At 67.0% G+C, this 43,300-nt stretch carries 50 protein-coding genes; 22 read left to right on the top strand and 28 right to left on the bottom strand.

The window, feature by feature from the left end; translation table 11 throughout:
• Positions 1 to 72 precede the first annotated feature (72 nt).
• The 4 genes from AACZ75_RS14645 to AACZ75_RS14630 form a co-directional block, all read right to left on the bottom strand.
• Positions 73 to 1,062 carry an aldo/keto reductase gene (locus AACZ75_RS14645; protein ID WP_339873841.1) on the bottom strand — a complete coding sequence of 330 codons (990 nt, stop codon included), beginning with the start codon at positions 1,060 to 1,062 and terminating at the stop codon, positions 73 to 75.
• Between the two features lie 61 nt (positions 1,063 to 1,123).
• A complete protein-coding gene (locus tag AACZ75_RS14640; RefSeq protein ID WP_339873839.1) occupies positions 1,124 to 2,929 on the bottom strand; it encodes an aminopeptidase P family protein in 1,806 nt (601 codons plus the stop codon).
• 48 nt (positions 2,930 to 2,977) lie between these two features.
• Entirely contained in the window at positions 2,978 to 3,436 is a 459-nt protein-coding gene (locus AACZ75_RS14635; RefSeq protein WP_339873837.1) for a hypothetical protein, read from the bottom strand.
• Between the two features lie 53 nt (positions 3,437 to 3,489).
• Entirely contained in the window at positions 3,490 to 4,359 is an 870-nt protein-coding gene (locus AACZ75_RS14630) for a 50S ribosomal protein L11 methyltransferase (RefSeq protein ID WP_339873835.1), read from the bottom strand.
• Positions 4,360 to 4,444: 85 nt separating this feature from the next.
• Between AACZ75_RS14630 and AACZ75_RS14625 the strand changes: the two genes are divergently transcribed.
• Positions 4,445 to 4,942 (top strand): hypothetical protein, encoded by a 498-nt coding sequence (locus tag AACZ75_RS14625; protein WP_339873834.1) that lies wholly within the window; start codon positions 4,445 to 4,447, stop codon positions 4,940 to 4,942.
• A 95-nt stretch (positions 4,943 to 5,037) separates the two neighbouring features.
• Here the strand turns inward: AACZ75_RS14625 and AACZ75_RS14620 are convergent, their stop codons facing one another.
• From AACZ75_RS14620 to AACZ75_RS14610, 3 genes are all read right to left on the bottom strand, one after another.
• Positions 5,038 to 5,250: a DUF3126 family protein gene (locus AACZ75_RS14620; RefSeq protein WP_339873832.1), complete on the bottom strand. Its 213-nt coding sequence runs from the start codon at positions 5,248 to 5,250 to the stop codon at positions 5,038 to 5,040.
• Positions 5,251 to 5,324: 74 nt separating this feature from the next.
• On the bottom strand, positions 5,325 to 6,146 hold the full coding sequence (cysE, locus tag AACZ75_RS14615; RefSeq protein ID WP_339873830.1) for a serine O-acetyltransferase: 822 nt from the start codon (positions 6,144 to 6,146) through the stop codon (positions 5,325 to 5,327).
• A 22-nt stretch (positions 6,147 to 6,168) separates the two neighbouring features.
• Positions 6,169 to 6,819 carry an NUDIX hydrolase gene (locus AACZ75_RS14610; RefSeq protein ID WP_339873829.1) on the bottom strand — a complete coding sequence of 217 codons (651 nt, stop codon included), beginning with the start codon at positions 6,817 to 6,819 and terminating at the stop codon, positions 6,169 to 6,171.
• Positions 6,820 to 6,901: 82 nt separating this feature from the next.
• On the opposite strand from AACZ75_RS14610, the gene AACZ75_RS14605 reads away from it, so the two are divergent.
• Together AACZ75_RS14605 and AACZ75_RS14600 are read left to right on the top strand one after the other, a co-directional pair.
• Complete coding sequence (locus AACZ75_RS14605; RefSeq protein ID WP_339873827.1) at positions 6,902 to 7,777, top strand: alpha/beta hydrolase; 876 nt, start codon at positions 6,902 to 6,904, stop codon at positions 7,775 to 7,777.
• An 8-nt stretch (positions 7,778 to 7,785) separates the two neighbouring features.
• Positions 7,786 to 8,403: a nitroreductase gene (locus AACZ75_RS14600; protein ID WP_339873826.1), complete on the top strand. Its 618-nt coding sequence runs from the start codon at positions 7,786 to 7,788 to the stop codon at positions 8,401 to 8,403.
• 172 nt (positions 8,404 to 8,575) lie between these two features.
• Here AACZ75_RS14600 and AACZ75_RS14595 read toward each other — a convergent pair whose 3' ends face one another.
• The 4 genes from AACZ75_RS14595 to queF all read right to left on the bottom strand — a co-directional run bounded on the left by AACZ75_RS14595 (position 8,576) and on the right by queF (position 11,126).
• Positions 8,576 to 9,313: a class I SAM-dependent methyltransferase gene (locus AACZ75_RS14595; RefSeq protein WP_339873824.1), complete on the bottom strand. Its 738-nt coding sequence runs from the start codon at positions 9,311 to 9,313 to the stop codon at positions 8,576 to 8,578.
• A complete protein-coding gene (locus tag AACZ75_RS14590; protein WP_339873822.1) occupies positions 9,310 to 10,170 on the bottom strand; it encodes a DUF817 domain-containing protein in 861 nt (286 codons plus the stop codon). Before AACZ75_RS14590 ends, AACZ75_RS14595 begins: the two co-directional genes overlap by 4 nt.
• A gap of 63 nt (positions 10,171 to 10,233) precedes the next feature.
• A complete protein-coding gene (locus tag AACZ75_RS14585; protein WP_339873821.1) occupies positions 10,234 to 10,656 on the bottom strand; it encodes a VOC family protein in 423 nt (140 codons plus the stop codon).
• A gap of 8 nt (positions 10,657 to 10,664) precedes the next feature.
• Positions 10,665 to 11,126: a preQ(1) synthase gene (gene queF, locus AACZ75_RS14580; RefSeq protein ID WP_339873819.1), complete on the bottom strand. Its 462-nt coding sequence runs from the start codon at positions 11,124 to 11,126 to the stop codon at positions 10,665 to 10,667.
• A gap of 186 nt (positions 11,127 to 11,312) precedes the next feature.
• On the opposite strand from queF, the gene AACZ75_RS14575 reads away from it, so the two are divergent.
• From AACZ75_RS14575 to AACZ75_RS14540, 8 genes are all read left to right on the top strand, one after another.
• The gene (locus AACZ75_RS14575) at positions 11,313 to 12,107 is read left to right on the top strand and encodes an alpha/beta hydrolase (RefSeq protein WP_339873817.1); all 795 of its coding nucleotides are present in this window, start codon (positions 11,313 to 11,315) and stop codon (positions 12,105 to 12,107) included.
• Positions 12,108 to 12,228: 121 nt separating this feature from the next.
• A complete protein-coding gene (locus tag AACZ75_RS14570) occupies positions 12,229 to 13,827 on the top strand; it encodes an ATP-binding protein (protein WP_339873815.1) in 1,599 nt (532 codons plus the stop codon).
• Between the two features lie 22 nt (positions 13,828 to 13,849).
• Positions 13,850 to 14,776, top strand: a complete 927-nt coding sequence (locus AACZ75_RS14565) for a nitronate monooxygenase (RefSeq protein WP_339873813.1) — start codon at positions 13,850 to 13,852, stop codon at positions 14,774 to 14,776.
• Positions 14,777 to 14,805: 29 nt separating this feature from the next.
• Positions 14,806 to 15,501: a TorF family putative porin gene (locus AACZ75_RS14560; protein ID WP_339873811.1), complete on the top strand. Its 696-nt coding sequence runs from the start codon at positions 14,806 to 14,808 to the stop codon at positions 15,499 to 15,501.
• Between the two features lie 40 nt (positions 15,502 to 15,541).
• Positions 15,542 to 15,784: a hypothetical protein gene (locus AACZ75_RS14555; RefSeq protein ID WP_339873809.1), complete on the top strand. Its 243-nt coding sequence runs from the start codon at positions 15,542 to 15,544 to the stop codon at positions 15,782 to 15,784.
• Between the two features lie 175 nt (positions 15,785 to 15,959).
• Positions 15,960 to 16,172 (top strand): cold-shock protein, encoded by a 213-nt coding sequence (locus AACZ75_RS14550; RefSeq protein ID WP_300444100.1) that lies wholly within the window; start codon positions 15,960 to 15,962, stop codon positions 16,170 to 16,172.
• Between the two features lie 266 nt (positions 16,173 to 16,438).
• Positions 16,439 to 16,651 (top strand): cold-shock protein, encoded by a 213-nt coding sequence (locus AACZ75_RS14545; protein WP_300444097.1) that lies wholly within the window; start codon positions 16,439 to 16,441, stop codon positions 16,649 to 16,651.
• Between the two features lie 121 nt (positions 16,652 to 16,772).
• Positions 16,773 to 17,054, top strand: coding sequence for a hypothetical protein (locus AACZ75_RS14540; protein WP_339873806.1), 282 nt, complete (start codon positions 16,773 to 16,775; stop codon positions 17,052 to 17,054).
• Positions 17,055 to 17,056: 2 nt separating this feature from the next.
• On the opposite strand, the gene AACZ75_RS14535 is transcribed toward AACZ75_RS14540, so the two are convergent.
• Together AACZ75_RS14535 and AACZ75_RS14530 are read right to left on the bottom strand one after the other, a co-directional pair.
• Complete coding sequence (locus AACZ75_RS14535; RefSeq protein ID WP_339873804.1) at positions 17,057 to 18,217, bottom strand: cystathionine gamma-synthase; 1,161 nt, start codon at positions 18,215 to 18,217, stop codon at positions 17,057 to 17,059.
• A 4-nt stretch (positions 18,218 to 18,221) separates the two neighbouring features.
• The gene (locus AACZ75_RS14530) at positions 18,222 to 19,625 is read right to left on the bottom strand and encodes a cystathionine beta-synthase (RefSeq protein ID WP_339873802.1); all 1,404 of its coding nucleotides are present in this window, start codon (positions 19,623 to 19,625) and stop codon (positions 18,222 to 18,224) included.
• A 107-nt stretch (positions 19,626 to 19,732) separates the two neighbouring features.
• Between AACZ75_RS14530 and rnr the strand changes: the two genes are divergently transcribed.
• From rnr to AACZ75_RS14510, 4 genes are all read left to right on the top strand, one after another.
• A complete protein-coding gene (gene rnr / locus AACZ75_RS14525) occupies positions 19,733 to 22,048 on the top strand; it encodes a ribonuclease R (RefSeq protein WP_339873800.1) in 2,316 nt (771 codons plus the stop codon).
• A gap of 84 nt (positions 22,049 to 22,132) precedes the next feature.
• On the top strand, positions 22,133 to 23,113 hold the full coding sequence (locus AACZ75_RS14520) for a DUF4424 family protein (protein WP_339873798.1): 981 nt from the start codon (positions 22,133 to 22,135) through the stop codon (positions 23,111 to 23,113).
• Positions 23,094 to 23,810 (top strand): NUDIX domain-containing protein, encoded by a 717-nt coding sequence (locus AACZ75_RS14515; protein WP_339873796.1) that lies wholly within the window; start codon positions 23,094 to 23,096, stop codon positions 23,808 to 23,810. Before AACZ75_RS14520 ends, AACZ75_RS14515 begins: the two co-directional genes overlap by 20 nt.
• Before the next feature lie 2 nt (positions 23,811 to 23,812).
• Positions 23,813 to 24,223, top strand: a complete 411-nt coding sequence (locus AACZ75_RS14510; protein WP_339873795.1) for a DUF5990 family protein — start codon at positions 23,813 to 23,815, stop codon at positions 24,221 to 24,223.
• On the opposite strand, the gene AACZ75_RS14505 is transcribed toward AACZ75_RS14510, so the two are convergent.
• Positions 24,220 to 24,786, bottom strand: a complete 567-nt coding sequence (locus tag AACZ75_RS14505; protein ID WP_339873793.1) for a hypothetical protein — start codon at positions 24,784 to 24,786, stop codon at positions 24,220 to 24,222. The two genes, AACZ75_RS14510 and AACZ75_RS14505, sit on opposite strands and share 4 nt — an antisense overlap.
• Before the next feature lie 124 nt (positions 24,787 to 24,910).
• Here AACZ75_RS14505 and rpmG point away from each other — a divergent pair, with 124 nt between their 5' ends.
• Positions 24,911 to 25,078 carry a 50S ribosomal protein L33 gene (rpmG, locus tag AACZ75_RS14500; protein WP_055830646.1) on the top strand — a complete coding sequence of 56 codons (168 nt, stop codon included), beginning with the start codon at positions 24,911 to 24,913 and terminating at the stop codon, positions 25,076 to 25,078.
• Between the two features lie 112 nt (positions 25,079 to 25,190).
• Here the strand turns inward: rpmG and AACZ75_RS14495 are convergent, their stop codons facing one another.
• Positions 25,191 to 26,555, bottom strand: coding sequence for a PleD family two-component system response regulator (locus AACZ75_RS14495; protein WP_339873784.1), 1,365 nt, complete (start codon positions 26,553 to 26,555; stop codon positions 25,191 to 25,193).
• Positions 26,552 to 26,941: a response regulator gene (locus AACZ75_RS14490; RefSeq protein WP_339873782.1), complete on the bottom strand. Its 390-nt coding sequence runs from the start codon at positions 26,939 to 26,941 to the stop codon at positions 26,552 to 26,554. The genes AACZ75_RS14495 and AACZ75_RS14490 overlap by 4 nt, the downstream gene beginning before the upstream one ends.
• 122 nt (positions 26,942 to 27,063) lie before the next feature.
• Between AACZ75_RS14490 and AACZ75_RS14485 the strand changes: the two genes are divergently transcribed.
• Positions 27,064 to 28,317, top strand: coding sequence for a DNA polymerase IV (locus AACZ75_RS14485; RefSeq protein ID WP_339873781.1), 1,254 nt, complete (start codon positions 27,064 to 27,066; stop codon positions 28,315 to 28,317).
• A gap of 22 nt (positions 28,318 to 28,339) precedes the next feature.
• Here AACZ75_RS14485 and AACZ75_RS14480 read toward each other — a convergent pair whose 3' ends face one another.
• Both AACZ75_RS14480 and AACZ75_RS14475 read right to left on the bottom strand, forming a co-directional pair.
• Complete coding sequence (locus tag AACZ75_RS14480) at positions 28,340 to 28,690, bottom strand: hypothetical protein (protein WP_339873780.1); 351 nt, start codon at positions 28,688 to 28,690, stop codon at positions 28,340 to 28,342.
• A gap of 102 nt (positions 28,691 to 28,792) precedes the next feature.
• Positions 28,793 to 29,131, bottom strand: coding sequence for a hypothetical protein (locus AACZ75_RS14475; RefSeq protein ID WP_339873778.1), 339 nt, complete (start codon positions 29,129 to 29,131; stop codon positions 28,793 to 28,795).
• Positions 29,132 to 29,437: 306 nt separating this feature from the next.
• Here AACZ75_RS14475 and AACZ75_RS14470 point away from each other — a divergent pair, with 306 nt between their 5' ends.
• Both AACZ75_RS14470 and AACZ75_RS14465 read left to right on the top strand, forming a co-directional pair.
• Positions 29,438 to 29,896, top strand: a complete 459-nt coding sequence (locus AACZ75_RS14470; protein ID WP_339873777.1) for a RidA family protein — start codon at positions 29,438 to 29,440, stop codon at positions 29,894 to 29,896.
• Positions 29,893 to 31,038, top strand: a complete 1,146-nt coding sequence (locus AACZ75_RS14465; protein ID WP_339873774.1) for a GNAT family N-acetyltransferase — start codon at positions 29,893 to 29,895, stop codon at positions 31,036 to 31,038. Before AACZ75_RS14470 ends, AACZ75_RS14465 begins: the two co-directional genes overlap by 4 nt.
• Here AACZ75_RS14465 and AACZ75_RS14460 read toward each other — a convergent pair.
• A complete protein-coding gene (locus tag AACZ75_RS14460; RefSeq protein ID WP_339873772.1) occupies positions 31,030 to 31,626 on the bottom strand; it encodes a DUF4287 domain-containing protein in 597 nt (198 codons plus the stop codon). The two genes, AACZ75_RS14465 and AACZ75_RS14460, sit on opposite strands and share 9 nt — an antisense overlap.
• Before the next feature lie 143 nt (positions 31,627 to 31,769).
• Between AACZ75_RS14460 and AACZ75_RS14455 the strand changes: the two genes are divergently transcribed.
• Positions 31,770 to 32,075, top strand: coding sequence for a CsbD family protein (locus AACZ75_RS14455; RefSeq protein ID WP_339873771.1), 306 nt, complete (start codon positions 31,770 to 31,772; stop codon positions 32,073 to 32,075).
• 75 nt (positions 32,076 to 32,150) lie between these two features.
• On the opposite strand, the gene clpA is transcribed toward AACZ75_RS14455, so the two are convergent.
• Together clpA and clpS are read right to left on the bottom strand one after the other, a co-directional pair.
• Positions 32,151 to 34,457, bottom strand: a complete 2,307-nt coding sequence (clpA, locus tag AACZ75_RS14450) for an ATP-dependent Clp protease ATP-binding subunit ClpA (protein WP_339873770.1) — start codon at positions 34,455 to 34,457, stop codon at positions 32,151 to 32,153.
• A 12-nt stretch (positions 34,458 to 34,469) separates the two neighbouring features.
• Positions 34,470 to 34,802 (bottom strand): ATP-dependent Clp protease adapter ClpS, encoded by a 333-nt coding sequence (clpS, locus tag AACZ75_RS14445; protein ID WP_300444052.1) that lies wholly within the window; start codon positions 34,800 to 34,802, stop codon positions 34,470 to 34,472.
• 171 nt (positions 34,803 to 34,973) lie between these two features.
• Between clpS and AACZ75_RS14440 the strand changes: the two genes are divergently transcribed.
• A complete protein-coding gene (locus tag AACZ75_RS14440; RefSeq protein ID WP_339873765.1) occupies positions 34,974 to 35,462 on the top strand; it encodes a nuclear transport factor 2 family protein in 489 nt (162 codons plus the stop codon).
• A gap of 65 nt (positions 35,463 to 35,527) precedes the next feature.
• Here the strand turns inward: AACZ75_RS14440 and phaP are convergent, their stop codons facing one another.
• Positions 35,528 to 36,019 (bottom strand): TIGR01841 family phasin, encoded by a 492-nt coding sequence (gene phaP, locus AACZ75_RS14435; RefSeq protein WP_339873763.1) that lies wholly within the window; start codon positions 36,017 to 36,019, stop codon positions 35,528 to 35,530.
• 275 nt (positions 36,020 to 36,294) lie between these two features.
• Between phaP and AACZ75_RS14430 the strand changes: the two genes are divergently transcribed.
• Entirely contained in the window at positions 36,295 to 37,683 is a 1,389-nt protein-coding gene (locus AACZ75_RS14430) for a serine hydrolase (RefSeq protein ID WP_339873843.1), read from the top strand.
• Positions 37,684 to 37,688: 5 nt separating this feature from the next.
• Here AACZ75_RS14430 and AACZ75_RS14425 read toward each other — a convergent pair whose 3' ends face one another.
• The 6 genes from AACZ75_RS14425 to AACZ75_RS14400 form a co-directional block, all read right to left on the bottom strand.
• Positions 37,689 to 38,108, bottom strand: a complete 420-nt coding sequence (locus AACZ75_RS14425; RefSeq protein WP_339873761.1) for a molecular chaperone DnaJ — start codon at positions 38,106 to 38,108, stop codon at positions 37,689 to 37,691.
• A gap of 4 nt (positions 38,109 to 38,112) precedes the next feature.
• Positions 38,113 to 38,940 (bottom strand): division plane positioning ATPase MipZ, encoded by an 828-nt coding sequence (locus AACZ75_RS14420; protein WP_339873759.1) that lies wholly within the window; start codon positions 38,938 to 38,940, stop codon positions 38,113 to 38,115.
• Positions 38,941 to 39,057: 117 nt separating this feature from the next.
• A complete protein-coding gene (locus AACZ75_RS14415) occupies positions 39,058 to 39,693 on the bottom strand; it encodes an SPOR domain-containing protein (protein WP_339873758.1) in 636 nt (211 codons plus the stop codon).
• 101 nt (positions 39,694 to 39,794) lie between these two features.
• The gene (locus AACZ75_RS14410) at positions 39,795 to 40,562 is read right to left on the bottom strand and encodes a chorismate mutase (protein ID WP_339873756.1); all 768 of its coding nucleotides are present in this window, start codon (positions 40,560 to 40,562) and stop codon (positions 39,795 to 39,797) included.
• Positions 40,563 to 40,794: 232 nt separating this feature from the next.
• On the bottom strand, positions 40,795 to 41,376 hold the full coding sequence (locus tag AACZ75_RS14405; protein ID WP_339873754.1) for a prephenate dehydratase domain-containing protein: 582 nt from the start codon (positions 41,374 to 41,376) through the stop codon (positions 40,795 to 40,797).
• Positions 41,377 to 41,378: 2 nt separating this feature from the next.
• Positions 41,379 to 42,749 carry a 3-deoxy-7-phosphoheptulonate synthase class II gene (locus tag AACZ75_RS14400; protein WP_339873753.1) on the bottom strand — a complete coding sequence of 457 codons (1,371 nt, stop codon included), beginning with the start codon at positions 42,747 to 42,749 and terminating at the stop codon, positions 41,379 to 41,381.
• Positions 42,750 to 43,300: the final 551 nt, after the last annotated feature.

Raw genomic sequence — 43,300 nt, 5'->3', positions numbered from 1 at the left:
CCCGCCCCTCCGTCACGGCGCGAAGGCGCGCCGCGCCACCTCCCCATCGCTACGCGACAGGGAGGAGACAGATTAACGATTCAGGGCCGCCCGTCCGGCCGGTGCGTAGCGCTCACCGGCGGCGGCGTCGCGGGGGAAGATCGCCGCGGTCGCGGCCAGTTCGTCCGTGGTCAGCACCATGTCGACGGCGGCGGCATTCTCTTCCAGGGTCGCGATCCGGCGGGTGCCGGGAATGGGCACCAGATGGTCACCGCGCGACAGCACCCAGGCCAGGGCCAGCTGGGCCGCCGTGGCCCCGCGCGCCTCGGCCAGGGTCTTCACCGCCTCGACCAGATCGAGGTTCTTCTGGAAATTCTGGCCGATGAATCGGGGATTGGTGCGGCGGAAATCGCCCTCTTCCAGATCGTCGATCGAGCGGATCGCGCCGCTGAGGAATCCGCGGCCCAGCGGGCTGTAGGGCACGAAGCCGATGCCCAATTCCTCGCAGGTCGCCAGAATCTCATCCTCAGGTTCGCGGCTCCACAACGAATATTCGGTCTGCAGGGCGGTGATCGGGTGGGTCGCGTGCGCCTTGCGCAGCGTCGCCGGGGCGGCCTCGGACAGGCCGAGGAAGCGGACCTTGCCCTCGGTGACCAGCTCAGCCATCGCCCCGACCGTCTCCTCGATCGGCGTGTCGGGGTCGACCCGGTGCAGATAGTAGAGATCGACATGGTCCATGTTCAGCCGCTTGAGGCTGCCCTCGATCGCGCGGCGCACATTGGCGGGGCTGCCGTCGACCTTCAGGGCGGTGCGCTCGGCATTGTAGCCGATACCGAATTTGGTGGCGACGAAGGCCTTGTCACGCTTGCCGGCGAGGGCCTTGCCCAGCTGGATCTCATTGGTGTGCGGACCGTACATTTCGGCCGTATCGAACAGGGTGATGCCCAGATCGAGCGCGCGGTGGATCACCGCCGTCGCCTGGGCCTCGTCCGAGCCCTGGCCGTAGAAGGCCGCCATGCCCATACAGCCCAGACCGATGGCCGAGACTTCGGGGCCCCTGGGGCCGAGGGTGCGGGTCTTCATGGGCGAACTCCTGTGGGGGCCAGCCCCACAGGTCGGTGTCGGCCCGCCCCGCCGCAAGTGGCTAGAGGGGGGCCGCCTGCACTTTCAGCCAGTCCCGCACCTCGCCCGGCAGCAGCGGCCCGACGGTGGCGAGGATCTCGGCGTGATAGGCATCGACATAGGCCCGTTCGTCAAACGTCAGCAGGTCGACATCGATCAACTTGCGGTCCAGCGGGGCCAGGGTCAGCTGGCGGAAGCCGTGCATCGGGCGCTCGCCGCCGGGAATGGCCTCGGGCGGCGTGACCACCTGCAGCGTCTCGATACGAATGCCCCAGTGGCCTTCCTTGTAGTAGCCGGGCTCATTGGACAGGATCATCCCGGTCATCAGAGGCTGGCTGTTCGGGGCCTTGGAGATGCGCTGCGGCCCCTCGTGCACGCCCAGATAACTGCCGACGCCATGGCCGGTGCCGTGGTCATAGTCGAGCCCCGCCATCCACATCGGCTGGCGCGCGATGGCGTCCAGCTGGTGGCCGGTCGTCCCGGCCGGGAACCGGATCACCGCCATGGCGATATGGCCCTTGAGAACCCGGGTGTAGCGGTCGCGCTGCTCCTGCGTCGGCTCGCCGATGGCCATGGTCCGGGTCACATCGGTGGTGCCGTCCAGATACTGGCCGCCGCCGTCGACCAGCAATAGCGACCCCTTCTCGATCCTGCGGATGGTGCGGGTCACCGGCTTGTAGTGCGGCAGGGCCCCGTTGGGACCGGCCCCGGCGATGGTGTCGAACGACAGGTCCTTCAGCTGACCGGTCTCCTCGCGGAAGCTCTCCAGCGCCTCGACGATCTCGCGCTCGCTGGGCAGGTCACGCTGTGCCACCGTATCGACCCAGTGCAGGAAGCGGGTCAGGGCTGCGCCGTCGCGGATGTGCGCCTGACGCGCGCCCTCGACCTCGACCGGATTCTTGACCGCGCGCGGCACGGCGCAGGGATCCATGGCCCGCACCACGGTCGCGCCCGCGGCGGCGAGCCGGTCGAAATACCAGGCCGAGGACTGGGCCGGATCAATCATCACCTTGCGCCCCGACAGGGCGTCCAGCGCCGCCGGCAGGGCGTCTTCGGCCGCCAGCGTCACCGCGTCGCCCAGCCAGCCGGGCAGCTCGTTGGTGACCTTGCGCGGGTCGAGGAACAACTGTGCCGTCCCATCGGCATTGACGATGGCCTGACCCAGCGGCAACGGCGAACGGATCACGTCCCCGCCGCGCACATTGAACAGCCAGGCGATCGAGGTCGGGGCGGTCAGCACGGTGGCCTCGGCCCCGGCCTCGGTCAGGGCCGCGCCGATGCGGGCCCGCTTCGAGGCGCTGCTCTCGCCGGAATAGACATCGTCATGCGGGACCACCGGGGCCTGCGGCTGGGCCGGGCGATCGGCCCAGGCAACATCGATGGGGTTGGGCTCGACCGGCTTCAGGGTCGCGCCGGCCTTGTCGGCCGCCGCCTTCAGGGTCGCCAGGGCGTCGGGACTGTGAAGCCGCGGATCATAGCCGATCACCGAGCCCTTCGGCGCGTGCGCCAGATACGCGGCGACACCGTCTTCAAGCGACCGGATTTCGAACTGGCCGGCATCGACCTGGGCCTTGACCTGGACGGTGTAGCGCCCGTCGGCGAACACCGCGGCCCGGTCCGTCATGATCACCCCGGCCCCGGCCGAGCCGGTGAAACCGCTGATCCACGCCAGCCGGTCATTGGCCGGCGGCAGGTATTCATTCTGATGCTCGTCCTCGTGCGGCACCAGCAGACCGTCGAGACCCTGCTCGGCCATCTTCGCGCGCACGAGCGGCAGGTGTTTGGCCCCGAAGGACGGGTCGGTGGTTTCGTCGAATGTCTGGCGCATGCGTCGACATAGCACCTCCCTCCCCGTCTTGGGGAGGGAGGCACAGGATCAGTTTTGCGGCGCGGTCGGCGTCACGGTCGCCGGAGCCGGCTGCGGCGGCGTCGTGATCACCACCGGCGGCGGCGGCGGCGTGGCCCGGGCCTCGGCGGCGCGGGCGTCATTGCCGGCACGGACAGCCTCGGCCTGGGCGCGCGCCGCGTCAGCGCGGGCGATGTCGACACTGGCCTGGGCTCCGGTGATCTGCCCCTGTACCAGGGCGGCGTCGGCGGCCGCCTGGGCACGGGCCGCCTCGGCCTGGGCCTCCAGCATCCGGACATCCGCATCGCCGGAACCCTGCCCCGCGAACAGAATCCACAGGACGGCGATAAGCACCAGGCCGCCGAGCACGCCGGCGATCCACCAGCCGGTGTTGGAGTCGCGAACCACGACGGTTTCGACCGTCTCGGTATAGACCGGCTCGGGCGGCGGAGTGCGGGCGGGATCGGAGTCGGGATCAAATTGGGTCACGGTGCGTCCTCGGTTGAACACTCGTAACCACCGGGTTCGATACCGGTTCCGCGTCAGCCCGTCCGACGGAGAACGAGGGCACTCCAGGCGTCGTGGTGGATGCGCCGTTCAAGCACGAAACCCCGGGACAGATAGGCGGCGCTGACGCGGCGTTCCTGAGTGCGCAACAGACCCGAGAGGATGGCCACGCCCCCCAGCTTCAGGGCTTCCTTGATATCCTGCGACAGGGCCACGAGCGGCGGCGCCAGAATGTTGGCGAACACGAGGTCATAGGGACCATGCTCGCGCACCCGGCGGTCGTTGAGTCCCGAGGCATGGACGAAGCGGGCGTCGGCTCCGTTCAGCTCGGCGTTCTCGTTGGCGATGCGCACCGAGGGCCCGTCGATGTCGGTGCCGACCGCGATGCGGCTGCCGGTGCGCGCGGCGGCGATCGCCAGCACGCCGGTGCCACAGCCGACATCCAGCACCCGTTCAAATTTTTCGCGCTTCAGCAGGTCGTCAAACGCCTCGAGGCAGCCGACGGTGGTGCCGTGGTGGCCGGTGCCGAACGCGGCCCCGGCATCGATCTTCAGACTGATACGGTTCGGCGGCACCCGCCCCTGGTCGTGCGCCCCGTAGACGAAGAAGCGCCCGGCCTCGACCGGCGGCAGTCCGGACAGGGACATGGCCAGCCAGTCGGCGTCGGCCAGTTTCTCGACGACCACCGCCAGACCGTCGCGTCCGGTCAGCAGCGTCTTCAGCCCCTCGACTTCATCGTCCGTGGTGGGGAAGGCATCAATGCGCCAGAGGCCGGCGTCCTCGTCCTCTTCGAGAATCGAATAGGTGACCCCCTCCAGCACGGGATCGGAATCAATCGCCAGTGCTGCGGTCTCGGCGGGCGCGCGAAGACCGCGCGCGATAATTTGAATTGCGGACTCGGACATTTCTCAAACGCCGCTATCATGACGAATCGAAACACACGCCTTCACGCATTTGCGCGTCGGCTCAAACCGAGGGGTCGGGGAGTTCATGGCCAAGTCACCGTCTAAGTCGCCTAAAGCGTCTGCAAGCGCTTCCAAGCCGAAACCGGCAGCAAAGTCGAGCGCTGCGCCGAAAACAGCCGCCAAGACGGCCAAGCCCGCCGCTGCGGCAAAGGTGCCGGCCGTGCGCGCCGCCGCCAAGCCGCCGGTGAAGGCCAGCGCCAAGCCGGTGACCAAGGCCGCTGCGAAGCCCGCTGCCAAGTCGGTCGCGAAACCTGCCGCCAAGGCTGCGCCGAAGACTGTGGTCGCCAAGCCCAAACCGGCCGCCAAAAAATCCGTCGCCAGGAAGCCCGCCGCCACTGCTGCGGCGAAGACCGTAGCGGCCAAGCCCGTCGCGCGTCCCGCTCCCGTCGCCGCCAAGCCGGCCGCTGCCGTCGCTCCGCGTCCGGCCGCCGCACCGGCCGCCGCGGCAGCCCGGCCGGCTGCAAGGCCCCAGAACAAGGGCTTCATCAGCGGTCTGCTGGACGCGATCTTCGGCAAGCGCTGACCTGTCCGTCATCGGAATCGAAAAGCGCCGGAGGGGCCATCCCCTCCGGCGCTTTTTTACGTCGGGTCGCGAAACCGGAAGCCTGTCGCGATGGCTCAGTCCTCGGGCAGATCCTCGGCCAGGATGGCCATTTCAAACATGAAGGAGCCGTCGCCGTCCTCGTCCGCGAAAACGATTCCGATGAACTCGTCGCCGACATAGACCTCGGCGGAGTCATTCGGCTTGGGGCGGGCCTTCAGCTTGATGCCACCGGCATTGAAGGTGCGCTTCAGATGGGTCTCGATGCGCTTGATGTCGGATTCGTTCACGGCGGGCCTCGGCAGTCAGTTCAGTGATGGCAGACGCGCCGGACCCTAGAGACTGGCGTCGGTGAGGGAAAGCCTCAGATCACGAAGTCATGCGCGATGTCGGCCAGGGTGTGGTCCATGGTCCGGGCCGGTGTGGCATCCGTGGGGCAGTTCACCAAACGCGCCGGCACCCCGGCCACGGTGCAGCCGGCGGGGACCGGTTTCAGGACCACCGACCCCGAGGCGACCTTGGCATAGTCACCGATGGCGATATTGCCGAGCACCTTGGCCCCGGCCCCCAGCAGCACGCCCTTGCCGATCTTGGGATGGCGGTCACCGCGACTGGCTCCGGTGCCGCCCAGGGTCACCGCGTGCAGCATCGACACCTCGTCACCGACCACTGCCGTCTCGCCGATGACGATACCGGTGCCGTGATCGAGGAACAGGCCCGAGCCGAGCGTCGCGGCCGGATGGATGTCGACCTGGAACAGCTCGGAGATGCGACTCTGGAAATGAAAGGCCAGGGTCTCGCGCCCCTCGGTCCACAGCCAGTGCGCCACGCGCCAGGCCTGCAGCGCCTGAAACCCCTTGAAATAGAGAAAGGGCTGCAGCAGCGAATGGATGGCCGGGTCGCGCTCGGCCACGGCCTGGAGGTCCGCTTCCGCGGCGACGACCATGGCGGGATCGGCGGCATAGGCGGCCAGACAGACCTCGCGCACGGTCATGGCACTCAGTTCCTCGTCACCCAGTTTGCGTGCGATCTGGAAACTCAGCGCCCCGGACAGGTCGGTGTGGGACAGGATCACCGCGTTGAGCTGCGAGCCCAGCTGGGGCTCGTCACGCGCCGCCGCCTCGGCCGCTGCGCGCAGCTGTGTCCAGATTTCGGGCTGTTTGGCGACGACTTCGAGTGCGGGCATCAGACTTCCTTGCGACGGGCCATCATACCCGCCCGACCATGGCCTGCGCCAGCCGGTCCGGCAGATCGCCCTCCCTCGCCATATGGTAAGCCCGCAAGGCGGTCGCCACCGTGAAGGCGTCCCGGACCGATCCCCGGCCGATCTCGGTCAGCAAATCCGCAAAGGGCACGCGCACCGTGCGGATGATCTCGGTGGGGTCCGGATCGACCGCGACCGGCGTCAGATCCCAGGCGAGCCAGGCGATGGCCCGCTCGTCGGTGACGGAATTGCTCATCTCGAGCCGTAACACCTCGCGCCACGCCTTCGCGGCCAGGCCGGCCTCCTCGGCCAGCTCACGCCTGACCCCGGCCAGCGGGGCCTCGGCATAGGGCGCACCGCCTTCCGGCATCTCCCACGAATAGTTCATCAGGGCGAAGCGCTGCTGGCCGACCAGGGTCACCGTGCCGTCGTCGTGCAGGGGCAGGACGCCGACCGACAGATTGTGCGGTCGCATCACGACATAGTCGGCCTTCATCCCCGTCGGGGCGGTGGCGTCATGGCGGGTCAGTCGCAGCCACGGCGTGTCGAAACAGGTGGTCGCCCCGCCGTCGCGCCACGGCGGCGGACGCTCGCTGCCGTCGTCCCAGACGGGCACGGGCCGGTCGGCGTCGAAGGTGTCCCGGGAGTCGGTCATGGTCCCGGTATGGCGCCGGTGCGGCGTCCGGCAAAGTCGATCGGCCGTTGTGATGGCGGCAGGGGTCGGCGATACCGTCCGCATGACGACCGTAATTCGACAGGGGCAGACCCGGGCCAACGGGCTCGACTTCGCCTACCTTGAGGCCGGCCGGGGCCCGCTGGTGCTGCTGCTGCATGGCTATCCTGACACGGCCTGGACCTGGGAACACCAGATGCCGGCGCTGGCGGCCGCCGGCTACCGGGTGGTTGCCCCCTTTCTGCGCGGCTACCCTCCAACGGAAATTCCGGTCGACGGCTATTATGATCGCGCGACCCTGGCCCAGGACGTCAAGGGTCTGATCGAGGGCTTGAACGACGGTCAGCCGTGCGACCTGGTGGCCCAGGACTGGGGCGCGGCCCTGTCCTACGGGGCGCTGGCGGCCTATCCGGAATTGGTCCGGCGCGCGGTGCTGATGGCCATACCCCATCCAGCCGTAGCCGCGCGCAGCATGGCCTCGCCGGTCCAGATCCATCGCGCGTTCCACTGGTGGTTCTTCCAACTGCCCGCCCTGCCGGAGCAGATGGTGCCCGCCGACGACTTCGCCTTCATCGACTATCTGTGGGAGCAGTGGTCGCCCGGTCATGCGGAACAGGCGCATGTGGCGCGGGTCAAACAGACCCTGGCCCAGCCCGGTGCCGTCGCCGCCACCATCAACTACTACCGGGCGGCACTGAACCCGGTCCTGCAGGACCCGGCCCTCGGCGAGCTGCGCGCGCGCCTCGACGGGCCGATCGCGGTGCCGACCCTGGCCCTGTGCGGAGCCGACGACGTCCGCGCCGCGCCAATGGCCGATCAGGCGGCGCACTTCACCGGCCCCTACCGATTTGACGTGGTGCCCGGCTGTGGCCATTTCCTGCACCGCGAACGCCCGGACGACATCAACCAGCGCATTCTCGCCTGGCTCAAGGACGCCTGATTGACCCCATGACCCGCCTGACCCTGCCCGCATCCGTCCTCGGCGCTGTCCTGCCGCTGCCGGCGCGTTCACCCGAACAGCTCGAGCGGATGGCGGTCCGGCGCTCGGCCTCGGCGCAGATGCTCGTCGCCCCCGGCCCGACAGCGGCGGAGATCGACGACATCCTGACGCTCGGGGCCCGGACCCCCGATCACGGCAAGCTGTTCCCGTGGCGCTTCGTCGTGCTGGGCCCGCAGAGCCGCGCCGAGCTGGTGGCCCGGCTCGAGACCCTGGCCACGCGCCAGCCCCAGCCGGACCCGGCGCGGGCTACCCTGGCCAAGCTGGCCAATCCGCCGCTGTCGATCCTGGTGATCTCCGCGCCGGTGCGCGGTCACAAGGTGCCGGTCTGGGAACAGGAACTGTCGGCCGGTGCCGTCTGCATGAACCTGGAACACGCGGCCAGTGCGATGGGCTACGCCACCAGCTGGATTACCGACTGGTACAGCTATGATCCCGAGGCCGCGGACCTGTTCGGAGTCCAGCCGGGCGAGCGTATCGCCGGCTTCATCCATGTCGGCAGCCTGACCGAGGCCCCGCTGGAACGCCCGCGTCCGAACCTGTCGACCAAGGTCACGCGCCTGCCCTAGACCCGCCGTTCGTGGCGCGCCTCCCGCTGTTTCGTAACGGAGGTGCAATCAACCGGGCAAGGCCCTGCAACATTCTGGCCTTCGCTGTGGCTAGTCTGGTGCTGGCAGCATCCGCGGGCCTCCTTGACCGGTGTGGCCATGGCCTGAGCCAGCCCCCCGGCCAGGTCGATCGTCACGAACCGGGCTGAAGCCGACCGTCGGGCTTGCACCATTCCATCATCAGGAACCACGGTGCCCGGTTGTAGTGGGCTGTTCGGGCGGGGTCACCGCCCTGCGCGGCCGGCTCGGCGAAATGGGTGAGAACCAGCTCCTGCTCCAGCAGCAGCGCCATGTAGGTCGACAGCGGCCGGTGCCAGTTCCGGATGCGGATCCCCCGCCAGGCGACCCAGGCGGGCCGTTCTTCCAGATAGTGGTCCATCGCATGCGCGCGGCGACCGTCCGCCAGCGTGGTCCAGCCCAGATCGAGCGCATCGCCCGCCGTGTTGAATCCATTCAGATTGGCGATCAGCAACCTCCCGCCCGGTGCCAGCACCCGCGCCATCTCGCCGATCGCTGCGCCCGCATCCGGAATGTCGATCAGCGACAGATAGCTGACGACCAGATCGAACGCACCGTCCTCGAAACCCAACGCTTCCGCCGCTTCGACGCGGTAGTCACCCCCGGCGTCGAGCGCGCGCGCCCGGTCTATCAGGCTTCGCGCCGGATCGATCCCGACCGCCTCAATGCCCTCGGCCCTCAGCATACGGCAGAAGCGCCCCTCACCGCAGCCGACGTCCAGCGCCCGGCGATAGGGACGCAGGCGCACGCGCGCCATCATCGGCGCGTCCATCACGACCCGACGGCCAAAGTCACCGGCGTCGCCCATATCGGCGATCCAGGCCGCCGCCGACTCCTCCCAGCCATCGCTCATCGTGACGCCTCCGCTTGCGGCCGGTGCACCAGCGACACCAGCACCACACTGATCATCATCAGCAGAAACCAGCTGCCCAATTTGGCGAGGGAGACCGGCGTCCAGACATCGTCCTGGTCGGGATAGACCCAGGCCCGGGCATAGGTGCCGATGTTCTCGGCCAGCCAGATGAAGACTGCGACCAGAAAAAATCCCAGCAAAAACGGCATCGAGCGCCGGGTCCGGTCCGGCGTGAAATGGAACCAGCCGCGTCCGAACAGCAGGGCCGTCGCCACGAACAGGCCGAGGCGGATGTCGGGCAGCCAATGATGGGCGAAGAAGTTGACGTAGATCGCCGCGGCCAGAACCCACGTCGCCCACAGTGGCGGATAGCGGGTGAAACGGATGTCGAAGATGCGCCAGATACGGGCGATATAGCTGCCGACCGCCGCATACATGAAGCCCGAGAACAGCGGCACCATGCCGATGCGCAGGACGCTGTCCTCGGGATAGATCCAGGAGCCCTGCGATGTCTTGAACAGCTCCATGACCGTGCCGACGACGTGGAAGACCAGGATGACGCGGGCCTCCTCCCAGCTCTCCAGCTTCAGGATCAGCATGGCCGCCTGGATGGCCACTGCGGCGAGGACCAGGAAGTCGTAGCGGGCGATCGGCGCGCTCTGCGGCCACCACAGATGGGTCGCCAGCAACAGGGTCAGCATCGCGCCGCCGAACAGACAGGCCCAGCCCTGCTTGATCCCGAACATCAGGAATTCAAAAGCATGGCGAGACCAGACTGCGCGATCGGCCACGACCTGCAGCCGGACCAGCCAGTGGCGGCCCCAGGTTTCGAGCGGGAGGCGGCGGTCAGCGATCATGGCGTCAGTCCAGACTGGCGCGCGGCCGGCGGCGCGCGGAAAAACAGCACCCCGGACGACCGTCTATTGGGCGAACAATTGGCCGAGGTCCTCGAACCCCTTCATCTCGATCGCATTGCCGCTGGGGTCGCGAAAGAACATCGTCGCCTGCTCGCCCGGCTGACCCTTGAAGCGGACATGGGGTTCGATCTCGAACTTCGTTCCCGCCGCGATCAGCCGGTCGGCCAGCGCCTGCCAGTCCTTCATCGCCAGAACCACGCCGAAATGGGGCACCGGCACCTGATGGCCGTCGACCGGATTGCCGCCGGCGTCGGGTGCGGCCATTCCGGGAACGAGATGCGTCACGATCTGATGGCCGTAGAAGTCAAAGTCGATCCATTCGCCGGAACTGCGCCCCTCGGCACAGCCCATGGTTCCGCCCCAGAACCGGCGCGCCTCGTCGAGGTCGTGGACGGGAAAGGCGAGATGGAACGGGCGCAGCGTCATTGTGGGTCTCATCCCCGCCCGCGATAGGTCGGCACGCCCTGGTCCGGCAGCCACAGACCCTCGGGCGCGACGCCGGTCTGCCAGAACACGTCGATCGGGATGCCGCCGCGCGGATACCAGTAGCCGCCGATGCGTAGCCATTTCGGCTGCAGCAGGTCGGCGATCTTCTTGCCGATGGCCACGGTGCAGTCCTCGTGGAAGGCCCCGTGGTTGCGGAAGGCGGTCAGGTACAGCTTCAGACTCTTGGACTCGACCAGCCAGTCACCCGGCGCATAGTCGATGACGATATGGGCGAAGTCCGGCTGACCGGTGACCGGGCACAGGCTGGTGAATTCCGGCACGGTGAACCGGGCCAGATACAGGGTTCCGGCGTGCGGGTTGGGAACCCGTTCCAGCTCGGCGGCTTCCGGACTGACGGGCTGTACGGTGTGCTGGCCCAGCTGGGACAGGCCGGTCGTGTCTGTGGTCATGATTTCAGCTTGCAGAGGCTGGACGCTCGCGAGTGTCCATTATTGAACCGAGGGATTGAAATAGGCCCATGCAGCCTGTTTTTGAAAGCGTCCTCTCAAGACAGCTCGGCCCGGAGCACGCCTGGCGGGGTTGTCGGGCACCGGCCGTTGCCTTAGCCCGACAGATATCAACTGTGGAAGGATGCCATGACGGTCTCGCAGCGCCATAATGTCGTCACCGGCGGTTCGGGCCCCCGCGCCATGATGTTCGCCCACGGCTTCGGCTGCGACCAGCACATGTGGCGGCTGGTGGCCCCCGCGTTCGAGGCGCGGTTCCAGACCATTCTGTTCGATCAGATCGGCGCGGGCGGCTCGGATCTGGCCGCCTATGAGCCTGAAAAATACGCCAATCTGGATGGCTATGCCGAGGACGTCGTCGACCTGGCTGAAGAGCTCGGCGTCCGGGATGGTGTCTTTGTCGGGCATTCGGTCAGCGCGATGATCGGCCTGCTCGCGATCAAGCGGGCACCGCACCTGTTCAGTGACCTGGTCATGGTCGGACCCTCCCCGCGCTATATCGATGACGAGGCCGGCGGCTATGTCGGCGGCTTCAGTGAGAGCCAGATCGAGGAACTGCTGACCTTTCTCGACAGCAACCACATGGGGTGGTCGCAGGCGATGGCTCCGACGATCATGGGCAACCCCGACCGGCCCGAACTGGCTGACGAACTGACCAACAGCTTCTGCCGGACCGACCCGGAGATCGCCAAGCGCTTCGCCCGCACCACCTTCCTGTCTGACAACCGCGAGGACCTCGCGAACTTTGCAACCCGCACGTTGATCCTGCAGTGCGCCGACGACGTCATCGCGCCTCAGGCGGTCGGCGAATATCTGCACCGGACCCTGCCCAACAGCCGGCTGGTGCTGATGGAGGCAACCGGACACTGCCCCAATCTCAGTGCGCCAGAAGAGACCATCGCAGCGATAGACGGCTTTGTCTGAGTCGCCCGGACCACCGCTCGGGCATGCTGGATCAGGTGATCTTGAGGATCTCTTTGAGAACGCCCCCTGCGGATACCTGATCGTCGACGCGACCGGCCGCATCGCCCGGATGAATGTGACGATGGCGACCTGGCTCGACGGCTGCCCGGCTGATTACTCCGGCCGCAAATTCTCCGAGCTGCTCACCATCGCCGGGAGGATCTACTACGAGACCCATTTCGCACCGCTGCTGCGCATGCAGGGCTTCTTCAACGAAGTGGCGCTGGACCTGGCCCGACCGGGCCGGGAGCCGTTGCCGGTCCTGATCAATGCCACCGAGCGGCCCTCGGCGGACGCCTCGGGGCGGGTCATCCGCATCACTGTCTTCAACGCCTCGGATCGACGGCGCTATGAGCAGGAACTACTGGAAGCCCGGGCGGCCGCCCGGAAGGCCGGCGCGGCCCTTCTCGAGCTCAACGAGACCCTGGAGGCCCGGGTCGATGCCGAAGTCGCGGAACGGCTCAAGGTCGAGGATGCCCTCCGCCAGGCCCAGAAGATGGAGGCCGTGGGTCAGCTGACCGGTGGCGTCGCCCACGATTTCAACAATCTGCTCACGGTCATCCTGGGCGGCCTGGAGACCGTCAGCCGCCAACTCACCGTGAGCCCGTCGCCCGAAAGCCGGACGCGGATCGAGAAGGCCGTGGCCATGGCCACGCACGGTGCCGAGCGGGCGGCGACCCTCACGGCTCGACTGCTGGCTTTCGCCCGGCGGCAGCCGCTGGAGCCGCGCCCCGTCGACGCCGGACGCCTGATCATCGGACTGGCCGACATGCTGGAACGTACCCTGGGTGAACAGGTAGCCCTGGAAACGGTCGGCGGGGCCGGCTTGTGGCTGGCTCACGTCGACGCCGGAGAACTTGAAAATGCCCTGGTCAACCTCGCCGTCAATGCGCGGGACGCCATGCCGGACGGCGGACATCTGACGATCGAGACCGGCAACGCCTTCCTGGATGAAACCTATGTCGCGTCCATCCCCGAGCCAGTGCCACCCGGTCAATATGTCCTCGTCGCGGTGACCGACACCGGCGAGGGCATGGACGCGGACACTGCCCGGAAGGTTTTTGAACCTTTTTTCACGACCAAGGAGGTCGGAAAGGGAACCGGACTCGGGCTCAGTCAGGTGTACGGATTCGTTCGGCAAACGGGCGGTCACGTCAGGATCTACAGCGAGGTCGGGTCCGGAACGACGGTCAAGATCTACCTGCCCCGCTTCATTGGCGACTCGGTCTCTGACCCGACGGAAGCGGCGAATTCGGCGACCGAGGGCGGGTCGGAGACAATCCTGTTGGTAGAAGATCACGACGATCTGCGGGCCTACAGCGCAGGCGTTCTGCGCGAGCTGGGCTACACTGTGCTGGAAGCTCCCGACGGCCGCGCCGCGCTCGACGTCTTCCAGGCCCACGACGATATCGCGCTGCTGTTCACCGACGTCGTGATGCCGGCGGGCCTGGACGGTCGTCAGCTGGCGGACGAGGCCCGTCGACGGCGTCCCGGGCTGAAGGTGCTCTTCACAACCGGCTATACCCGCAACGCCATCGTTCACAACGGACGCCTCGATCCCGGGGTGAACCTGCTGAGCAAACCCTTCACCTATCACGAGCTGGCTGTGACCGTGCGGCGGGTCCTGGACGGCCAGGGTCCGGGACATTTGCCTTCCCCCACGACAGCCCGCTATCCGTAGTCAAACAAAACGGGGAAACATCATGGCCATTCCGGCATCGCTGAAAAAAGGTCTCAAGCTGCCGGTCATCGCCGCGCCGATGTTTCTGGTATCCGGGCCCGATCTGGTGGTCGAGGCGTGCAACGCCGGGGTGATCGGCACCTTTCCGTCGCTGAACCAGCGCACCACCGAGGGCTATCGGGACTGGGTCCAGGAGATCAAGGGTCGGCTCAGCCCCGACGCTGCCGCCTTCGGGGTCAACCACATCGTCCACCCGACCAATCCACGCCTGATGGCCGACATGATGGTTTCGGTCGAGGAGAAGGTGCCGCTGATCATCACCTCGCTCGGCGCGGTGCGCGACGTGGTCGATGCGGTGCACGGCTATGGCGGCGTGGTCTTTCACGACATCGCCAATGTCCGCCACGCCCGCAAGGCGGCCCAGGCGGGAGTCGACGGCCTGATCCTGGTAGCCAATGGTGCGGGCGGTCACGCGGGGGTGGTCAATCCCTTCGCCCTCGTCAACGAGGTGCGCTCCTTCTTCGACGGCACCATCATTCTGTCGGGCTGTTTGTCGACCGGTTCCGACGTCGCCGCAGCCCTGATGATGGGAGCGGACTTCGCCTATATGGGCACCCGCTTTATCTCGACCGACGAATCGATGGCTCAGGGCGAGTACAAGCAGATGATCGTCGACGCCGGCGCGTCCGACATCACCTACACCCCCGCCGTCTCGGGCATTCCGGCCAATTTCCTGACCCCGTCGCTGGTCGCCAACGGCATCGATCCCAAATCCCTGCCCGAGCACAAGCTGGACATGGCCGACGAGGCCAAGGCCTGGAAAACCGTATGGTCGGCGGGCCAGGGCTCGGCCGCGGTGCAGGACATCGTGCCGGTATCGGAATTGGTTCATCGCTTGGCGGCTGAAATGTCGTCCGCACGTGATAAATTCGTCAAGGACTGGGGTTAGACGCCTCCTCGTTGAAACCGAGGTGAAGAATGATGCGTCCCCTGCTGTTTGCCGCTGCCGCCGTACTGGCCCTGCCCGCCGTCGCCCATGCCCAGGACGGGCCTGCCGCGGGCTCCTGGTCGTTCGCCGTCGGTGCGGGGACGGACAACCGCTCGAAGGGCGCGTCCAAGTCTGACGGTGATGCCTATGTGTTCGGTGAGGCTCAGTGGGACAGCGCCGACGGCTTCTTTTATGCCGGGCCCTCGTTCCAGACGATTCGCAGCTCCAGTGGGTCCGAGCTGGAAGCCGCCGTCGACGCCGGCATCCGCCCCGAGATCGCCGGCTTCGATGTCGACCTGAACGCCAAATACAAATGGCAGGTCGACGCCATCGACGGCTATGACGCCGACTCCTGGGAGTTCACCGGCAGGATTTCGCGCTCGATCGGACCGGCCAAGGCCCGTCTGACGGTGCAGTATTCGCCCGACAGCACCGGCTCCTCCAAGGCCTGGACCTGGGTCGAGGGCCGGGTCGGCTGGGACTTCACACACAAGCTGTCCGGGACCGCCGCGATCGGTCGCCGCGAACAGGAGACCAGCGTCGACTACACGGCCTGGAACGCCGGCATGACCTATGCCGTCACCCGCGATGTGGATTTCGACCTGCGCTACTATGACACCGACGCCAACGTGCCCGGCCCGCAATATGCGTCCGCCCTCGTCGGCGAGGTGACCTTTTCCTTCTGATAGTGCTGGTCAAACGACGCTCATGCCCCCACCTAGGGGCATGAGCTTCAGACCGACGACGATCGAACGCGCCTATCAGCTGGCCGAGAGTGGCGATTGCCGCACCGTCGGCGACATCAAGCAGAAGCTGCAGGCCGAAGGCCATGAGCGGGTTCAGGAGAACCTGTACGGTGCCTCCCTGACGGGGGCGCTGCGCAAGCTGTGCCAGAAACACTATGTGCCGTCCGAAGAGGACGCGGCATCACCGGCCCCTTCCGAGAACGACGACGGCGACGACGACTGACAGCCTGAGCCTTGCTTTCGACCGAAAGGCGCGTCACAAGGCTAAACGTCGATCTCTCTGCGTCACGCTCTTGCACCCCTTTGCATCCGCACCGAGGTCTAAAGCCGATCCATTCAGACCCGACAGGCCGATCAGGAGCTATTTCCTGCGGCCAATTCTAACGGAGGTCCTGAAAATGGCTACCGGCACTGTAAAATGGTTCAACTCCACCAAGGGCTATGGCTTTGTCCAACCCGATGACGGTGGCAAGGACGTGTTCGTCCACATCTCGGCCGTCGAGGCCGCTGGCCTGAACGGCCTGAACGAAGGTCAGCAGATCTCCTACGAGATCGAAAGCGACCGTCGCACGGGCAAGGAATCGGCCGGTCAACTCAAGACTGTCGGCTAGATAACGCGTTGAATGGCGGCTGCGTCCCGGATGCAGCCGCCATTTTTGCGTCTGGATGCCGGCGTCGGTCCAGGACGCCTCTTCCAACTGAATTCGCGTTGTCCTTGCTATTGATGCGGACAACGCCCACATAGAAGCTGTCGATCTCTCTGCGTAACGCTGCTGTCCTTTGCATCACGCACTGAGTCAAAAAGCCGATCCCATTCAGACCCGACAGGCCGCGCAGGAGCTATTTCCGGCGGCCAACGCTAATGGAGGTCCTGAAAATGGCTACCGGCACTGTAAAATGGTACAATTCCACTAAAGGCTACGGCTTCATCCAGCCGGACGACGGCGGCAAGGACGTTTTCGTCCACGTCACCGCTGTCGAGGTTTCCGAGCTGAACAGCCTCGACGAAGGCCAGAAGATCTCCTTCGAAGTCGAGCGCGATCGCAAGACGGGCAAGGAATCGGCTACGCAGCTCAAGGCTGCTGAGTAGATCAGGTTTCGGCGGCTCCGGCCGCCATCCGGGCTGAAGGGCCGGCGCTTCGTGCGCCGGCCCTGAAGCTGTTTTTCAATGGAGTACGCCGATGACGCCTCTGTCCGAGATGATACCGGCGATGCCCGACGCCGACCTCAAGACCCTCCGCGCCAATGCGGAACGTCTGCTGGTCCGCGGAACGGCTGGCCAGATCGCTTCCGCCACCGATATCCTGCCGCTGATCGAAGCCGAGTTCGCGGCCCGCATCGCCGCCAAGCCGCCCGCCAAGAAGCGCGCCCCGGCCAAGAAGAAGGTCGTCGCCGCCGCCGATGGCGCCGAGCCGGTGGTCAAGGCTGCGCCGAAGAAGCGCGCCCCGGCCAAGAAGAAGATTGCCGCGGACGCCGAAGCGACCGCGAGCTGACGTCAGGACAGGGCCTGATCCAGATCCGCGATCAGGTCCTCGACGTCCTCGACCCCCACCGACAGGCGAATCAGGTTCTCGGTGACGCCACCGGCGTCGCGCAACGCCTTGGGCACCGAGGCGTGGGTCATGATGGCCGGATGATTGACCAGGCTTTCCACCCCGCCCAGCGATTCCGCGAGGGTGAAGACCGCGACCCGCTCGAGCACCTGACGGGTGCGTGACAGATCGCCGTCGATGACCACCGAGACCATGCCGCCGTAGGCCCGCATCTGGCGGCTGGCCAGATCATGCTGCGGGTGACTGACGAGGCCGGGATAGATGACCCGGGCCACACCCTTCCGCTCTTCCAGCCAGCGCGCGATGGTCAGGGCATTCTCGCAATGGGCCTTCATGCGCAGGCCGAGGGTCTTCAGACCCCGGTTGGCGAGGAAGGCATCAAAGGGCCCCATCACACCGCCAACCGAATTCTGCAGGAATTTGATCTCGGCCGCGACCTCGGGGTTCCCGGCGACCAGAACGCCACCGATGATGTCGGAGTGGCCGTTCAGATATTTGGTCGCCGAATGCATGACGACGTCGGCCCCGAGGCCGAGTGGCTGCTGGCACCAGGGCGTGGCGAAGGTATTATCGACAACCAGGAGGAGACCATGGACTTTCGCTACCTTTGACAGGGCGGCGATGTCGGCGATCTTCATCATCGGATTGGTCGGGGTCTCGACCCACAGCATCTTCGTCTTCGGTGTGATCGCGGCCTCGACGGCGGCGATGTCGCTAAGATCGACATAGGCGAAGTCCAGACCCATCGAGCGACGACGCACCCGCTCGAACAGACGCCAGGAGCCGCCGTACAGGTCATCGCCGGTTACGATGTGCGATCCCGCGTCCAGCAGTTCCAGCGCCGTCGAGGTCGCCGCCATGCCCGAGGCGAAGCCGAAGCCCTGAACCCCGCCCTCAAGGTCGGCGATACAGCCCTCGAACGCCTCCCGGGTCGGGTTCTTGCCGCGGGCATATTCGTAGCCCTTGTTCACACCCGGGCTTTCCTGGGCATAGGTCGAGGTGGCGTAGATCGGGGTCATCACCGCGCCCGTGGTCGGGTCGTGCCGCTGGCCGGCATGGATGGCGCGGGTCGAGAAGCCCTGCTGGTTCTTGAGGTTGGCCATAAGCTTACCGGTTCAGGCTGAGGTGGTTGATCAGGTCGGTGCGGGTGATCAGGCCGACGAAGGCTTCGCCGTCCAGCACGATGGCCACCCGGTCGCGGTCGAACACCGGGATCAGGGCGTCCAGTGGTTCATTGACCTGAACCGTGTCGAGGTCACGGGTCATCACCGTGCCGACCGGCTTCTTGAACCGGTCCTGGCGGGTGATCTCATCGGTGTTCATCACGTGGATCAGGTCACTTTCGTCGACGATGCCGACCAGGCGACCGTCCTGGATCACCGGCAGCTGCGAGACGTCCGCTCCGCGCATGCGCTTGAACACCGTATCCAGCGTGTCATCGGGACCGGCCACGACCACATCACCCTCGGCGTATTTGCGGTGGATCAGGTCCGACAGATTGCCGTGGATCTCGCGCTCGCCCAGACCCTGGTCGGCCAGCCAGGCGTCGTTATAGACCTTGGACAGATATTTGGCCCCGGTGTCGCAGACGAAGGTGACACAGCGCTTGGGTTCGGTCTGTTCACGGCACCAGCGCAGGGCGGTGGCGATCAGGGTACCCGACGAGGACCCGGCCAGGATGCCTTCCTTCAGCAGCAGTTCACGGACGGTGCCGATCGCCTCGGCGTCGGGGATCGAATAGGCCTTGTCGATCAGGCTCATGTCGGCGGTTTCGGGCACGAAATTCTGGCCGATGCCCTCGACGGTGTAGCTGCCTTCCGGCCCCGGTACGCCGTCGTTGACGATGCCGCCCAGCACCGAGCCGGTCGGGTCGGCGAGAATGATCTCGGCGTTTGAGCCGACGCTCTTCAGGTACTGGGCGATACCGGTGATGGTCCCGCCCGAGCCGATGCCGGCGACAAAGGCGTCGACGTCGTGGTCCATCTGCTCCCAGATCTCGGGACCGGTGGTCTGGAAATGCGCGGCGGAATTGGCGTCATTGGCGAACTGGTTGACGTAGAATCCACCCGGCAGCTGCTGGGCCAGGCGCTCGGCCATGTCCGTGTAGTATTCGGGATGGCCGTGCGGCACGTCCGACCGCGTCAGTCGCACGTCGGCCCCCATGGCCCGCAGATGCTGGATTTTCTCCTTCGACATCTTGTCGGGGATGACCAGCAGCACCTTGTAACCCTTGGCCTGGCCGACCAGCGTCAGGGCCAGGCCGGTATTGCCCGCCGTCGCCTCGACGATGGTGCCGCCGGGCTTCAGAAAGCCTTCCTTCTCCGCTGCGGCAATCATCGACAGGGCGATCCGGTCCTTGATCGAGCCGCCCGGGTTCTGGGATTCCAGCTTCAGGAACAGCCGGCACGGTCCGGTGTCGATGTTGGTCACCTCGACCATCGGCGTCAGGCCGATCAGGTCCAGCAGGGATGCGGCAGGCCGGCTGAGAACAGGGGTGGCAGGCAAGGACATGGACAGACTCCGTGAGCGTTCGCGGCGGAAGCTGATCGTCAGACCCGACCAGGTCAACCCACGCAAGATTTAGCCCTTTGGGGCGAAGCACACTACATAGGTACACAATGACAAAAACACCCCGCAGGCCCGCATCGGGCCTCCCCGACAAAGCCACCCTCCTCGCCTTCCTGACGGAAGCCGGCGGAGCCGAAAAAACCGATATCGCCCGCCATTTCGGCCTGAAGGGCGAGGATCGCCGTCGCTTGCGCGACATGATGCGCGAGCTGGAGGCCGAAGGCCTGCTGGGCAAGCGCGGTCGCAAGACCTTTTCGCCCGCCGGTGATCTGCCGCCCGTCGGCGTCGCCGATGTGGTCGAGCGCGATGTCGACGGCGATATGTATGTCCGGCTCGTCGACGCCGGGCCCGATGCGCCACGCGCCGTGCTGGTCCCCGAGAGCGGCCCCAGAACCGCCCCTGCCCCCGGTATGGGCGACCGGCTGCTGGTCAAGTTCGTCCGGGGCGAGGACGGCTGGGAGGCGCGGCTGATCAAGGCGCTGGACGCCGGCACCAACCGCGTTCTCGGCGTGATCCGCAAATCCGGCAAGGAGACGCGGGTCGAGCCGGTGGACCGTCGCTCCAGGGACGTGCTGGTCATCCCGCCCCTGCAGGCCGCCGATCTGCGCGACGGCGACCTGGTGCTGGCCTCGATCGAGAAGGGCGAACAGCGCTACGGACCCAAGCGCGGCAAGATTCTCGAGACCATCGGCCGCGAGGATGACCCGCGCGCCGCCTCCCTGATCGCCATCCACGCCCACGGCGTGCCGACGGGATTCTCCGAAACGGTCGAACAGGAGGCGCTCGATCAGGCCCTGCCGACGCTGAAGGGCCGCGAGGATCTGCGTGAGATTCCGTTCATCACCATCGACCCCGCGGACGCCCGCGATCACGATGACGCGGTCTATGCCCACCGCGACGAGGACGCCAAGAACCCCGACGGCTGGATCGTCTGGGTCGCCATCGCCGACGTCGCCGCCTATGTCCGCCCCGACACCTCTCTGGACCGCGAGGCCCGGGCCAAGGGCAATTCGACCTATTTCCCCGACCGGGTCGAGCCGATGCTGCCCGAAACCCTGTCCAACGGCCTGTGCTCCCTCAGGGAGGGCGAAAACCGCGCCTGCCTGGCCGTGCGGATGGTGTTTGACAAGGATGGCCGCAAGACCGGCCACCGCTTCGTGCGCGGCCTGATGCGGTCGCACGCCAAACTGTCCTACGAACAGGCCCAGGCGGCCATCGACGGCCAGCCGGGCGATGCCACCGGCCCGATCATGGACGCCATCCTGTATCCGCTGTGGAACGCCTATCACACCATGCTCAAGGGCCGGCTGAAGCGCAGCCCGCTGGCGATCCAGAGCCCGGAACGGCGCATCATCATGGCCCCCGACGGGGGTATCACCGCCATCGAGCCACGCAAATCGCTGGAGGCGCATCGCCTGATCGAGGAGATGATGGTCCAGGCCAATGTCTGTGCCGCCGAGACGCTGGAGCAGAAGCGCACGCCGCTGATCTACCGCATCCACGACACGCCCAGCCAGGAGAAGACCTTCAACCTGGCCGACTTCCTGCAGACCATCGGCAAGCCGTGGAGCAAGGGCGAGGCCCCGACCACCAAACGGCTGAACAAGCTGCTCGACGAGACCCGCGACACGCCCCACGCCGAGGTCGTCAACGAAGTGGTGCTGCGCAGCCAGATGCAGGCCATCTACAGCCCCGACAACATCGGCCATTTCGGCCTGAATCTGGATCGCTACGCCCATTTCACCTCGCCGATCCGGCGCTATTCCGACCTGATCGTGCACCGGGGCCTGATCCGCGCCCTGGGGCTGGGCAAGGACGGACTGACCGACCGCGAGGTGGCGGAACTGCCCGCCATCGCCGAACAGGTGACCACGACCGAACGCCGCTCCATGGCGGCCGAGCGCGACGCGATGGACCGCTATATCGCCGCCTTCCTCGAGGACCGGGTCGGGGCCACCTTCCCCGGCCGGATCACCGGCGTCACCCGCTTCGGCCTGTTCGTGCGGCTGGAGGAGACCGGGGCCGACGGCCTGTGCCCGGTGTCGTCCCTGGGCAACGAGTATTTCCACCACGATGACCGCGCCCACGCCCTGGTCGGCGAGCGCAGCGGCCAGCGCTGGACCCTGGGCCGTCAGGTCGAGGTCAAGCTCAGGGAGGCGACGCCGATCACCGGCGGCCTGCTGTTCGAGATGCTCAGCGACCCGGCCCCGCGCGATCCCGATGCCCCGGCCCCGCGCTACGGCGTCCGGGCCCGGGATCGCGGCCCCGGTGGCAACGGCCCGCCCAGGCGCGGCAGCAAACGCCCGGGCGGGCCCAAGCCGCCCTCCGGCGGTCTGAAGGGCGTGCGCAAGGGCAAGCGCCGCTGAGCGGTCCCGACGGCGACAGGAATTGACAGGTTTCGCATCTGGCCAGGCTTCGGCTACCTTCGGTTTCTGACCGGGAGAATGCCGATGAACCGTCTCGCCGCCTCCGTGGCCCTGACCACCGCCCTGCTCGCCGCCGGCCCGGCGGTCGCCAACGACACCGTGGCCTCGATGAAGGCCGGCGGCCTGGTGTTCGAACGCACGGACGGCATCACCATGCTGTCGGAGGATCTGTTCCTGTCGGTGGACGAGGTGCGGGTCACCTACCGCTTCCTGAACCACACCGACGAGGGCATCGAAACGATCGTGGCCTTTCCCATGCCGGACATCGAGCCGGACTGGATGGGCAGTATTCGCGGACCGGTTCCGGACCCGATGCGGGCCCTGCCCTTCATCACGCGGGTCGACGGCTATTCCGTGGACACCCAGGTCGAACAGAAGGCGATGCTGAACGGCGTCGACGTGACGCGTCGACTGCAGCGCCTCGGTCTGCCGCTTAACCCCCATTACGATGCCCTGGAGGACCCCGTCGCCGAACTGTCGGAGTCCCAGATCGCCGAACTGGTCGCCGACGGCCTGCTCGACAGCAATGTCCACGACGATGGCGTCCGGACCAGCATCGGCCTGTGGACCCTGAAGACGACCCACTACTGGACGCAGTATTTTGCACCCGGCGCAGAGATCGAGGTCCGGCATCTCTATGTTCCGGTGCCCGGAGGAACGTCGGTGACCCGGGACTGGAGAAGCGGGGACATTCCGCCCGACTATCGCAACGCCTACTGCGTCGACGAAGCGGTCCGTTCAGCCCTCGCGCGGAAACAGGCCGGGCAAATCCAGATGGCGGAGACCTGGCTGGACTACACCCTGGTCACGGGGGCCAACTGGTCCGGTCCGATCCGCGATTTTCGCCTGGTGGTCGACAAGGGCTCCGAGCACAACATCGTCAGCTTCTGCGGCGACGGCGTGCGCCGGATCAGCCCGACCCGGTTCGAGGTCCGCTACACCAACTACACGCCGACTCGCGACCTGAACGTGCTAATTGTCCAGGGTGACCGCGACACCGACTGACCCGTTCGATTCCGCACAGGACCTCGCCGACGCTCCGCGCGTCGGGGGTCGCCAGCGCCCCCGGGACGCCGCCACCCTGATCCTGCTGCGCGGTGGCCCGGATCCGGAGGTGTTGATGGGGCGACGGGCACGCGGGCACGTTTTCATGGCGTCCAAATGGGTGTTCCCCGGCGGCCGGATCGAGCGGGCCGATTTTACCGCCGCGACCGGGTCCGACCTGCCCCCCGAAGCCCTGCGCCTGCTGGTCCACGAGACCGACGCCCGCCGCGCCCGGGCCCTGGCCATGGCCGCCGTGCGCGAGACCTTCGAGGAGACCGGACTGATCCTGGGGCGGCCGGCCCCGCCCGTCCCGGTAGCCGGTCCGTGGCGTGAATACCGGGCGGCCGGGGCGCTGCCGGACCTGTCATCCCTGACCTATGTCGCTCGCGCCATCACGCCGCCGGGGCGGACGCGGCGGTTCGACGCCCGGTTCTTTCTCGCCCCGGTCGAGGCCCTCCTGCATCCCGAGCCCACGGCGGGTTCGGGCGAGCTGGATGAAATCGCCTGGCTGCCGCTGGCCGAGGCCCGCGCGCTGGACCTGCCCGCCATCACCCGGTTCGTTCTTGGCGAGATCAGCGAACGACAGCAAACCCCGAACCGTCCCCTGCCCTTTGTACGAATGGTGCGCGGCCGGCACATTGTCGAACACGTCGCCTAGACATGGCCGATACGTCCATAACTTTGCGGCTGACAATCGCGGATCCGGTCCCCGGCGTCCGCTACAGTCTGCAGCATGACGATGCGGCCTTCGGCCCCGTTGTCGCCACCGAGGGTCCCGTCGCCTTCGATGTTCCGGTCCGGCTGTCCGATGACGGTCGGTTTCTCGGCCCCTTCGTGCGACGCGAGGGACCGATACGCCGTTTTGTCTATATCCGCATCGGCCAGTCTGCGGGCGACCCGTCCAGCCCCTGGACGCGGCGCGCCAAGATCGACATCCACGACATCGCTCCCACCCTGCTGAGCCTCGGGCGTGCGGGGCGAATCCTCGAGATCATCCTGCCCGGCCGAGGGGCGGACGGCTCGCCCGCCTGCGCCACCGTCCGTTCCGCCACCGGCTGGAACGCCGTCTAGTCGGTCAGGGGACGGGTGAGATCGAACTCGACCCGGAAATGCCGATTGGCCCGACGCAGCTCATAGGCGAAGGTCCGGCCGGGGTGGACTTCCATGGCCCAGACATTGGTGGTCGAGACCACGGCGTCCCCGGCGTTGAACTGATCGATGGACTCCTGATCGACCGGAAACACCTGACGTTGGGCCGTGCCTGCGCTCTCGGTATCCCCGCCATACCAGTGCCAGCCCTCCGGCTGGCCCTGCGGATCGCGATGGTCGTGCTTCAGCGTCAGGCCCGTGGCCGTGCGCGTCACGAACCAGGTCCGGGAGCGGTCCTCGCCGATCTGGAACGGGATGCGAATCTCCCGGGCCGAACAGTCACGCACCGTCATCCGCATCGGCTGGCCGGCGAGGTCGGCATCGGCGGCGTCCGTCGTCACCAGCCGGCCGGCGAAGCTCTGGCCGCACAGGGCCGTCAGATTGGCAAAGAAGGCGTCCTGCGGGGCTCTGGCCTCGGGCAGGCTGGCGCAGGCGGACAGGAACAGGGCGAGGGCCGCGGCGGCCAGGAGGGAGATGCGGGTCATGCCCCATCCTAGCCTTTGACGCCCGCCACTCAAGCGGCCATGCACACGGTTGACTTCGCGGACTTCCCGAGTATGTTCCGCGCCTCTCATTTCAGCGGCTTTCGCCGTCGCAAAGGTAATTACGATGGCCAAACCGGCTTCAATCAAGATCCGCCTGAACTCCTCGGCCGACACCGGCTTCTTCTATGTCACCAAGAAGAACGCCCGGACCATGACCGAGAAAATGGTCGTCAAGAAATACGATCCCGTCGTGCGCAAGCACGTCGAGTTCAAGGAAGGCAAGATCAAGTAGGACGTCTCGCAGGGCGCGCGTCGCGTCGCCCGGTCCGAAGATCTGCAGTCACACATGAAAGCGCCCGGTCCTGCGACCGGGCGTTTTTCTGCGCGTGCGGTCCAAGGATCCGTCAGGCGGCGCGGGCGATGACCCTGTTGCGGCCATGGGCCTTGGCCTCATAGACGCCCTCGTCGGCCCGCTTGATCAGGGCGTCCGGCGTATCGCCGGCCTCGAGGGTCGCGGCGACGCCTATGGAGACGGTAATGGTCAGGTGCTCCTCGCCGTCCATGATGCGGAACGGGGCCGTGGCCACGTCCCGGCGGATGCGGTCGGCGATCATCACCGCGTCGTCCAGGCCGGTCCCCGGCATGACGACGATAAACTCCTCGCCCCCGTAGCGGCACGGCAGGTCGATGGCCCGGACATTGGTGGCCAGGCGCACCGCGAACTCACGCAGCACCTCGTCGCCGGCATCGTGGCCGAAGCCATCGTTGACCGCCTTGAAGTGATCGATGTCGATGACCAGGACGGCGACCGGGTCACCCCCCTGCCCGGCCCGGTTGACCATGCCCTGAAGCTGTCCGGCCATGTAACGGCGATTGTGCAGACCGGTCAGAGAGTCGGTGACCGCCATTTCCAGACTGTAGTCGAGCTTGTGCCGCAGAAAGTCGTTGTAGCGCTTGCGCCGGATCTGGGTGCGGGCCCGGGCGGCCAGCTCCTCGGGATCGACCGGCTTGGCCAGGATGTCATTGGCCCCCAGCTCCAGCGCCTTGACCAGGCGCGGACGATCCGCAGGATCGACCACGGCGAGGATCGGTGCCCGGCGCGAGCCTTCCTTCGAACGGATCTGGGCAACCAGCCGCAGGCCGTCGAACCGCGAACTCGAGACATTGACGATGATCAGGTCGATCGGTCCCTGGGCGGCGATCAGGGCACGGTCCGGGTCGGCCTCGATCACCGGACGATGATCGACCGCCAGCTGGTCGGCGATGCGTCGGGCCTGGGATTCACTGTCGTCGACGATCAACACCCGGCCACCGGAACCACGCAGGCGTCCGGCCCCGTCGGTATCGACGCCCATGCGACGACCGCTCTCCTCGCGATCGCGCAGTTCGTCCATGACCGCCTTCAGACGCACCAGGGACCGCACCCGCGCAAACAGCACCAGATCGTCGATCGGCTTGGTGACGAAATCATCGGCCCCGGCGTCAAGGCCGCGAATCTTGTCCTCACGCCCGTCCAGCGCCGTGACCAGCACCACCGGGATGTGACGGGTGGCCGGATCCGCCTTCAGCCGTCGGCAGGTCTCGAACCCGTCCATACCCGGCATCATCACATCCAGCAGGATGATGTCCGGCCGTTCCGTGGCGGCGATCGTCAGGGCCGTGGCCCCGTCGTTGCAGCTCAGAACGTCATAGTATTCGAGCGTCAGCTTGGCTTCGAGCAGCCGGACGTTGGTCTCGACGTCGTCCACGACCAGGATGCGGGCGGTCATGCGGGCTCCGCCGGCCTGGCGTCTCCCAGATGCAGCCGGATCACGTCGAGGAAATGCATCACCGAGATCGGCTTGGAAATATAGGCCTCGCAGCCGCCCTGGCGGATTCGCTCCTCATCCCCCTTCATCGCGAAGGCGGTGACGGCGATGACCGGGATATGGCTCAGTTCCTCGTCATCCTTCAGCCATTTGGTGACTTCCAGCCCCGAAATCTCCGGCAGCTGGATGTCCATCAGGATCAGGTCGGGATGATGCTCGCGCGCCAGCGCCAGGGCCGACAGGCCCTCACGGGTCTGCAGCGTCTCGTAGCCCTGGGAATCGAGCAGGTCATGAAAGAGTTTCATGTTCAGCTCGTTATCCTCGACGATGAGGACTTTCTTGGACATGTTCACCCGGTCTGTTGCCTCGTCGCCTGCGCGGTTGCGCTGAGGCTTTGCGCCTTCTTCGCGTGCACTCTGGTCCGTCCAGTCTTAAGTTGGCGTGAAAGCTGGACCGGAGATCCGCCGTCGTGACCCTGCGGGCCATCTGCCGCGACTGCCTGTGGAGCGGGGACCAGCGCACCATGCGCTGCCCGGCCTGCGACTCCCGGCGCGTCATCAACCACAATGAACTTGCCGACCTGACCATCGCCCACCTCGACTGCGACGCCTTCTATGCCTCGGTCGAGAAGCGGGATCGGCCCGAGTTGCGCGACCGGCCTGTGATCATCGGCGGGGGCCGGCGCGGCGTGGCCTCGACCGCCTGCTATATCGCGCGCCAGTACGGGGTTCATTCGGCCATGCCGATGTTCAAGGCCCTGCAGGCCTGCCCCGAGGCCGTGGTCATCAAGCCCGACTTCGCCAAATATGTCGCCGAGAGCAAACGCATCTTCGATGCCATCGGCCGGCTGACCCCGCTGGTCCAGACCCTGTCGCTGGACGAGGCCTGGATCGACCTGTCGGGGACTGAGCGGCTCAACGGGGGCCCGCCCGCGCTGCAACTGGCCCGCCTTCAGGCCTGGATCGAAACCGAAACAGGCCTGACGGTATCCATCGGCCTCGCTCCAAATCGGTTCCTGGCCAAGATCGCCTCCGAACTGGACAAACCGCGCGGATTTTCAGTGATCGGGACCGAGGCCGCGACCCTGCTGGCCCCGAAACCGGTCAGCATCCTGCCAGGCGTGGGGCCCGTCCTTTCCAGCACGCTACGCAGCGACGGCTATGCCAAGATCGGCGATCTGGCCGCCGCCGACCCGCGCGATCTGGTCAAACGCTACGGCGAGAACGGGCTGCGTCTGCATGACCTGGCGAACGGCCGCGACAGCCGCGCCGTCAATCCGGCCCGTGACCGCAAGGGCATGAGTGCCGAGACCACGTTCAACGAGGATTTGACGACCGCCACGGATCTGGAGGCCGAACTCTGGCCGCTGTGCGAGAAGCTGGCGTCCAAGGCCCGGCACGACGGCGTGGCCAGCCGGGCGGTCGTCCTGAAGCTCAGGCGCACCGATTTTCGCATTGTTACCCGTCGCATAAGCCTGGCCGAGCCGGTACAGACGGCCCGGGCCCTGTTTGCCGCCGGTCGCGCCCTGCTGAGGCCCGAACTGGGCATCGCCTACCGCCTGATCGGCATCGGCCTGAGCGAACTGGTCGAGGCGGCCGAAACCCCCTCGGCCCTGTTCGAAAGCGCCGAGGCACGCATCCTGAAGACCGAGTCGGCCATCGACGTCCTGCGCGCGAAATTCGGCAAGGACGCTGTCGTGGCCGGGCGGGCCCTGAAACGTTGAGCCGGCCCTCCGGTACCCCGCCCTAGTGACCCGGCAGCCTGTTGTTGGAGGCATTCGAATTCAGCAACCGCTGGGTCTCGCGGACAGCCTCCTCCTCCATATCGCGCCACGCACGACGGGTGTCGCACACCTGCCGACTCGACGGCAGACGACTGGCCGCGCGGCCCACGGGCCGGCAGACAACCTGCTCCAGATAGGCCGTCTCCTCGGGCGACTCCGCAGTGGCAGCCGTGACCTCGACATCAGGTACGGTTGCCGCAACGGTCGTTGGTCCGGGCGGAGCCTGCGGCGTGACCTGGGGCGCAGCCAGGGCCGGTAAAGACCAAAGGGTTGATGCCGCGATCAACGCGGCCAAACAGCAGGAACGAGCCATCCTTCCACTCCAGCGCAAGTTGTCTGAATACCACCGATCGCCCGGATCAACCCGCCGCACAGACCAGATAAGGTCTGATTGGCAAGCACCGGCGTTCGACTTCTACTGGGGCCGGACCGCTTCGCTGGGCGGGTTATACCGGCCGCCGTTCTGAACCCGGGTCGTGGCCGCCAGGGTTTCATCGTCGATAATCCGCCATTCGCGACGGGTCTTGCAAACGCGGGCGCGGGACTGGAGACGGCTGGCCGCCCGGCCCTGGGCCCGACAGACGACCTCGTCCAGCGCGGCCGTCTGCTCCGCCGTCTCGGCAGTCTCGGCGACGGCCGTCACGGCACCGCCGGCAGTCTGCATCGGGGCCGGGTCTGCGACCTGGGCCTGGGCAGCGGAGGCGAGGAACAGGGGCACCGCAGCGATCGCGGCGACAAAACGAAATGCACGCATTCATGATCTCCAGAAATTCGCTGTGATCGTAGCAGCGAATTGTCGAACGACAACTGCACAATGCGCGCGCCAATGCGTATTCTTACGGTGAGTTTCCAGACCGGATCCGCGGTGGCGGTGGCCGCCGGCGACAGGCGAAGCGGCCGGTGATTGTCCGGAGGGCATCGCCCCCGGATGGTCGCCACCAGCCGCCCCCAAACGTGACGACGACGCCCTGCGCGACGCTGAAGGTCCGACAATGCGCGGGTCATCTTTCCAGCCGCCGTTGGACGCGTTAAGTCCGCAGCACACTCACGGAGCCTGACCATGACCATCGCCGCCCGCCTGACCGAACTCGGCATCAGCCTGCCGGAACCCGCCAAGGCCGTCGCCAACTATGTCCCCTATGTCCAGGCCGGAAACCTCGTCCATATCTCGGGCCAGCTGTCGAATGACGCCTCGGGCGGCGTCAAGGGCACCGTGGGCGACGACGTCTCGCCCGAGCAGGCCCAGGCCGCCGCCCGCATGTGTGGCGTCAACCTGCTGGCCCAGATCAGCGCCGCACTGGACGGCGACCTGGAACGCGTCGTTCGCGTCGTCAAACTGGGAGGCTTCGTCCAGGCAGCCGGTGATTTCACCGCCATCCCCGCCGTGATCAACGGTTGTTCCGACCTGATGGTCGAGGTGTTCGGCGACAAGGGTCGCCACGCCCGCTCGGCCGTCGGCGTCTATCGCCTGCCGCTCGGTTTCGCCGTCGAGGTGGACGCCATCGTCGAGGTGAAGTGAGCGTCACACTAACGGTTCACGACGGGATCGCCGACATCGGCGCGGCCGCCTGGGACGCCTGTGCGGCCCCGACCGGCGATCCCTTCGTCTCGTTCGATTTTCTCCACGCCTGCGAGGCCTCGGGCAGCGCCGTGCCGGCCCGGGGCTGGGCCCCGCGTCATCTGGCCCTGCGCGATGAGGCCGGGACCGCCCTCGGGGTCATGCCGCTCTACCTGAAAGGTGACAGCCAAGGCGAATATGTCTTCGACCACAGCTGGGCCGACGCCTTCGAACGCGCCGGCGGCCGCTACTATCCCAAGCTGCTGGGGGCCGTGCCGTTCACGCCGGCCACGGGCCCGCGCTTGCTCGCCCATCCCGACGCCGACGCCGCCACGGTGCGTGAGGCGCTGCTGCAGGGGGCCCTGGCCCTGGTCGAGCGGCTGGGCGTCTCCTCGCTACACATCAATTTCCCGACCGAGCCCGAATGGCAGGCGATGGGACAGGCCGGTCTGCTGCAGCGGCAGGACATGCAGTTCGTCTGGCGCAACGCTGACTACGGGACGTTTGACGACTTCCTCGCCGCCCTGTCGTCCAGCCGCCGCAAGACCATTCGCCGCGAGCGGCGCGAGGCCCAGGCCGGGCTCGACATCCGCGTCCTAACCGGCGCGGACCTGACCGAGGCCCACTGGGACGCCTTCTTCGCCTTCTATCTGGACACCGGCTCACGCAAATGGGGCCGGCCCTATCTGACCCGCGACTTCTTCAGCCGCATCGGGGCGACCATGGCCGATCACATCGCCCTGGTCATGGCCTTCCGCGACGGCGTGCCGGTCGCCGGAGCCCTGAACCTGATCGGGCGCGACGCCCTGTACGGTCGCCAATGGGGCGCGCTGGAAGAGGTGCCCTTCCTGCATTTCGAGCTCTGCTATTATCAGGCCGTCGAATTCGCCATTGCGCGTGGCCTGTCGCGGGTCGAGGCCGGGGCCCAGGGCCAGCACAAGATCGCCCGCGGCTACCTGCCGTCCCCGGTCTGGTCCGCCCATCACATCGCCCATCCGGGACTGCGGGAGGCGGTGGCCCACTATCTGGCGGGGGAACGTCCCGCCGTGGAGGCCGCAATCGCCGAATTGACCGCCGACCAGTCCCCCTATCGATCAGTCTGAGCCGGCCGTGCGGCCGTTCTCGGCGGCGCGGGCGAACAGGGCCGCCAATTCGGCATTGGCGGCTCCGGGGCCGTCCAGATCCACCACCGCCGTCAGCCGCTCGGACCAGCTTTCGCTTCGGGTCGGGATCGACAGCCTTTCCGACTCCCCGGGATCCAGCTTCAGGCCCAGCCGGGCCCCGCCGCCGTTCAGCGGTCGCATCGCGGCAAACTGCACGGCCCGGGAGAAGGCGGTATAGCCCTTGCGCTGGGAGACGATGACGTCGGCCAGATCGGCGGCGATCCGTTCGACCGCCTCCAGCGCCGCCAGCGAGCGCGGTTCGGCCCACAACGCCGCCCGCAACCCCTCGGAGTCGCTCCAGCCCAGGGTATCCGCCGGGCGGGCCGCGTCGAGGATCATGGCCGCGTGATTGGCCCCGATGCCGTGCGTCGCCTTCAGCCAGCCCGCCTGGGCCTTGGGCCGGGTCTCGGGGCATCCCTTGAGAATGTCGACCCAGACCGCCAGCGGCCGACCGGTTCTGGCCTCCAGATTCGCCTCGACGGTGGCGAACCATTTCTTCTGTCGCTCGGTCATCGCCGGATCGGGCATGGGTCTCTCCAGTTCGCCGGGACTGTCGCGCGTTTCGGCCTGCGGCAAAAGGCCCCGAAGGCGCGGTTTCGAGGAACCCGGTGCCGCCCTCGCGCGCTGTTTAGATAGCCTCCCCGGCTTCTCCACATTCCAAGGACAGACGCATGACCGATCAAACTATCGAAGGCACCGCCACTGAAGTCGGCGGCAAGGTTCAATCCCGCCTCGGGGCCCTGACCGACAATCCCAAACTCGAAATCAAGGGTCGCCTGAACCAGGCCAGGGGCAAGGCCCAGGACATGTACGGGCAGGCCATTGACGGACTGGACCGGCTGGTCGAACGCGCGCCCTCCGACCTCCAGGATCCGGCCCGTACCGGCCTTGAGTTTGCCCGGCGCAAGCCGCTGTTGACCACGGCCATTGTCGCCGGTGTCGGCCTGCTGCTGGCCGGTGCCGGTCGCCGCCGCTAGGCCGCTTCACACGGCACACGGAAAAGGGGCCCGGGCATTCCCTGCCCGGGCCCCTCGTCATTTCAGACCGGATGATCAGCCGGCGGTTTCGTCCTCCGGCTCCTTGACCGGTGCGCCAGAGGAACCGCTGACGTCGAACACGATCTTGCCGTCGGTCAGTTTCACCTTCACATGACCACCGCGGGTCAGGCGACCGAACAGGATGTCGTCGGCCAGCGGCTTCTTGATGTGTTCCTGGATGACCCGGGCCAGAGGCCGCGCGCCGTACAGTTCGTCGAAACCGTTCTTGGCCAGCCAGTCGGCCGCGTCGTCGGTCAGTTCGATGGTGATGTTGCGATCGGCCAGCTGGGCTTCCAGTTCCAGCACGAATTTGGTCACCACCAGACGGATCGTCTCGGCCGCCAGCGGCTTGAAGCTGACGATGGCGTCGAGCCGGTTGCGGAACTCCGGCGCGAACAGGCGCTGGATGGCCTTGTCGTCCTCGCCCTCGACCTTGCCGCGCCCAAATCCGATCGAGGCGCGCGCGTTGTCGGCGGCCCCCGCATTGGTGGTCATGATCAGCACCACATTGCGGAAATCGACCTTCTTGCCGACGGCGTCGGTCAGCATGCCGTTGTCCATCACCTGTAGCAGGATGTTGTAGACATCCGGGTGCGCCTTCTCGATCTCGTCCAGCAGCACCACCGCGTGCGGATGCTGGTCGACGGCGTCGGTCAGCAGGCCGCCCTGGTCATGGCCGACATAGCCCGGAGGTGCGCCGATCAGGCGACTGACGGTGTGGCGCTCCATATATTCCGACATGTCGAAGCGCAGCATCTCGATGCCCAGCGTCGCGGACAGCTGTTTGGCCACCTCGGTCTTGCCGACGCCGGTGGGACCGGCAAACAGGAAGGAGCCGATCGGTTTTTGCGGGTCGCGCAGACCGGCGCGGGCCAGCTTCATCGCCGCCGCCACCTGCTCGATGGCGGCGGTCTGCCCGAACACCGCGCGGTTCAGATCGGTTTCCAGGGCCTTCAGGCCCTCGGTGTCGGACTTGGACACCGACTTGGCCGGGATGCGGGCCATCTTGGCGATGACGGCCTCGACCTCTTTCTGGCCGATGACCTTCTTGCGCTTCGATTCCGGCAGCAGCATCTGGCTGGCCCCGGCCTCATCGATCACATCGATGGCCTTGTCCGGCAATTTGCGGTCGGTCATGTAACGCGCCGACAGTTCCACCGCCGAACGCACGGCCGCCTCGGTGTAGCGCAGCTTGTGGTGCGCTTCGTAATAGCTCTTCAGACCGCGCAGGATCTTGATCGAGTCGGCGACCGTCGGCTCATTGACGTCGATCTTCTGGAAGCGCCGGACCAGGGCCCGGTCCTTCTCGAAATGCTGGCGGTATTCCTTGTAGGTGGTCGACCCCATGCACCGCAGCGACCCCGAGGCGAGGGCCGGCTTCAGCAGGTTGGAGGCGTCCATCGCCCCGCCCGAGGTGGCCCCTGCCCCGATCACCGTATGGATCTCGTCGATGAACAGGATGGCGTTCTCGTGGTTCTCGAGCTCCTTGACGACCTGTTTCAGCCGCTCCTCGAAATCACCGCGATAGCGGGTCCCGGCCAGCAGCGCCCCCATGTCGAGCGAATAGATGGTCGCGCCTTCCAGCACGTCCGGGACCTCGTGATTGACGATCTTGCGCGCCAGCCCCTCGGCGATGGCGGTCTTGCCGACGCCGGGCTCGCCGACCAGCAGCGGATTGTTCTTGGTGCGGCGGCACAGGATCTGGATCGAGCGGTCGACCTCGGCCTGACGCCCGATCAGGGGGTCGACCTTGCCCTGACGCGACTTCTCGTTGAGGTCGACACAATAGGCTTCGAGCGCCTCGCCCCCCGACTTGACGGTGGCCGCGTCCTCCGAGTCCTCGGGACTGCCGCCCTTGCCGGATCGGACTTCCGCGGCCCCGGCCTTCTTGGCGATGCCGTGGGCGATGAAATTGACCGCGTCGTAGCGGGTCATGTCCTGTTCCTGCAGGAAATAGGCGGCGTGGCTCTCGCGCTCGCTGAAGATGGCGACCAGCACATTGGCCCCGGTCACCTCCTCGCGTCCGGAACTCTGGACGTGGATCACCGCGCGCTGGATCACCCGCTGGAAGCCGGCCGTAGGCTTGGCTTCCTCGCCGTCCGAGGTCGCCAGGGCGGCCAGGTCGGTGTCGACATAGAGGGTCAGGGCCGTCTTCAGGGCGACGAGATCGACGTTGCAGGCGGTCATCACCCCGGTCGCCTCGGGATCGTCGATCAGGGCCAGCAAGAGGTGTTCGAGCGTGGCGTATTCATGCCGTCGCTCGTTGGCGTAGCTGACCGCGCGGTGCAGCGTTTCTTCGAGAGGACGTGAAAATGAGGGCATGGGGGAATCCTCTCAGTCTTTTTCCATCGTGCATTGCAGCGGATGCTGGTGGCGGCGCGCCGTCTCGATCACCTGGGCGACCTTGGTCTCGGCCACCTCGTAGGTGAAGACGCCGCACACCCCGACACCATGCTGATGCACATGCAGCATGATGCGAGTCGCGGCCTCGCGGTCCTTCTGGAAAAACCGTTCCAGCACGTAGACGACGAATTCCATCGGTGTGTAGTCGTCGTTGAGGATCAGCACCCGGTAGAGCGAGGGCTTCTGGAGCTTGGGCTTTGTTTCGGTAACGGTAGCGGAGCCGAAACCGTCGCCCTGTCGTTCACCTGGCCGCTTGGAAGGCATTCGTGTTCCGTATCGGGGAGTAGATAGCTCAGATAGGTGATGATGGCCTGAATTGAAGGTGCGTCCAGTCACAGCTTGCGTGACAAGGGGTTCATGACCGAAGATTCACGGGTTCCGGCTTTCCCGGCCCGGTATCGTGGGCCAGCCGCATTATCGCCGGCGGAGGTTTCCATGCCCTTTACCGCCCTGCTCTTCGCCCTGGCCCTGCTTCCGTCCCAGCCGGTGGAAATTCCGGAGCAACCGATGCTGACCGCGCTGATCGCGGCGAAGGACACCGCCATTTTCAGCGTGATGTTCGACCAGTGCGACCCTGCCGCCCTGTCTGATCTCGTCACCGGGGACATCGAATTTTATCATGACCGCGGCGGGCTGACGGCGACACGCGCGGCCTTCGTCGATGACTATGCGCGGAATTGCACCGGCAAACAGGCTCCGGACGCCTTTCGCTCACGCCGGGAACTCGTGCCCGGCACCCTGCAGGTCCACAGGATCCCCGGGGTCGGCGCGATCGAGGAAGGCAGCCACCTGTTCTACGAGCGCCAGGGCGACGGTCCGGAACGTCTGGCCGGACGGGCGCGCTTCTCGATCCTGTGGCGGCTGGAAGACGGGCACTGGCGTGTTGCCCGGGCCTTCAGCATCGCCCACGTCGCGGTCGAATAGCGAAAAGGCCCCCCGGATCTCTCCGGAGGGCCTTTCAAGACACTTGTCAGAAGGTACCGGTCGCCTTAGCGGGCGGCCTGGAACTTTTCGACCGAGGCGCTGACGCGCTCGTTGATCGGCTTGAAGCTGTCCTTGACCGAGGCGGTCAGAACGTCCGTCATCTTGGTCATTTCAGCCATATAGGTTTCCATCGCCGACTTGGCGAAGGTGGTCTGAAGCTCGACCAGTTCCTGAACCGAACGGGCCTTGGACAGGCTCTGGGCGGCGGCGACGCCGGTTTCCCAGGACTTCTTGCCATAGGCCAGCGACTGCGACGACAGGGCCTCGACGCCACGCTGGGCGACGGTGGCCGACTCGACGACGGCGTCCAGGTTCTTCTTGTTCAGGGCATTGAGCTCGGTCAGCGAGGCGACCGACTTGTCGACGCCTTCACGGAAAGCCTGGGCACCGGCGGCCTGGGCCTGCTTAGCGCTGGCCTGGACCTTGTCGGCCTGGGCCTTGACGGTTGCGGTCGCGGTTTCGACGGTTTTTTTCACGGTGTCGGTGGCGTCGGCCATGGGGAAGTCTCCTGAGCGGGTGGCGGCGGGGTCCGCCTGTTGATGTCTCGATGACCGACCCTGTCGATCACCACAGCGCTCATATGGTGCAACTGCGAACATTCGTCAAGGGCCATTGTGCATCGCACCATTTCCACCGCCGTGGCACGGCCGGAGTTCAAATCTCCGTTGACTCCTTGTTAACCGCCACGAAACCCGAAGGCTGCATGGTAGTTTTTGTCAGCGACGCGTCCGGCGGCCGCGACCACGCCATAGTAATGAGGCATCGCTTGCCGATGATCGCAATGTTCCGCCGCGGCCTGATCGCCATCGTGGCCCTGTCCGTTCTGACGCTGTCGCCGGTGACGGGCACGCCACCCGTGGCCCAGTCGACCGAGAATGCCCGCTACGCCGCCATCGTCGTCGACGCGGCCACCGGCGAGGTACTGTTCGCCCGCTACGCCGACAACCGTCGCTATCCAGCCTCCATCACCAAGATGATGACCCTCTACATGGCCTTCGAGGCCCTGTCGGAAGGCCGGGTCAAGCTGGATGACGTGATCACGGTCTCGCCGCGGGCTGCGTCCCAGCCCCCATCGAAACTGGGGCTCTCGGCCGGGCAGACGATCACCCTCGACGATGCCATGCACGCCACGGCGGTCCGCTCGGCCAATGACATGGCGGTGGCCATCGCCGAACATATCGGCGGCTCCGAGGCGCGGTTCACGGCCCTGATGACCCTGAAGGCCGAGGAGCTGGGCATGACCCAGACCCGGTACGTCAATCCCAACGGCCTGCCCGACAGCCGCCAGCTGACGACCGCGCGTGACCTGTCGATCCTGGCGCGGGCGGTAATGCGCGACTACCCGCAGTACTATCGCTATTTCGGCCTTCACGACTGGAGCTACCAGGGCCGCCAGTACCGCAACACCAACGGTCTACTGGCGACGGGCCAGGGCTATGACGGCATGAAGACCGGCTACACCAACGCCTCGGGCTACAATCTCGCCGCCTCCGCCGTGCGCGACGGCCGGCGTCTGATCACCATCGTCCTCGGCGGGCGATCCACGGCCTCGCGCAACGCCCATGTCGCGGAGCTGATGGACACGGGCTTCGAGCTGGAACGCCTGCGTGATCGCGGTCAGCCGATCCAGATCGCCCAGACCTTCTTCGAGCAGCGCGGCTTCGGCATCAGCAACGACAACTCCACCAACGCCGTCGTCTATGCTTCTGTTGACAGTGACGGCGACGAGGACGGAGCGACCGCGGTCGCCTATACGCCCCGCCCGACGCCGCCGCCGGCCCTGGCCGCGCGCATGGCCGCCCCCCTGGTCCAGGCCGAACTGGCACCGGCACCGGATCTGACCGCCACCCTCAACGGGGCCCGGCCGTCGCGCCGCACGACATCAACGGCTCCGGCGCGCGCAACTCCGGCGGCCCCCTCATCCGCCGGCCGCTGGGCGGTCCAGGTCGGCGCGTTCCGCGACGAGACCGTGGCCAGTGACTGGCTGGTCGAGGTCAATCGCCGCTTCCGCAGCCAGTTCGCCACCGCCGAACGGTCGGTCCAGACGGCGGCCGGCTGGTACCGGTCGCGGTTCATCGGCCTGACCGAGGACGGGGCCCAGGCCGCCTGCGCCGCCCTCGCCGAACGTCGGGTCACCTGTATGGTGGTGCGGCCGGAATAGAGGGCTCAGCCCTTTCGCAAACGGTCTCGCGCCGCGTTCAGCCGCGACGCCAGGCCTTCACTGCCGCCCTGGTCCGGATGGGCCCGCGTCATCAGACGACGCCAGGCGGCCTGAATCTGTTCCGACGTCGCGTCGGCACCGACTCCCAGCACCGACCGGGCCTCGGCGTCGCTCATCGCCTCGGGCCGGGCGGCCACCTGGCGAATCCGGGAACTCAGCACCAGCCAGAGTCCGGTGCCCAGCAGACCCGCCGCCGGCAGCCAGGCACCACGCGAGGCGGCCAGGGCTCCGCCGGCCAGCAGAACGGCGCTCAACAGGGTGGCTGCCACGCGCCAATGGCCCCGTCGCGGCCCCTCTGTCTGTCGGCCCAGTCGAGCCAGCGCCCAGACAGCAATGCCCGCCAGCGCCAGCCAGATCAGGCCCATGGCCTCACGCCGCTGCGTCCAGGGCCGTCACGACCTCGTTCAGGCCGAGGGCCTTCATCAGGTTGCGCATCTCCTGACGCGCCGCGATGTGGGCCAGGGAGACGGAAACCGGCCGGATGTCGGCGGACAGGTCGGCCACGGTCAGGCCGAACGGGAACAGTTCGCGATAGATGACCCGGTCGCGCAGACCCGGCCCCATGCGGAAGCCGACGCGCTTGGCCAGTTTCTGCAGCTTGTCGGACAGACGACGGCGGTTGCGCGCCTCGGCCACGGCGAGACGGTTGGTGACCACGATCCAGTCGATCGAACCGCCGCGTTCGACGGCGCGCTGCTTGCGCGCCTCCCAGACGCTTTCCGAATAGATCGAAGGCTTCTGCAGCTCCAGCGTCACCGGATCGACCTGACCCAGCAGGTCGAAATCGACGAAACTGTCGTTCATCGGCGTGACGATCTGGTCGGCGCGGGCATGGGCCGCGCGCGACAGGGCCGTGTCTCCGCCGGGCGTGTCGATCAGGATCACCTCGGCCCGGGCCCGGGCCTCGGCGAAGGCACGGTCGAAACAGGCGATCTGCTCGTCTTCGGTGGCGCGGGCCAGCGCCTTGCCGTCGCCCATGTCCGGTTCGACCGGCATCGGCAGGGACTGGCCGTTGGCGGCCATCCACGCGGCCCGATTGCTGAAAAAGCGGGCCATCGATCGCTGGCGCAGATCCAGGTCGATGATGGCCACACGCCGTCCGGCGTGCAGCAGGCCTGTGGCGATATGGATGGCCAGGGTGGATTTGCCCGCCCCGCCCTTTTCATTGCCGACGACGATGACCTGAGGGTCAGCCATTAGGTTCACGATCCCGATTGTGATCGCCGACTCAACATGAGGCGGTTCACGGCCAGAGTCGCGGCGGGCGGCGGCGGCGTCAACGAAAGGTTAAGCGCGGCCTGTGGATTGCGCCGATCAGGTGTTGCGGCGGCACCAGGGATCGTCGATGCGGGCCGCGGCGCAGACGGCCGCGGCGGTGCCGACGGGGGCCGCGACCTTGAGCCGAACCAGACGGCGACCGTCGATTTCGACCCCTTCGAACACCGGGGCCAGACCGGTCAGCGCCCCGGCGTCGGCCCTCGCCGTCAGCCGGGCCCAGGCCAGACGCGCCGAGTCCTCGCTGGCATAGGCCCCCAGCTGGATCAGCCCCGTCCGCACCGGCCGCGCAGCGGGCGCGGGCTTCAGGGCCGGACGCAATCCCGAATCGGCGGCCGTGGCAACGACCCGGGTCGAGACCTGCTGGACCACGGCGCGGGCGACGACGGGGGCGGCGCGATCGACGAAGCCGTCGAGACCCCCGTCACGGGCGTCCCACAGATCGTGTGGATCCATGACCTCGACCCGCAGGGACGCCGGTTGGGCCGGCCTGAGGCCGAGATCGTGCGCCGACGGCACGGCCTTTGGGGTCCGCGGTCCGTCCAGCGGAATGGCGGCGATGCGATTGGCCAGGTTCTCGAAACGATGGGGATCGCTTTCGAAACCGCCACAGGCACTGAGGCCCGAGACGAGAGCCGCAGCCAGAACAGAACGGAACAGGAGCGCAGGGATCATGAAAAGACCCTTGCACCACAGGCTTTGAAGGCCGGTTGACGAACAGACTTAAGGCCGACGGTTAATGCGGTAACCACGACCCGGACGGCCTGCGCCCGGGGTCAGCCGATGGCACCGACGCAGCCGCCGGCGTCGCCCGGGGTCAGCAGGGCCTCGGTCAACGCCAGGCTCCAGCCGTGGTGAGTGTGCAGCCCCCAGCGCCGCGCCCCGCCGCCGTCGCCGGCGTCGCCGCCGACGCTGACGACCACCCGCCGACCGGTCGGCAGAGCCGCCGGATCGACCTTGCCCACGGCCAGGGCCGTCGGCGTCGGACCGCCGAATCCGTCGAACACGCTGAGTCCGGCCCATTCGCGACGCAGGCCGACCCACCAGGGATTGTCGTTGTTGATGGCCAGCACCGCCACACCGCCGCCCTCGGCGGCGAAGGCCAGGGCGGCCTCGGGGTCGCGCACCATGCGCAGCTGGGCGGCGCGGCCGAAGCGCAGGCGCGCGCCGTCGAAGGCGCGGGCCGGTTCGCTGGGCGACCAGACCTGGACCTGCAGCCGGCCCTGGCGGGCCAGACCCCAGCCGACGATCTCGCGCCACAGGCCGGCCACGGCTTCGCGGCTTTCCGGGCGGGCGGCCTCCAGCATCCGGGCCATCACCGCCTGCTCGCGGTCGGGCCGCAATTTGGTGTGGGGGCCGGTCGGGGCATCCTTGGCCGCCCCGACACGGGAGGCCAGGGCGAGGCGACGCTCGAACAGGGCCAGGATCTCGTCGTCGAGGTGATCGATTTCATGCCGCAGGGCGGACAGGGCCATCTGTTCGGGCGAGATGTTGGCGGCCGTCAGGACGGCGGGGAGTGGTTTCTGGAGCGTGGACTGGGACACAGGAGACTTTCAAACGGCTGATCGATGGATTGCGAGAGACACCGCCGCCCTCGGGGGACGGTCGCCGGCGAGCGGGTCAGGACTGCAGGGAGCCCGACGCCTCAGCCGGCGTATCGAAAGCCATAAAAGCCGTAATACAGGCCGTCGGCCGCGAGGACGCGGTCGAGAGAGGTCGCAGCGGGATCGTGCGAGAGGGCCATGAACCCACCAAGCGCGCAACATCCGTGCGCCGTCAACCGTCCTGGGCGCTCAACAGGACAAAACGCGTGCGATTATCCTCGCTATCCTGAAGATCGTTGCGCAAAATCGACAGTCCGTAGACCTCGGACGCCCGCACCGGCGCGGCGGCCCCCCGGCTGACGTCGCCGGACTCGGCCACGCTGCGGGCCGCGCCGGCAGTGTCGAAACTCTCGACGGCCGTCAGGCCCAGAGACGTCAGATTGCCCCGGCACTGAAGCAACGCCATCGGATGGCTTTCGACGGTGCGGATGTCGGACAGGCGCGCACCGGGCAGGCCCATCAGGGCCAGCCGGATCGGACGCCAGACCTCAGCCACCACGACCATGTCCGCCGCCGCAACCAGGCCGGCCGCCGGTTCCACCGCGCCGATGATCGAGTTCTCGACCGGGATCAGGGCACAACCGCAGTCGCCGGAGCGCACCGCGTCGAGCGCCTCGGCAAAGGTGTCGAAGGCGACGGCCTCGTCCCACGGGCGCAGGTCGATACAGGCCTCGTGGCTGAAGGCCCCCGGCGCGCCCTGATAGGCGACCCGCCCCGGAGCCGTGTCTGCCCCGGCCAGATCCTCGCCGGCCACGGTCAGGCGGCCGCCGAGCGGGACTGCCGCCCGGACTTGAGCCGCTCGGCCACGAGGAAGGCCAGTTCCAGCGCCTGGTCGGCATTGAGGCGCGGATCGCAATGGGTGTGATAGCGGCTGGACAGCTCGTCCTCGGTCACGGCCTGGGCCCCGCCCAGGCATTCGGTGACGTTCTGGCCGGTCATCTCCAGATGGACGCCGCCGGGATGAACCCCTTCGGCCTCGGCCACATCGATAAAGCTGCGGACCTCGCCGAGGATGCGGTCGAACGGCCGGGTCTTGAAGCCGTTGGCGGCCTTCAGCGTATTGCCGTGCATCGGATCGATCGACCAGACCACCCGCTTGCCGGCGGCCTTGACCGCCCGCATCAGCCCCGGCAGGCGCAGGCCGACCTTGTCGTGGCCGAAGCGGCCGATCACCGTCAGCCGGCCCGGAATGTTGTCGGGATTGAGCACGTCGATCAGGGCCAGCAGATCGTCGGCCTCCATCGTCGGCCCGCATTTGACGCCGATCGGATTGCGGATGCCGCGCATGAATTCGACATGGGCCCCGTCCAGCTGGCGGGTGCGTTCGCCGATCCACAGCATATGGGCCGAGGTGTCGAACCATTCGCCCGAGCCGCCGTCCAGCCGGGTCAGGGCGCTCTCGACATTGAGCAGCAGCGACTCATGGCTGGTGAAGACCTCGACCCGGCTCAGGTCCGGGTGACTCTCGGGCGTGACGCCGACAGCCTCCATGAAGGCGAGGGCCTCGGTGATCTTCTCGGCCAGTTCGCGGTACTGGGCCCCCGCCCCGTTATCGGCGAAGCCCAGGGTCCAGCGATGGATGTTGTACAGGTCGGCATAGCCGCCGCCGGCGAAGGCCCGCAGCAGGTTCAGGGTAGAGGCCGACTGGTTGTAGGCCTTCATCAAGCGCTGCGGATCGGGGATCCGCTCTTCCGGCGTGAAGCCCATGCCGTTGATGATGTCGCCGCGATAGCTGGGCAGTTCGACGTCGCCGATCTGTTCGACGCCCGACGAGCGCGGCTTGGCGAACTGGCCGGCGATACGGCCGACCTTCACCACCGGCTTGCGCCCGGCGAAGGTCAGGACCACCGCCATCTGCAGGATCAGACGGAAGGTGTCGCGGATGTTGTCGGTCGAGAATTCCTTGAAGCTCTCGGCACAGTCGCCGCCCTGCAGCAGGAAGGCCTCGCCGGCCTCGACCTGGGCCAGCTTGGTCGTCAGGCGGCGCGCCTCTCCGGCAAACACGAGCGGCGGCATGGCGCGCAGCTGGTCCTCGACCCGGTGCAGGGCGTCCATGTCCGGATAGTCCGTCGGCATCTGCACGACGGGTTTCGATCTCCAGCTGTCGGGGGTCCAGCGCGTGGTCATGATCCCAAGATAGGCGCGCGAGGGTTGCGGGACAATAAAGCCATTGGTCCGGGCGCAGATAAAGGCGTGACCGAATGCCGCGCGCCGGTGGGGCGACGGTGTGGAAGGGCGGCGGAGCGCCGGGCCTTCGCCCGGTGTGCTTTGATATTACCGTTTCGACGAAGGCTGACGCTCCGCGTGGGGGTTTTCGGCGAGCTCGCGGTTGGCGACGGTCTTACCGCCTAGCCGTGACGATCGCCGCGGGCGGGCCGTGCCTGTGCCACGGTCCCCGGACCGGCCGGGCTATCCTCACCCGACCCTGACCCCGCTCCCCCACTCCCGCCGCACGCCAGGTCGCAGGCCAGGCGGCCCTTCCTTGCGACGGGACGGGGGGATTATGCGGCTGGTGGGAAGGGGGGCGGGAGGATTGCGGGTGGAAAAGGAGAAGGTGTTGATCGGGTTGGGGTTTGAGGAGCGTCGATAGGGGGATTTTTCGGAAACACCGCGCATCCCCACCGTCGTCATCCTCCGGCGAGGCGCAGCCGAGACCGGGGGACCCAGCGGCGCGCGCC

This window comes from uncultured Brevundimonas sp. (genome assembly GCF_963975535.1).
In the GTDB taxonomy this organism is placed as follows: Bacteria; Pseudomonadota; Alphaproteobacteria; order Caulobacterales; family Caulobacteraceae; genus Brevundimonas.
This window is presented reverse-complemented; position numbering and strand designations above follow the sequence as displayed.

What these genes read in the sequence shown, in the direction of transcription:
- AACZ75_RS14645 (WP_339873841.1), bottom strand. Translation starts at nt 1,062, where the DNA reads ATGAAGACCCGCACCCTCGGCCCCAGGGGCCCCGAAGTCTCGGCCATC.
- AACZ75_RS14640 (WP_339873839.1), bottom strand. Translation starts at nt 2,929, where the DNA reads ATGCGCCAGACATTCGACGAAACCACCGACCCGTCCTTCGGGGCCAAA.
- AACZ75_RS14630 (WP_339873835.1), bottom strand. Translation starts at nt 4,359, where the DNA reads ATGTCCGAGTCCGCAATTCAAATTATCGCGCGCGGTCTTCGCGCGCCC.
- AACZ75_RS14625 (WP_339873834.1), top strand. Translation starts at nt 4,445, where the DNA reads ATGGCCAAGTCACCGTCTAAGTCGCCTAAAGCGTCTGCAAGCGCTTCC.
- cysE (WP_339873830.1), bottom strand. Translation starts at nt 6,146, where the DNA reads ATGCCCGCACTCGAAGTCGTCGCCAAACAGCCCGAAATCTGGACACAG.
- AACZ75_RS14610 (WP_339873829.1), bottom strand. Translation starts at nt 6,819, where the DNA reads ATGACCGACTCCCGGGACACCTTCGACGCCGACCGGCCCGTGCCCGTC.
- AACZ75_RS14605 (WP_339873827.1), top strand. Translation starts at nt 6,902, where the DNA reads ATGACGACCGTAATTCGACAGGGGCAGACCCGGGCCAACGGGCTCGAC.
- AACZ75_RS14600 (WP_339873826.1), top strand. Translation starts at nt 7,786, where the DNA reads ATGACCCGCCTGACCCTGCCCGCATCCGTCCTCGGCGCTGTCCTGCCG.
- AACZ75_RS14595 (WP_339873824.1), bottom strand. Translation starts at nt 9,313, where the DNA reads ATGAGCGATGGCTGGGAGGAGTCGGCGGCGGCCTGGATCGCCGATATG.
- AACZ75_RS14590 (WP_339873822.1), bottom strand. Translation starts at nt 10,170, where the DNA reads ATGATCGCTGACCGCCGCCTCCCGCTCGAAACCTGGGGCCGCCACTGG.
- AACZ75_RS14585 (WP_339873821.1), bottom strand. Translation starts at nt 10,656, where the DNA reads ATGACGCTGCGCCCGTTCCATCTCGCCTTTCCCGTCCACGACCTCGAC.
- queF (WP_339873819.1), bottom strand. Translation starts at nt 11,126, where the DNA reads ATGACCACAGACACGACCGGCCTGTCCCAGCTGGGCCAGCACACCGTA.
- AACZ75_RS14575 (WP_339873817.1), top strand. Translation starts at nt 11,313, where the DNA reads ATGACGGTCTCGCAGCGCCATAATGTCGTCACCGGCGGTTCGGGCCCC.
- AACZ75_RS14570 (WP_339873815.1), top strand. Translation starts at nt 12,229, where the DNA reads ATGGCGACCTGGCTCGACGGCTGCCCGGCTGATTACTCCGGCCGCAAA.
- AACZ75_RS14565 (WP_339873813.1), top strand. Translation starts at nt 13,850, where the DNA reads ATGGCCATTCCGGCATCGCTGAAAAAAGGTCTCAAGCTGCCGGTCATC.
- AACZ75_RS14560 (WP_339873811.1), top strand. Translation starts at nt 14,806, where the DNA reads ATGATGCGTCCCCTGCTGTTTGCCGCTGCCGCCGTACTGGCCCTGCCC.
- AACZ75_RS14555 (WP_339873809.1), top strand. Translation starts at nt 15,542, where the DNA reads ATGAGCTTCAGACCGACGACGATCGAACGCGCCTATCAGCTGGCCGAG.
- AACZ75_RS14550 (WP_300444100.1), top strand. Translation starts at nt 15,960, where the DNA reads ATGGCTACCGGCACTGTAAAATGGTTCAACTCCACCAAGGGCTATGGC.
- AACZ75_RS14545 (WP_300444097.1), top strand. Translation starts at nt 16,439, where the DNA reads ATGGCTACCGGCACTGTAAAATGGTACAATTCCACTAAAGGCTACGGC.
- AACZ75_RS14540 (WP_339873806.1), top strand. Translation starts at nt 16,773, where the DNA reads ATGCCCGACGCCGACCTCAAGACCCTCCGCGCCAATGCGGAACGTCTG.
- AACZ75_RS14535 (WP_339873804.1), bottom strand. Translation starts at nt 18,217, where the DNA reads ATGGCCAACCTCAAGAACCAGCAGGGCTTCTCGACCCGCGCCATCCAT.
- AACZ75_RS14530 (WP_339873802.1), bottom strand. Translation starts at nt 19,625, where the DNA reads ATGTCCTTGCCTGCCACCCCTGTTCTCAGCCGGCCTGCCGCATCCCTG.
- rnr (WP_339873800.1), top strand. Translation starts at nt 19,733, where the DNA reads ATGACAAAAACACCCCGCAGGCCCGCATCGGGCCTCCCCGACAAAGCC.
- AACZ75_RS14520 (WP_339873798.1), top strand. Translation starts at nt 22,133, where the DNA reads ATGAACCGTCTCGCCGCCTCCGTGGCCCTGACCACCGCCCTGCTCGCC.
- AACZ75_RS14510 (WP_339873795.1), top strand. Translation starts at nt 23,813, where the DNA reads ATGGCCGATACGTCCATAACTTTGCGGCTGACAATCGCGGATCCGGTC.
- AACZ75_RS14505 (WP_339873793.1), bottom strand. Translation starts at nt 24,786, where the DNA reads ATGACCCGCATCTCCCTCCTGGCCGCCGCGGCCCTCGCCCTGTTCCTG.
- rpmG (WP_055830646.1), top strand. Translation starts at nt 24,911, where the DNA reads ATGGCCAAACCGGCTTCAATCAAGATCCGCCTGAACTCCTCGGCCGAC.
- AACZ75_RS14495 (WP_339873784.1), bottom strand. Translation starts at nt 26,555, where the DNA reads ATGACCGCCCGCATCCTGGTCGTGGACGACGTCGAGACCAACGTCCGG.
- AACZ75_RS14490 (WP_339873782.1), bottom strand. Translation starts at nt 26,941, where the DNA reads ATGTCCAAGAAAGTCCTCATCGTCGAGGATAACGAGCTGAACATGAAA.
- AACZ75_RS14480 (WP_339873780.1), bottom strand. Translation starts at nt 28,690, where the DNA reads ATGGCTCGTTCCTGCTGTTTGGCCGCGTTGATCGCGGCATCAACCCTT.
- AACZ75_RS14475 (WP_339873778.1), bottom strand. Translation starts at nt 29,131, where the DNA reads ATGCGTGCATTTCGTTTTGTCGCCGCGATCGCTGCGGTGCCCCTGTTC.
- AACZ75_RS14470 (WP_339873777.1), top strand. Translation starts at nt 29,438, where the DNA reads ATGACCATCGCCGCCCGCCTGACCGAACTCGGCATCAGCCTGCCGGAA.
- AACZ75_RS14460 (WP_339873772.1), bottom strand. Translation starts at nt 31,626, where the DNA reads ATGCCCGATCCGGCGATGACCGAGCGACAGAAGAAATGGTTCGCCACC.
- AACZ75_RS14455 (WP_339873771.1), top strand. Translation starts at nt 31,770, where the DNA reads ATGACCGATCAAACTATCGAAGGCACCGCCACTGAAGTCGGCGGCAAG.
- clpA (WP_339873770.1), bottom strand. Translation starts at nt 34,457, where the DNA reads ATGCCCTCATTTTCACGTCCTCTCGAAGAAACGCTGCACCGCGCGGTC.
- clpS (WP_300444052.1), bottom strand. Translation starts at nt 34,802, where the DNA reads ATGCCTTCCAAGCGGCCAGGTGAACGACAGGGCGACGGTTTCGGCTCC.
- AACZ75_RS14440 (WP_339873765.1), top strand. Translation starts at nt 34,974, where the DNA reads ATGCCCTTTACCGCCCTGCTCTTCGCCCTGGCCCTGCTTCCGTCCCAG.
- phaP (WP_339873763.1), bottom strand. Translation starts at nt 36,019, where the DNA reads ATGGCCGACGCCACCGACACCGTGAAAAAAACCGTCGAAACCGCGACC.
- AACZ75_RS14430 (WP_339873843.1), top strand. Translation starts at nt 36,295, where the DNA reads ATGATCGCAATGTTCCGCCGCGGCCTGATCGCCATCGTGGCCCTGTCC.
- AACZ75_RS14425 (WP_339873761.1), bottom strand. Translation starts at nt 38,108, where the DNA reads ATGGGCCTGATCTGGCTGGCGCTGGCGGGCATTGCTGTCTGGGCGCTG.
- AACZ75_RS14420 (WP_339873759.1), bottom strand. Translation starts at nt 38,940, where the DNA reads ATGGCTGACCCTCAGGTCATCGTCGTCGGCAATGAAAAGGGCGGGGCG.
- AACZ75_RS14415 (WP_339873758.1), bottom strand. Translation starts at nt 39,693, where the DNA reads ATGATCCCTGCGCTCCTGTTCCGTTCTGTTCTGGCTGCGGCTCTCGTC.
- AACZ75_RS14400 (WP_339873753.1), bottom strand. Translation starts at nt 42,749, where the DNA reads ATGACCACGCGCTGGACCCCCGACAGCTGGAGATCGAAACCCGTCGTG.